Annotated in this window: 52 protein-coding genes and 1 tRNA gene (1 of these 53 running past the window's edge); 31 read left to right on the forward strand and 22 right to left on the reverse strand. The window is 71.8% G+C overall.

The features are described 5' to 3' along the window. Positions 1 to 78 precede the first annotated feature (78 nt). From pgl to tkt, 5 genes are all read right to left on the reverse strand, one after another. Entirely contained in the window at positions 79 to 849 is a 771-nt protein-coding gene (gene pgl / locus QUG98_RS14980) for a 6-phosphogluconolactonase (protein ID WP_289471318.1), read from the reverse strand. Between the two features lie 104 nt (positions 850 to 953). Next, complete coding sequence (locus QUG98_RS14985) at positions 954 to 1,898, reverse strand: glucose-6-phosphate dehydrogenase assembly protein OpcA (protein ID WP_126891145.1); 945 nt, start codon at positions 1,896 to 1,898, stop codon at positions 954 to 956. Continuing rightward, the gene (zwf, locus tag QUG98_RS14990; protein ID WP_058727801.1) at positions 1,895 to 3,433 is read right to left on the reverse strand and encodes a glucose-6-phosphate dehydrogenase; all 1,539 of its coding nucleotides are present in this window, start codon (positions 3,431 to 3,433) and stop codon (positions 1,895 to 1,897) included. The genes QUG98_RS14985 and zwf overlap by 4 nt, the downstream gene beginning before the upstream one ends. Before the next feature lie 191 nt (positions 3,434 to 3,624). After that, entirely contained in the window at positions 3,625 to 4,737 is a 1,113-nt protein-coding gene (gene tal / locus QUG98_RS14995) for a transaldolase (RefSeq protein ID WP_289471319.1), read from the reverse strand. Between the two features lie 154 nt (positions 4,738 to 4,891). Continuing rightward, complete coding sequence (gene tkt / locus QUG98_RS15000) at positions 4,892 to 6,985, reverse strand: transketolase (protein WP_289471320.1); 2,094 nt, start codon at positions 6,983 to 6,985, stop codon at positions 4,892 to 4,894. Between the two features lie 373 nt (positions 6,986 to 7,358). Between tkt and QUG98_RS15005 the strand changes: the two genes are divergently transcribed. Beyond that, entirely contained in the window at positions 7,359 to 8,303 is a 945-nt protein-coding gene (locus QUG98_RS15005) for a heme o synthase (protein WP_137767395.1), read from the forward strand. A gap of 732 nt (positions 8,304 to 9,035) precedes the next feature. Here the strand turns inward: QUG98_RS15005 and QUG98_RS15010 are convergent. Then, entirely contained in the window at positions 9,036 to 10,022 is a 987-nt protein-coding gene (locus tag QUG98_RS15010; protein ID WP_137767394.1) for a COX15/CtaA family protein, read from the reverse strand. Positions 10,023 to 10,272: 250 nt separating this feature from the next. On the opposite strand from QUG98_RS15010, the gene sufB reads away from it, so the two are divergent. From sufB to QUG98_RS15035, 5 genes are read left to right on the forward strand one after another with little or no spacing between them, the layout of a single operon-like run. Continuing rightward, the gene (gene sufB / locus QUG98_RS15015; RefSeq protein ID WP_058727805.1) at positions 10,273 to 11,691 is read left to right on the forward strand and encodes a Fe-S cluster assembly protein SufB; all 1,419 of its coding nucleotides are present in this window, start codon (positions 10,273 to 10,275) and stop codon (positions 11,689 to 11,691) included. Continuing rightward, complete coding sequence (gene sufD, locus QUG98_RS15020; RefSeq protein ID WP_289471321.1) at positions 11,692 to 13,023, forward strand: Fe-S cluster assembly protein SufD; 1,332 nt, start codon at positions 11,692 to 11,694, stop codon at positions 13,021 to 13,023. Beyond that, positions 13,023 to 13,349: a non-heme iron oxygenase ferredoxin subunit gene (locus QUG98_RS15025; protein WP_434533454.1), complete on the forward strand. Its 327-nt coding sequence runs from the start codon at positions 13,023 to 13,025 to the stop codon at positions 13,347 to 13,349. Before sufD ends, QUG98_RS15025 begins: the two co-directional genes overlap by 1 nt. A 58-nt stretch (positions 13,350 to 13,407) precedes the next feature. After that, the gene (sufC, locus tag QUG98_RS15030) at positions 13,408 to 14,175 is read left to right on the forward strand and encodes a Fe-S cluster assembly ATPase SufC (protein WP_289471322.1); all 768 of its coding nucleotides are present in this window, start codon (positions 13,408 to 13,410) and stop codon (positions 14,173 to 14,175) included. After that, positions 14,175 to 14,504 carry a metal-sulfur cluster assembly factor gene (locus QUG98_RS15035; RefSeq protein ID WP_022902786.1) on the forward strand — a complete coding sequence of 110 codons (330 nt, stop codon included), beginning with the start codon at positions 14,175 to 14,177 and terminating at the stop codon, positions 14,502 to 14,504. Before sufC ends, QUG98_RS15035 begins: the two co-directional genes overlap by 1 nt. A 280-nt stretch (positions 14,505 to 14,784) precedes the next feature. Here QUG98_RS15035 and QUG98_RS15040 read toward each other — a convergent pair whose 3' ends face one another. Then, complete coding sequence (locus tag QUG98_RS15040; protein WP_289471323.1) at positions 14,785 to 15,384, reverse strand: biotin transporter BioY; 600 nt, start codon at positions 15,382 to 15,384, stop codon at positions 14,785 to 14,787. A 115-nt stretch (positions 15,385 to 15,499) separates the two neighbouring features. On the opposite strand from QUG98_RS15040, the gene QUG98_RS15045 reads away from it, so the two are divergent. Then, positions 15,500 to 17,098 carry an ABC-F family ATP-binding cassette domain-containing protein gene (locus QUG98_RS15045; protein ID WP_289471324.1) on the forward strand — a complete coding sequence of 533 codons (1,599 nt, stop codon included), beginning with the start codon at positions 15,500 to 15,502 and terminating at the stop codon, positions 17,096 to 17,098. 55 nt (positions 17,099 to 17,153) lie between these two features. On the opposite strand, the gene QUG98_RS15050 is transcribed toward QUG98_RS15045, so the two are convergent. From QUG98_RS15050 to QUG98_RS15060, 3 genes are read right to left on the reverse strand one after another with little or no spacing between them, the layout of a single operon-like run. After that, entirely contained in the window at positions 17,154 to 18,125 is a 972-nt protein-coding gene (locus QUG98_RS15050) for an SURF1 family cytochrome oxidase biogenesis protein (RefSeq protein ID WP_289471325.1), read from the reverse strand. Continuing rightward, entirely contained in the window at positions 18,122 to 18,430 is a 309-nt protein-coding gene (locus QUG98_RS15055; protein ID WP_374109361.1) for a hypothetical protein, read from the reverse strand. Before QUG98_RS15055 ends, QUG98_RS15050 begins: the two co-directional genes overlap by 4 nt. After that, positions 18,430 to 18,921: a DUF3099 domain-containing protein gene (locus QUG98_RS15060; protein ID WP_289471326.1), complete on the reverse strand. Its 492-nt coding sequence runs from the start codon at positions 18,919 to 18,921 to the stop codon at positions 18,430 to 18,432. Before QUG98_RS15060 ends, QUG98_RS15055 begins: the two co-directional genes overlap by 1 nt. Before the next feature lie 163 nt (positions 18,922 to 19,084). On the opposite strand from QUG98_RS15060, the gene fabG reads away from it, so the two are divergent. Continuing rightward, complete coding sequence (gene fabG / locus QUG98_RS15065; protein ID WP_289471327.1) at positions 19,085 to 19,798, forward strand: 3-oxoacyl-ACP reductase FabG; 714 nt, start codon at positions 19,085 to 19,087, stop codon at positions 19,796 to 19,798. Positions 19,799 to 19,926: 128 nt separating this feature from the next. Here fabG and serB read toward each other — a convergent pair whose 3' ends face one another. After that, positions 19,927 to 20,565: a phosphoserine phosphatase SerB gene (gene serB, locus QUG98_RS15070; protein WP_289471328.1), complete on the reverse strand. Its 639-nt coding sequence runs from the start codon at positions 20,563 to 20,565 to the stop codon at positions 19,927 to 19,929. A 79-nt stretch (positions 20,566 to 20,644) separates the two neighbouring features. Further along, a complete protein-coding gene (locus QUG98_RS15075) occupies positions 20,645 to 21,886 on the reverse strand; it encodes a glucose-1-phosphate adenylyltransferase (protein ID WP_289471329.1) in 1,242 nt (413 codons plus the stop codon). Between the two features lie 47 nt (positions 21,887 to 21,933). Between QUG98_RS15075 and glgA the strand changes: the two genes are divergently transcribed. The 3 genes from glgA to QUG98_RS15090 all read left to right on the forward strand — a co-directional run bounded on the left by glgA (position 21,934) and on the right by QUG98_RS15090 (position 24,310). Continuing rightward, entirely contained in the window at positions 21,934 to 23,133 is a 1,200-nt protein-coding gene (gene glgA, locus QUG98_RS15080; RefSeq protein ID WP_289471330.1) for a glycogen synthase, read from the forward strand. A 9-nt stretch (positions 23,134 to 23,142) separates the two neighbouring features. Further along, positions 23,143 to 23,925, forward strand: coding sequence for an ABC transporter ATP-binding protein (locus tag QUG98_RS15085; protein ID WP_289471331.1), 783 nt, complete (start codon positions 23,143 to 23,145; stop codon positions 23,923 to 23,925). 136 nt (positions 23,926 to 24,061) lie between these two features. Then, complete coding sequence (locus QUG98_RS15090; protein ID WP_022905175.1) at positions 24,062 to 24,310, forward strand: type B 50S ribosomal protein L31; 249 nt, start codon at positions 24,062 to 24,064, stop codon at positions 24,308 to 24,310. Positions 24,311 to 24,712: 402 nt separating this feature from the next. Here QUG98_RS15090 and QUG98_RS15095 read toward each other — a convergent pair whose 3' ends face one another. Both QUG98_RS15095 and treS read right to left on the reverse strand, forming a co-directional pair. Continuing rightward, on the reverse strand, positions 24,713 to 25,420 hold the full coding sequence (locus QUG98_RS15095; RefSeq protein ID WP_289471372.1) for a 3'-5' exonuclease: 708 nt from the start codon (positions 25,418 to 25,420) through the stop codon (positions 24,713 to 24,715). Positions 25,421 to 25,658: 238 nt separating this feature from the next. After that, entirely contained in the window at positions 25,659 to 27,371 is a 1,713-nt protein-coding gene (gene treS / locus QUG98_RS15100) for a maltose alpha-D-glucosyltransferase (protein WP_289471332.1), read from the reverse strand. A gap of 271 nt (positions 27,372 to 27,642) precedes the next feature. On the opposite strand from treS, the gene QUG98_RS15105 reads away from it, so the two are divergent. Both QUG98_RS15105 and QUG98_RS15110 read left to right on the forward strand, forming a co-directional pair. Then, the gene (locus QUG98_RS15105; RefSeq protein WP_289471333.1) at positions 27,643 to 28,632 is read left to right on the forward strand and encodes an alpha/beta fold hydrolase; all 990 of its coding nucleotides are present in this window, start codon (positions 27,643 to 27,645) and stop codon (positions 28,630 to 28,632) included. A 5-nt stretch (positions 28,633 to 28,637) separates the two neighbouring features. After that, on the forward strand, positions 28,638 to 29,711 hold the full coding sequence (locus QUG98_RS15110; protein ID WP_289471373.1) for a glycosyltransferase family 4 protein: 1,074 nt from the start codon (positions 28,638 to 28,640) through the stop codon (positions 29,709 to 29,711). 57 nt (positions 29,712 to 29,768) lie between these two features. On the opposite strand, the gene QUG98_RS15115 is transcribed toward QUG98_RS15110, so the two are convergent. From QUG98_RS15115 to QUG98_RS15125, 3 genes are all read right to left on the reverse strand, one after another. After that, positions 29,769 to 30,494: a hypothetical protein gene (locus QUG98_RS15115; protein WP_289471334.1), complete on the reverse strand. Its 726-nt coding sequence runs from the start codon at positions 30,492 to 30,494 to the stop codon at positions 29,769 to 29,771. 222 nt (positions 30,495 to 30,716) lie between these two features. Beyond that, entirely contained in the window at positions 30,717 to 31,352 is a 636-nt protein-coding gene (locus QUG98_RS15120) for a histidine phosphatase family protein (RefSeq protein WP_289471335.1), read from the reverse strand. Then, on the reverse strand, positions 31,349 to 32,254 hold the full coding sequence (locus tag QUG98_RS15125; protein WP_434533455.1) for a Sir2 family NAD-dependent protein deacetylase: 906 nt from the start codon (positions 32,252 to 32,254) through the stop codon (positions 31,349 to 31,351). Before QUG98_RS15125 ends, QUG98_RS15120 begins: the two co-directional genes overlap by 4 nt. Positions 32,255 to 32,315: 61 nt before the next feature. Between QUG98_RS15125 and QUG98_RS15130 the strand changes: the two genes are divergently transcribed. Continuing rightward, positions 32,316 to 33,143 carry a TrmH family RNA methyltransferase gene (locus QUG98_RS15130; RefSeq protein WP_289471337.1) on the forward strand — a complete coding sequence of 276 codons (828 nt, stop codon included), beginning with the start codon at positions 32,316 to 32,318 and terminating at the stop codon, positions 33,141 to 33,143. Between the two features lie 59 nt (positions 33,144 to 33,202). Here the strand turns inward: QUG98_RS15130 and QUG98_RS15135 are convergent, their stop codons facing one another. Both QUG98_RS15135 and QUG98_RS15140 read right to left on the reverse strand, forming a co-directional pair. Next, positions 33,203 to 34,777, reverse strand: a complete 1,575-nt coding sequence (locus QUG98_RS15135; protein ID WP_289471338.1) for an AtzH-like domain-containing protein — start codon at positions 34,775 to 34,777, stop codon at positions 33,203 to 33,205. After that, entirely contained in the window at positions 34,774 to 35,973 is a 1,200-nt protein-coding gene (locus QUG98_RS15140) for an acetamidase/formamidase family protein (protein ID WP_289471339.1), read from the reverse strand. Before QUG98_RS15140 ends, QUG98_RS15135 begins: the two co-directional genes overlap by 4 nt. Before the next feature lie 159 nt (positions 35,974 to 36,132). Between QUG98_RS15140 and QUG98_RS15145 the strand changes: the two genes are divergently transcribed. Then, complete coding sequence (locus QUG98_RS15145; protein WP_289471340.1) at positions 36,133 to 37,464, forward strand: D-alanyl-D-alanine carboxypeptidase family protein; 1,332 nt, start codon at positions 36,133 to 36,135, stop codon at positions 37,462 to 37,464. A 10-nt stretch (positions 37,465 to 37,474) separates the two neighbouring features. Further along, positions 37,475 to 38,884 (forward strand): serine hydrolase domain-containing protein, encoded by a 1,410-nt coding sequence (locus tag QUG98_RS15150; protein WP_289471341.1) that lies wholly within the window; start codon positions 37,475 to 37,477, stop codon positions 38,882 to 38,884. A gap of 12 nt (positions 38,885 to 38,896) precedes the next feature. On the opposite strand, the gene QUG98_RS15155 is transcribed toward QUG98_RS15150, so the two are convergent. Further along, complete coding sequence (locus QUG98_RS15155; protein ID WP_289471342.1) at positions 38,897 to 39,688, reverse strand: SGNH/GDSL hydrolase family protein; 792 nt, start codon at positions 39,686 to 39,688, stop codon at positions 38,897 to 38,899. A gap of 23 nt (positions 39,689 to 39,711) precedes the next feature. Between QUG98_RS15155 and QUG98_RS15160 the strand changes: the two genes are divergently transcribed. From QUG98_RS15160 to QUG98_RS15195, 8 genes are all read left to right on the forward strand, one after another. Beyond that, on the forward strand, positions 39,712 to 40,869 hold the full coding sequence (locus QUG98_RS15160; protein ID WP_289471343.1) for an acyl-CoA dehydrogenase family protein: 1,158 nt from the start codon (positions 39,712 to 39,714) through the stop codon (positions 40,867 to 40,869). Positions 40,870 to 40,924: 55 nt separating this feature from the next. Then, positions 40,925 to 42,175, forward strand: a complete 1,251-nt coding sequence (gene dinB / locus QUG98_RS15165; RefSeq protein ID WP_058750238.1) for a DNA polymerase IV — start codon at positions 40,925 to 40,927, stop codon at positions 42,173 to 42,175. A gap of 164 nt (positions 42,176 to 42,339) precedes the next feature. Then, entirely contained in the window at positions 42,340 to 44,139 is a 1,800-nt protein-coding gene (locus QUG98_RS15170; protein ID WP_289471374.1) for a DEAD/DEAH box helicase, read from the forward strand. After that, positions 44,136 to 44,345, forward strand: coding sequence for a hypothetical protein (locus QUG98_RS15175; RefSeq protein ID WP_289471344.1), 210 nt, complete (start codon positions 44,136 to 44,138; stop codon positions 44,343 to 44,345). Before QUG98_RS15170 ends, QUG98_RS15175 begins: the two co-directional genes overlap by 4 nt. Positions 44,346 to 44,432: 87 nt before the next feature. Continuing rightward, on the forward strand, positions 44,433 to 45,761 hold the full coding sequence (locus tag QUG98_RS15180) for an NAD(P)/FAD-dependent oxidoreductase (RefSeq protein WP_289471345.1): 1,329 nt from the start codon (positions 44,433 to 44,435) through the stop codon (positions 45,759 to 45,761). A 275-nt stretch (positions 45,762 to 46,036) separates the two neighbouring features. Continuing rightward, on the forward strand, positions 46,037 to 47,407 hold the full coding sequence (locus QUG98_RS15185; protein WP_289471346.1) for an HD domain-containing protein: 1,371 nt from the start codon (positions 46,037 to 46,039) through the stop codon (positions 47,405 to 47,407). A gap of 179 nt (positions 47,408 to 47,586) precedes the next feature. After that, a complete protein-coding gene (locus QUG98_RS15190; RefSeq protein ID WP_289471347.1) occupies positions 47,587 to 48,726 on the forward strand; it encodes a zinc-dependent alcohol dehydrogenase in 1,140 nt (379 codons plus the stop codon). Between the two features lie 11 nt (positions 48,727 to 48,737). After that, on the forward strand, positions 48,738 to 49,319 hold the full coding sequence (locus QUG98_RS15195; protein ID WP_289471348.1) for a hypothetical protein: 582 nt from the start codon (positions 48,738 to 48,740) through the stop codon (positions 49,317 to 49,319). 378 nt (positions 49,320 to 49,697) lie between these two features. Here QUG98_RS15195 and QUG98_RS15200 read toward each other — a convergent pair. Further along, positions 49,698 to 49,783, reverse strand: a tRNA-Leu gene (locus QUG98_RS15200). Positions 49,784 to 49,973: 190 nt separating this feature from the next. Between QUG98_RS15200 and QUG98_RS15205 the strand changes: the two genes are divergently transcribed. From QUG98_RS15205 to mshC, 3 genes are all read left to right on the forward strand, one after another. Beyond that, on the forward strand, positions 49,974 to 51,290 hold the full coding sequence (locus tag QUG98_RS15205) for a M20/M25/M40 family metallo-hydrolase (protein ID WP_289471349.1): 1,317 nt from the start codon (positions 49,974 to 49,976) through the stop codon (positions 51,288 to 51,290). Positions 51,291 to 51,351: 61 nt separating this feature from the next. Next, positions 51,352 to 52,182, forward strand: coding sequence for an undecaprenyl-diphosphate phosphatase (locus QUG98_RS15210; protein WP_289471350.1), 831 nt, complete (start codon positions 51,352 to 51,354; stop codon positions 52,180 to 52,182). Continuing rightward, positions 52,179 to 53,423: a cysteine--1-D-myo-inosityl 2-amino-2-deoxy-alpha-D-glucopyranoside ligase gene (gene mshC / locus QUG98_RS15215; protein ID WP_289471351.1), complete on the forward strand. Its 1,245-nt coding sequence runs from the start codon at positions 52,179 to 52,181 to the stop codon at positions 53,421 to 53,423. The genes QUG98_RS15210 and mshC overlap by 4 nt, the downstream gene beginning before the upstream one ends. A gap of 57 nt (positions 53,424 to 53,480) precedes the next feature. On the opposite strand, the gene QUG98_RS15220 is transcribed toward mshC, so the two are convergent. Beyond that, on the reverse strand, positions 53,481 to 54,416 hold the full coding sequence (locus QUG98_RS15220) for a proteasome assembly chaperone family protein (RefSeq protein ID WP_289471352.1): 936 nt from the start codon (positions 54,414 to 54,416) through the stop codon (positions 53,481 to 53,483). A gap of 159 nt (positions 54,417 to 54,575) precedes the next feature. Here QUG98_RS15220 and QUG98_RS15225 point away from each other — a divergent pair, with 159 nt between their 5' ends. From QUG98_RS15225 to QUG98_RS15240, 4 genes are all read left to right on the forward strand, one after another. Then, entirely contained in the window at positions 54,576 to 55,286 is a 711-nt protein-coding gene (locus QUG98_RS15225) for an HAD family hydrolase (protein ID WP_289471353.1), read from the forward strand. Then, positions 55,283 to 56,434, forward strand: coding sequence for a tRNA (adenine-N1)-methyltransferase (locus QUG98_RS15230; protein ID WP_289471354.1), 1,152 nt, complete (start codon positions 55,283 to 55,285; stop codon positions 56,432 to 56,434). The genes QUG98_RS15225 and QUG98_RS15230 overlap by 4 nt, the downstream gene beginning before the upstream one ends. 40 nt (positions 56,435 to 56,474) lie before the next feature. Beyond that, positions 56,475 to 57,401, forward strand: a complete 927-nt coding sequence (locus tag QUG98_RS15235) for an FKBP-type peptidyl-prolyl cis-trans isomerase (RefSeq protein ID WP_289471355.1) — start codon at positions 56,475 to 56,477, stop codon at positions 57,399 to 57,401. A 72-nt stretch (positions 57,402 to 57,473) separates the two neighbouring features. Further along, a protein-coding gene (locus tag QUG98_RS15240) for a helix-turn-helix transcriptional regulator (protein WP_289471356.1) crosses the window boundary here: on the forward strand, positions 57,474 to 57,671 show its beginning. Its footprint extends 972 nt past the window's final position; 198 of the gene's 1,170 nt are visible here — the first part of the coding sequence; its start codon is at positions 57,474 to 57,476; its stop codon lies beyond the right edge, outside the window.

Genomic DNA, 57,671 nt, shown 5'->3' on the forward strand with positions numbered 1-57,671 from the left:
GGGGGCCGCGGGCGGGGGGGGGGGGGGGGGGGGGGGGGCCCGCCGCCCCCGCGCCTCCCGTCCGTCAGGAGCCTGCGCCTAGTACGTCGACGCGATCAGGTTCTCCGGCACGTCGCGCGCGGCGTCCTGGTCCACGAAGAACACCGTGCGCTTGCGGCCCTGCACGCCGCCGACGGGGACCTCGTCCACCGCAGCGCCGGCCAGCGCGAGGCCGAGCACGGACGCCTTCTCGGCACCGGACAGGATCACCCACACGCGCTGCGAGGCGTTGATCACCGGGAAGGACAGCGTCAGGCGCTGCGCCGGCGGCTTGGGGGAGTCGTCGACGGTCAGGACTGCACGGTCGGTCACCGCGAGCTGCGGGAACTCCGGGAAGAGCGACGCGGTGTGACCGTCGGGGCCGACGCCGAGCAGCGTGATGTCGAAGCGCGGCGCGACCGCACCCTCGGGCGCGGCGTCCTGGAGTCCGCGCTCGTACTGCGCGGCGGCCTCGTCGATGGACAGACCCGCGTCGGACGGCGCCATCGGGTGGATGTTCGCCTCGGGGATGTCCACGTGCGCGAAGAAGTCGGACTGCGTGCCGGTGACGTTGCGGTCCGCGTCGCCTTCGGCCACCCAGCGCTCGTCGACCCACCAGACGTGCACCTTCGACCAGTCCACGCTCTCACGCGCGGGGGACTGCCCGATCGCCGCGAGGACCAGGGTCGACACGGAGCCGCCACTGATCGCGATGTCGGCGCGCTCCTGCTCGTCCAGCACGTCGATGATCTTCGTGATGAAGCGGGCGGCGACCGACGCGCCGAGGGACTGCTTGTCCGGGTGCACCAGCACCCGTCGTTCGTTGGTCACGTGTCTCCCGTGTTCGTGGCGGCCGACCGATGCGACCGCCTTCGGTCCGGCCGGGCCCGGGTGGTCGTCGTGTCGACCACCCGGGACCCGGTCGTGTGGGGTGCTCAGCCGGCGATGGTCTCGCGCAGCTGGGGCACCCCGTGCTTGACGACGTCTCCGAAGAGGACGTCCGGGTCAAGTCTACGGAGTTCCTCTGCGAGGCAGTCACGGAGGTTCCGCCGCGGCAGCGACAGGTCGTGCGTCGGCTGGCCGGGCATCGACAGCGTCGCGACGTCGACGAGCGAGCGCTCGAGGTCGATCGTGCCCGAGGCGCGCTCGAGCTTGACCCCGTGGATGCCGCTCGACCCGGTGGCCCGCGGCGAGGTCACGACGGACACCGGCACCTGGAGCTGCAGCTGCAGCCAGGCGGCGAGCAGGACGGTCGAGGGGCTGTCGCTCGCGCCGGAGACCTCCACACCCGTGACCGGCTCGTACGGCGGCTGGTCGAGCGCCGCGGCGAGCTGGTTCCGCCACAGCGTCAGACGGGTCCACGCGAAGTCGGTGTCACCGGGGACGTAGGACTTCCCGAGCGCCTCGATGGCGCCGTTCGGGTCCTTCTGCGCGGCAGCGTCGGTGATGCGACGCTGCGCGATCCGGCCCAGTGCGGACGCCGCCGGCTGCTCGGGAGCGGCCTGCGGCCACCACGCGACGACGGGGGCGTCCGACAGCAGCAGGCCCGTGACCAGGCTCTCCTCGTCGGTCGCGGTCTCGCCGTACGCGCGGAGGACGATGACCTCGCTCGCCCCCGCGTCGCTGCCGACACGGATCTGCGCGTCGAGGCGCCCGGGGGACTTCGTGTCCCCGTCGTTCTTCGACACGATGATGACGCGCATCGGGTGCTCGCGCGACGCCTGGTTCGCCGCCGAGATCGCCTCTTCCTCGTGGCCGAGGGCCGTCGAGATGATGAGTGTCAGCACGCGGCCGAGGGCGACGGCGCCGCCCTCCTCGCGGATGTGGACGAGCTTCTTCTGGATCTTCGAGACCGTGGTGTTCGGCATGTCGATCTTCATGGACGCCTCCAGGTCCGGCCGTCGCGGGCGAGCAGGGCATCGGCGGACGCCGGACCCCACGTGCCGGGACGGTACTGCTCGGGTTGGCCCTGCGTGGCCCAGAACTCCTCGATCGGGTCGAGGATCTTCCACGACAGCTCCACCTCTTGGTGACGGGGGAACAGGGGCGGGTCGCCGAGGAGCACGTCGAGGATGAGTCGCTCGTACGCCTCCGGCGAGGCCTCGGTGAACGCGTGCCCGTAGCCGAAGTCCATCGTCACGTCACGCACCTGCGTGCCGACGCCGGGGACCTTCGAGCCGAAGCGGAGCGTGACGCCCTCGTCCGGCTGGACACGGATGACGAGCGCGTTCTGCCCGAGCGGCGCCTGCGTGTTGCCGTAGACGTCCTCGGGGACGCGCTTGAAGACGATCGCGATCTCCGTGACCCGCCGGCCGAGGCGCTTGCCGGCACGCAGGTAGAACGGGACGCCCTGCCAGCGGCGGGTCGCGATGTCGAGCTTGATGGCGGCGTAGGTCTCGGTCGTGGACTCGGGGTTCATCCCCGCCTCCTCGAGGAACCCGAGCACCTTCTCGCCGCCCTGCCACCCGCCGTCGTACTGCCCGCGGGCGGTCGCCGTGGCGAGGTCCTCGGGCAGGCGCACGGCGGAGAGCACCTTCTCCTTCTCGGCGCGCAGGTCAGCGGCCTTGAACGAGACGGGCTCCTCCATCGCGGTGAGCGCGAGGAGCTGCAGCAGGTGGTTCTGGATGACGTCGCGCGCGGCACCGATGCCGTCGTAGTACGCGGCACGACCCGCGACGCCGATGTCCTCGGCCATCGTGATCTGCACGTGGTCGACGTAGTTCGAGTTCCAGATGGGTTCGTACATCTGGTTCGCGAACCGGAGCGTCAGCAGGTTCTGGACGGTCTCCTTGCCGAGGTAGTGGTCGATGCGGAACACGTCGTCGGGCGCGAAGACGCTCTCGACGATCGCGTTCAGCTCGCGCGCGGTGCGGAGGTCGGAGCCGAACGGCTTCTCGACGACGACGCGGCTCCACGAGCCCTCGCGCTTCTCGGTCAGACCGGAGACCTTGAGCTGCTCGGTCACCACCGGGAACATCTTCGGCGGGATCGACAGGTAGAAGGCGTGGTTGCCGAGCGTGCCGCGCTCCGCGTCGAGCTCGTCGACGGTGCGCTTCAGCTCGAGGAACGCCTCGGGGTCGTCGAACGAGCCCTGCACGAAGCGGATGCCCTGCTCGAGCTGCTTCCAGACGGCCTCGTCGAAGGGGGTGCGGGAGTGGTCCCGGACCGCGTCGTGCACGAGTTGGGAGAAGTCCTGGTCCTCCCAGTCGCGCCGGGCGAACCCGACGAGCGCGAACCCGGGCGGCAGGAGCCCCCGGTTCGCCAGGTCGTAGACCGCGGGCATCAGCTTCTTGCGGGACAGGTCGCCCGTGACGCCGAAGATGATGAGGGTGCTGGGACCCGCGATCCGGTTCAGACGTCGGTCGGTCGGCAGCCGGAGCGGGTTGTGCTCCGGGGTGATCGCCACCGGTGACATGGGTGTGGACTCCTTGTGGGTCGAACGGAGACGGCGGAGCGCAACGCTGCGGTGGCAGCGGCGACTCCGCCGTCGTGGTGGTCAGGGTCGGCCGGGAGGCGCGTCGCGGCTCCGGTGGACCGGTCCTGACCGTGGGTGCCCGCGTTCCGACGACGGTGGTGCCGTCACCGGGACGCGGGCTCCTGTGGTGCCTACTTGCTGTTCTCGAGCGCGGTCTTCACCGTGTCGACGAGCTCGCCCCAGGAGACGTTGAACTTGTCCACGCCCTCCTTCTCGAGCAGCGCGACGACGTCGTCGTAGTCGACGCCGGCCGCGGCGATCTGGTCCATGACCTGCTGGGCGCCCTCGTACGAGCCGGCGATGGCGTCGCCGTGGATCTCGCCGTGGTCGAACGTCGCGTCGAGCGTCTTGCCCGGCATGGTGTTGACCGTGTTCGGCGCGGCGAGCTCGGTCACGTAGAGCGTGTCGGGCAGCGACGGGTCCTTGACACCGGTCGAGGCCCAGAGCGGACGCTGCGTGTTGGCACCCGACTCGAGCAGGCCCAGGGCGCGCTCGGTGGCGAACGCCTCGGTCCAGACCTGGTACGCGAGCTGCGCGTTGGCGATGCCGGCCTTGGACTTGAGGGCCTTCGCCTCGTCGGTGCCGACGGCGTCGAGGCGCTTGTCGATCTCGGAGTCGACGCGCGACACGAAGAACGACGCGACCGAGTGGATCTTCGAGAGGTCGTGGCCGGCGGCCTTGGCCTTCTCGAGGCCACCGAGGTAGGCGTCGATGACGGCGCGGTAGCGCTCGAGCGAGAAGATCAGCGTGACGTTGACGGAGATGCCGGCGCCGATGACCTCGGTGATGGCCTCGAGGCCCTCGAGGGTCGCGGGGATCTTGATGAGCACGTTCTCGCGGCCGACCTTCTCGAACAGGAACTTCGCCTGCTCGATGGTCTTCTGGGTGTCGTGGGCCAGGCCCGGCTCGACCTCGATCGAGACACGGCCGTCGAAGCCCTTGGTCTCGTCGTAGATCGGCTTGAAGACGTCGGAGGCGTTCGCGACGTCCTGCGTGGTGATCTCGAAGATCGCCTCGGTGACGTCGGTGCCCTTCGCCGCGAGCTCCTTGACCTGCGTGTCGTAGCGCTCACCCTTGGCGAGGGCCGACGCGAAGATGGTCGGGTTCGTGGTGACGCCGACGACGTTCTTCTGCTCGATGAGCTCGGTGAGCTTGCCGGTCTCGAGGAGCTCGCGCGACAGGTCGTCGAGCCAGATGCTGACGCCGACCTCGGAGAGGGCGGCGGTGGGGGTGTTCTCAGCCATGGTTTCTCTTCTTCTTTCGTCGACCGGCCCGGTGCGCGGAGGCGACCAGGGCCGTGGTGTCGTGGTCTGTGGGCCGGGAGGCGCGGGGCGGGCCCGCTGCGTGCCTCCCGGCAGAGGGGCCGGACCCGGCGTACCGGATCCGGCCCCTCGTGGGTCAGGACGCTGCGATCGATTCCTTGGCGGCCGCGACCACGTGCTCCGTGGTGAAGCCGAACTCGGCGAACAGGCGCTGGTAGTCGGCCGACGCACCGAAGTGCTCGATCGACACGCTGCGGCCCTTGTCGCCGACGATGTCGCGCCAGCTCATCGCGATGCCGGCCTCGACCGAGACGCGTGCGGTGACGGCCTTCGGCAGGACCTGCTCGCGGTAGGACTCCGACTGCTCGAAGAACCACTCGAGCGACGGGGCGCTCACGACGCGGGCGTTGATGCCCTCGCCCTTGAGCTGCTCGCGGGCGTCGACCGCGATCTGGACCTCGGAACCGGTCGCGATGAGGATCACGTCCGGGGTGCCGTTCGGCGCCTCGGCCAGGACGTACGCACCCTTGGCGACGTTCTTCGCCGACGCGAGCGTGTCGCCGGAGGCGTCGCCCTCGCCACGCTCGAACACCGGGAGGTTCTGGCGGCTCAGCGCGATGCCGGCCGGGCGGTCCTTGTGCTTGAGCATCTCGAGCCAGGCGTACGAGACCTCGTTGGCGTCGGCCGGACGGACGACGTCGAGACCCGGGATCGCACGGAGGGCGGTGAGCTGCTCGATCGGCTGGTGCGTCGGGCCGTCCTCGCCGAGGGCGATGGAGTCGTGGGTCCAGACGTAGATCGCCGGCGCCTTCATGAGCGCGGCGAGACGGACCGCCGGACGCATGTAGTCGCTGAAGATGAGGAACGTGCCGCCGAAGGGACGGGTGTTCCCGTGCAGGACGATGCCGGACAGGATCGATCCCATCGCGTGCTCGCGGATGCCGAAGTGCAGCACGCGGCCGTACGGGTCGGTCGACCAGGTCTTCGTCGAGGCCTCGGCCGGACCGAAGGACTTGGCGCCCTCGATCGTGGTCAGGTTCGACTCGGCGAGGTCGGCGGAACCGCCCCAGAACTCGGGCATGAGCGGCGCGATGGCGTTGATGACCTTGCCGGACGCGGCGCGGGTCGAGACGGCCTTCTCGGTGGAGAACACCGGCAGCGCCTCTTCGAGACCCTCGGGGAGCTCACCCGCGTTGATGCGGTCGAGCATCGCCTTCTTCTCCGGGTTGGCCGCAGCCCACGCGTCGAAGGTCTTGTTCCACTCGGCGTGCTGCTCCTGGCCCTTGGCGATCGCACCGCGGGTGTACTCGAGCACCTCCGGGTCGACGTGGAAGGTCTTGTCGGCGTCGAAGCCGAGGACCTCCTTGAGGCCCTTGAGCTCGTCGGCGCCGAGCGCCGAACCGTGGATCTTGCCGGAGTTCTGCTTGGTCGGCGACGGCCAACCGATGATCGTCTTGAGGACGATGAGCGACGGCTTGGTCGTCTCGGCCTTCGCGGCCTCGACGGCGCGGTAGAGCTCCTCGACGTCCTCGGAGTACTCGCCGGTCTTCTTCCAGTCGACGTGCTGGACGTGCCAGCCGAGCGCCTCGTAGCGGGCGGCGACGTCCTCGGAGAACGCGATGTCGGTGTCGTCCTCGATCGAGATCTGGTTCGAGTCGTAGAAGACGACCAGGCGACCGAGCTGCTGGCGGCCGGCGAGGCTCGCGGCCTCGTTGGTGACGCCTTCCTGCATGTCGCCGTCACCGGCGATCACGTAGGTGAAGTGGTCGAAGGGCGACTCGCCGTCGGCGGTCTCCGGGTCGAACAGGCCGCGCTCGAAGCGCTGGGCGTAGCCGAAGCCGACGGCCGAGGCGAGGCCCTGGCCCAGCGGGCCGGTGGTGATCTCGACGCCGTCGGTGTGGCCGTACTCCGGGTGACCCGGGGTCTTCGAGCCCCACTTGCGCAGGTGCTGCAGGTCCTCGAGCTCGAGGCCGTAGCCGTGCAGGTAGAACTGCACGTACTGGAGGATCGAGGCGTGTCCGGCGGACAGGATGAAACGGTCGCGGCCGATCCAGGTGGAGTCGCTGGGGTCGCGACGCATCACCTTCTGGAAGAGCAGGTGGGCGACCGGCGCGAGGCTCATCGCGGTGCCGGGGTGACCGTTGCCGGCGGCCTCGACCGAGTCGGCGGCGAGGACGCGCGCCGTGTCGACGGCCTTCCGGTCGATGGCGTCCCAGGTGAATTCAGCCACTTGGATGTTGACCCTTCGTTGTTGCGACATGTGCGAGGGCTCGTGCCATCGCACGGACATGATCGCCGTCCCGGGGCCGTGTGTCGTGTCGCCGTCGAGCGGCGGCCGACCGGCTCTTCGCGACCGACGTCTTCGGGGCACACGATGCGGGAGGGCGTGTCCAGCATAGTGACAACGCTCTCAGAAGGTGTCCAGGTGACGACGGTGCCGTGTCGAGCACTCGGCCCGGTCGGCGAGGCGGGGCATCCTCGCGGCGCCTCGATGGCCTAAACTGGCGGAGACCCGTGTGCATTCCGGGTCGACGCACGCCCCGACGGTGACGGAGCCGCCCACCGAGCGTGCGAGCTGACGCGAACGGACTGAGGTTCCCCTGTTGACTGCCACCGCGACCCGGCCCGACACCGATCGACCCCGCTCGACGCTGTCGCGCAAGGTCCGGGCGTACGTGTCGCTGACGAAGCCCCGGGTCATGGAGCTGCTCCTCGTCACCACGGCGCCGACGATGTTCCTGGCGGAGCGCGGGGTGCCGGACCTGTGGCTCGTGTTCTGGACGATGCTCGGCGGCGCGATGTCCGCGGGCTCGGCGTCGGCGTTCAACTGCTACATCGACCGCGACATCGACCGGCTGATGAAGCGCACGAGCCAGCGGCCCCTGGTCACCGGCGAGCTCTCCGACCGCGAAGCGCTCGTGTTCTCGTGGACCCTCGCGGTGCTCTCGACCGCGGTCCTCGGCTTCCTGGTGAACTGGCTCGCCGCCGCGCTCAGCGTGGTCGCGATCCTGATCTACGTGTGCGTCTACACGCTGTGGCTCAAGCGCCGCACCCCGCAGAACATCGTCTGGGGCGGATCGGCCGGGTGCATGCCCGTGCTCATCGGCTGGGCGGGCGTCACCGGGTCGCTGTCCTGGGCGCCCATCATCCTCTTCATGGTGATCTTCCTCTGGACGCCGCCGCACTACTGGCCGCTGTCGATGAAGTACCGCGACGACTACGACGCCGCCGACGTGCCGATGCTCGCCGTCGTCCGCGGCCGCACGGTGGTCGGGCTGCAGGTCGTGCTCTACGCCTGGGCGACGCTGGTCTGCTCGCTGCTGCTCATCCCGGTCGCGCACATGGGGCCGCTGTACACGGTCGTCGCGCTCGCTGGTGGCATCTGGTTCGTGGTCGAGTCGCACCGCCTGTACTCGCGGGCGATCCAGCACGTCGAGCAGGTCCAGCCGATGCGGGTCTTCCACAGCTCGATCACCTACCTGACGCTGCTGTTCATCGCCGTGGGCATCGACCCGCTGCTGCCGCAGGTCTTCACCTTCACGATCTAGTCCGGGCTCGTCGCCCCGTTCCCACAGCGCCGCCGGTCCGCCGGCGGCGCTGTCGTGTGCCGTGCGTGCGTGCGGTCGCGTACGGCATGCGTGCGATCGCGCACGGGCGATTGCGGCTGTGACGACAGCTCCGTTGTCGGACGACGGCGACGGTGTCGCGGTGCCCCGTGGGCGTCACCGGGTGCGCCGAGCCTGCCGGACCGGGCGACGATGCCGTTGTCGGACGACGGCGACGGTGTCGCGGTACCCGTGGGCGACACCGGGTGCGCCGAGCCTGCCGAACCGGGCGACGATGCCGTTGTCGGACGACGGCGACGGTGTCGCGGTGCCCCGTGGGCGTCACCGGGTGCGCAGAGCCTGCCGGACCGGGCGACGATGCCGTTGTCGGACGACGGCGACGGTGTCGCGGCAGCCGCGGGGCGGTGACCGGGCGCCGGACGGGAGGCGCGTGGCGGGCGGGGGACGAGCCTCCCGTCCGCATGGTGGCCGGGTCGGCGCGGGGCGCGAGCCGGTGCTGACCCGCGCGAGGCGGTCGCGTCCGCGCGAGACGGTCGCGTCCGCGCGAGACGGAGCCGGATCCGGGGGCGTCTCGCTCGGTGGGCGGTGTCTCACGCCGACGCCGGCGTCTCGCCCTGGTCCGCCACCGACGCCACTCGGACGACGACATCCCACCGGTCGGACGACAGGTGGGATGTCGTGCTGCGCGGGAGCGGTCCCGGGGCCAGCGCCGGGTCAGGCGGCGATGCGCTCCCGGACGGCCTGGCGTCCCGCACTGCCGCGCGTGGAGAGCACGACGACGGTGACGGCGCCGACGAGGAGGCCGGCGAGCACCATGTGCGTCCCCACCAGGCCGACCGGCAGGCCCGTCCGCGCCTGGGTCAGGCCGACGGCGATCTGCACGAACTCGACCACGAGCAGGACCAGGGCCCAGCGGCTCGAGAGCCGCAGGACGACCGCGCCGACGACGAGCGCGAGGGTGAGGGCGAAGAGCACGTAGGCCGGGATCGCGTGCAGGTGCTCCATGAGCTGCGGATCGAACCCGGTGCGGTGCAGGCGACCGCCGTCGACCGCCTCGCTCGCTCCGGCGTGCGGGCCGGAGCCCGTGGTGAGGATGCCGACCAGGACGGTGACGACCACGGCGGCGACGGTGCCGCGGACCAGACCGGTGTACCAGCCGGGGACGAGTCGGGCAGCGGTCCGGGGGCCGTTCATCGAGCGGTACACGAGCGTCGCGGTGACCGCGACGAGGGTCGTGGAGACCACGAAGTGCAGGCCGACGACGAAGGGGTTCAGGTTCGTGAGGACGCTGAGACCGCCGATCACGGCCTGCACCGGGATCGCGATGCCCTGGGCGAAGGCGAGCCAGAAGAGCTCGGGACGCGTGCGGCGCATCCGGACCACGAGCAGGAACATCGCGACCGCGACGATCACCAGGACGAAGGTGAGCAGACGGTTCCCGAACTCGATCACGCCGTGGATGCCCATCTCGGGCGTGGACACGAGCGACTCGGCGGTGCACTTCGGCCACGTCGGGCAGCCCAGACCCGAGGCGGTGAGCCGGACGAGGCCGCCGGTGCCGATGAGCACGACCTCGACCACGAAGGACGCCCAGGCGAGCCAGATCACGCGGGGGTCGACGGCGCGGGGGAGCGACCACCACCGTGGGTCGCGGGTGCCGGGGCGGACGCCCTGCTCGACGGTGGGTCCGACGCGAGTCACGAGGGTGGTGCCTTCCTGTTGTTCCGTGCGGTGAACCTGTAGGATTCGAGGGTTCAGCAGCAGTCAAGTCTAGGCAGGCGCCGGCTCCGAATGGGCCGAGATCGCCGATCGGTCGGACGACTGCGTGGGACCATCGACGTTGCGAGGCAGCAACGCCGTGGGACTCCTGTCGGAGGTCCGCGGTGGAATGGCGTCCGGACGTCACGGGTTGTCCCGGAAGACGCTGCCGCGAGAAGGAAACGAGGAGACCATGTCCGACGTGCTCATCGACCGTCCAGAACTCGAAGGGCTCGGCCAGTACGAGTTCGGCTGGTCCGACTCCGACACGGCCGGTGCGTCTGCGCGCCGTGGTCTGTCGGACGAGGTGGTCAGCGACATCTCCGCCCGGAAGGACGAGCCCGAGTGGATGCGCAAGCTCCGCCTCAAGGCGCTCACGCTGTTCGACCGCAAGCCGATGCCGTCGTGGGGTGCCGACCTGTCGGACATCGACTTCGACAACATCAAGTACTTCGTGAAGTCCACCGAGAAGCAGGCCCAGACCTGGGAAGAGCTGCCCGAGGACATCCGCAACACCTACGAGCGTCTCGGCATCCCGGAGGCCGAGCGCCAGCGTCTCGTCGCCGGCGTGGCCGCCCAGTACGAGTCCGAGGTCGTCTACCACCAGATCCGCGAGGACCTGGAGCAGCAGGGCGTCATCTTCATGGACACCGACACGGCGCTCCGCGAGCACCCGGAGTTCTTCGAGGAGTACTTCGGCTCCGTCATCCCGGCCGGTGACAACAAGTTCGCCGCGCTGAACACCGCCGTGTGGTCCGGCGGCTCGTTCGTCTACGTCCCGAAGGGCGTGCACGTCGAGATCCCGCTGCAGGCCTACTTCCGGATCAACACCGAGAACATGGGCCAGTTCGAGCGGACGCTGATCATCGCGGACGAGGACTCCTACGTCCACTACATCGAGGGCTGCACGGCGCCGATCTACAAGTCGGACTCGCTGCACTCCGCCGTGGTCGAGATCATCGTGAAGAAGAACGCCCGCGTGCGCTACACGACGATCCAGAACTGGTCGAGCAACGTCTACAACCTCGTCACCAAGCGCGCGATCGCGCACGAGGGCGCGACGATGGAGTGGATCGACGGCAACATCGGGTCGAAGGTCACGATGAAGTACCCGTCGATCTACCTCGCCGGCGAGCACGCCAAGGGCGAGACCCTCTCCGTCGCCTTCGCCGGACCGGGCCAGCACCAGGACGCCGGCGCGAAGATGATTCACATGGCGCCGTACACGACGTCGTCGATCGTCTCGAAGTCGATCGCCCGCGGTGGTGGCCGCGCCGGCTACCGCGGTGAGGTCCGGGTCGACCCGGCTGCGCACCACGCCGCGAACACCGTCCGGTGCGACGCGCTGCTCGTCGACACGGTCAGCCGCAGCGACACGTACCCGGCGATCGACATCCGCGTCGACGACGTGCAGCTCGGGCACGAGGCCACCGTCTCCCGCGTCAGCGAGGAGCAGCTGTTCTACCTGATGTCGCGCGGCATGCCGGAGGACGAGGCCATGGCCATGATCGTCCGTGGCTTCATCGAGCCCATCGCCCGCGAGCTCCCGATGGAGTACGCGCTCGAACTCAACAAGCTCATCGAGATGAGCATGGAAGGATCCGTCGGCTAGATGTCGAACACCAGCACCAACCCGACACCGACCGACGGGGCCACCCCCGCGCCCCGTATCGACCAGCCGGTCGAGCCCTCGGCCGTGGCGCAGGGCCAGCAGGCCCCCTCGGCGCAGGGAACCGAGCGCAGCGCTGGATCCGAACAGCACGGCGCTCGGGCACACTCCGACGGCGGCTGGGACACGAAGGCCCCGGTCCAGACCCGCTCGGAGCGCCCGCAGTCCGGTGACCTCGACGCCTTCCCGCCGGTCACCGGCCGCGAGGTCAACTGGAAGTTCGCACCGCTCGCGAAGCTCCAGCCGCTGCTCGACGGCGGCCTCGACGGCTCCGCCTACCGGTTCCTGGCCCGCCAGACCGAGGGCGCGGACGTCGAGTGGGGCCGGAGCGACGACCCGGTCGTCGGCTCCGCCGGCCTGCCCGAGGACCGCGCTGCGGCTGCGGCCTGGACCGCGCGTGACGCCGTGCTCAAGGTGACGGTCAAGGCGACCGAGGCGCACGAGTCCATCTCGATCACCCGGTCGGACTTCGGCACCGAAGCCCGCGCAGCGCACACGGTCATCACGGCCGAGCAGCACGCGCAGGGCATCGTCGTGATCGACAACCGTGGGTCGGCGCTCCTCAGCGAGAACGTCGAGATCGTGGTCCGCGACGGCGCACGGCTGACGGTCGTGAGTCTGCAGGACTGGGACGACGACGCGGTGCACGTGTCGACGCAGTTCGCCGAGGTCGGCCGCGATGCCTTCCTCAAGCACGTCGTGGTCTCGCTCGGCGGCGACGTCGTCCGCGTGAACCCCTCGACGCACCTCGGAGCACAGGGCGCCGACACGGAGATGTACGGCGTGTACTTCGCCGACGCGGGTCAGTACATCGAGCAGCAGGTGTACGTGAACCACGACGCCCCGAACACCCGCGGCCGCGTCAACTACAAGGGCGCACTGCAGGGCGAGGGCGCGCACACGGTCTGGATCGGGGACGTGCTCATCGGTCGCGCCGGTGACGGCACCGACTCCTACGAGCAGAACCGCAACCTCGTCCTCACCGACGGCACGCGCGCGGACAGCATCCCGAACCTCGAGATCGAGACGGGCAACATCGAGGGGGCCGGGCACGCCAGTGCGACCGGTCGCTTCGACGACGAGCAGCTGTTCTACCTGCAGGCCCGTGGCATCCCCGAGGAGGAAGCCCGTCGCCTCGTCGTCCTCGGCTTCCTGGTCGAGGTCATCCAGAAGATCGGCGCGCCTGAGCTCGAGGAGCGGCTGGTCGCCGCCGTGGAGCAGGAGCTCGCCGACGGCCGCACGGCGGTCGCCGCGGCCGAGCAGGCGGACGCCTGATGGCCGAGAAGGTCTGCGCCGAGTCCGAGATCGCGGTCGACAGCCCGATGCGGGTCGTCGTCGACGGCACCGCCGTGGCGATCGTCAAGGACTCCGCCGGGGCCGTCCACGCGATCGGCGACACCTGCACGCACGGGGACATCTCCCTGGCGGAGGGCTTCGTCGAGGGCGACACGCTCGAGTGCTGGGCCCACGGGTCCCGGTTCTCGCTGGCGACCGGCAAGCCGCAGAACTTCCCGGCGTACGAGCCGGTGCCCGTCTTCCGGGTCGAGGTCCGTGACGGCGACGTCTACGTCGACGTGCACGACACCGTCCCCGTCGACTGAGCGACCCCACTCTCCTCCGCGGCTGACGCCGCACACCAGCTGCAACCGAAGGAACGCAATGTCCACTCTCGAAATCCGCGACCTCCAGGTCTCGATCGACACCGATCAGGGCACCAAGGAGATCCTGAAGGGTGTCGACCTCACCATCAACGAGGGCGAGATCCACGCGATCATGGGGCCGAACGGCTCCGGCAAGTCCACCCTGGCCTACACGATCGCCGGGCACCCGCGCTACACCGTCACGGGTGGCTCGATCACCCTGGACGGCGAGGACGTCCTGTCGATGAGCGTCGACGAGCGCGCCCGCGCCGGCATGTTCCTCGCCATGCAGTACCCGGTCGAGATCCCCGGCGTCACGGTGTCGAACTTCCTGCGCACCGCGAAGACCGCGATCGACGGTGAGGCCCCTGCGCTCCGCGGCTGGGTCAAGGACCTCCGCCAGTCGATGGCCGACCTCAAGATGGACTCGTCCTTCGCCGAGCGCAACGTGAACGAGGGCTTCTCGGGCGGCGAGAAGAAGCGCCACGAGATCATGCAGCTCGAGCTCCTCAAGCCGAAGTTCGCCGTGCTCGACGAGACCGACTCCGGCCTCGACGTCGACGCGCTGAAGATCGTGTCCGAGGGCGTGAACCGCGCGAAGGCCGCCACCGGGCTCGGCGTGCTCCTCATCACCCACTACACGCGCATCCTCCGCTACATCAAGCCGGACTTCGTGCACGTGTTCGTCGCGGGCAAGGTCGCCGAGCAGGGCGGCCCGGAGCTCGCCGAGCGCCTCGAGAACGAGGGCTACGACCGCTACGTCCAGGCAGCTGCGGCGGGCAACTGATGATCACCGCACTCTCCCCGGAGAAGTTCGACGAGGTCGTCGAGGGCCTCAAGGAGGTCCAGGACCCGGAGCTCGGCGTGAACATCGTCGACCTCGGCCTGATCTACGACCTCGCGATGGACGACGAGGCGAACGCGCTCGTGATCAGCATGACGCTGACGAGCGCCGGCTGCCCGCTCACGGACGTGATCGAGGGCGACACCGCGAACGCGCTCGACGGCATCGTCGACGCGTTCCGCATCAACTGGGTCTGGATGCCGCCGTGGGGTCCGGAGCGGATCACCGACGACGGGCGCGAGATGATGCGCGCGCTCGGCTTCTCGATCTAGGCGCGACCACCTGACGGACGGGAGGCGCGGTGCCAGCTGGCACCGCGCCTCCCGTCCGTCGTCGGTGCTGGTGCGCGCAGAGCGCCCCGCTCCGGTTGCGCAACCTGCCGCTCACGTCCGTCCCGGTCGCAGGACCTGCCGCTCGGCTTCGCGCCCGACGGCATGTCATGCGACCAGAACCGAGCCCGCGGACGACCTCGGCGACCGACCACGGTGCCTCCGCCGGAACGACGACGGGCCCCGCACCAGCAGGTGCGGGGCCCGTCGTGTTCCGGCGGCGTCAGCGGCGACCGGTGAGCTTCCACGCCAGGGGCAGGACGCCCGCGGCGATGAGGGCCTTGGCGACACCGCCGACGATGAACGGGTACAGGCCGGCGGCGAGCACGGACTGCAGGTCGTTCGGCGCACCGAGCTGGCCGAGCACCACCGCGAGCCACGGCAGGCCCGTGACGAACGGGATCGCGCTCGCGAGGAGCATCGCCACCGCCGCACGACCGACCCTCCGGTCCCAGTTGCGGCGCGCGAGCCACCCGACCAGGCCGGCAGCGGGCACGAACCCGATGACGTAGCCGAAGCTCGGCGACGTCAGCGCTGCGAGACCGCCGGAGAACTCGGCGAAGAACGGCGCACCGGCGAGACCGGCGACGGCGTAGACGAGCAGCGAGAGCATGCCGCGGCGGGCGCCCAGCGTCGCGCCGACGAGCACGACCGCCAGGGTCTGCCCGGTGATCGGGACCGGCCACATCGGGACCTGGAGCTGCGCCATCGCGGCGGTGAACAGGGCGCCGCCGGCGACCAGGGCGGCGTCGGTGGCGAGCCCCGAGGTGCGAAGACGGTCGGCGAGGACTGCGCGGCGAGCGAACCCGGTGGCGTTCGTCATGGATTCTCCTAGAATGGACTGCTGGTCCGCTTCCGGACCATCGGTCCCGTCAGCGTAGCGGTGCACCTCCCGCACACGTCGTTGTGCACATCACCAACTGATTGGACGTCCTCCTGTGCTTGCCGTGCACGACCTCGAGATCCGCGTAGGCGCCCGCCTCCTCATGGAGCACGTGTCCTTCCGCGTCGAGAAGGGTGACAAGATCGGGCTCGTCGGGCGCAACGGCGCCGGCAAGACCACGATGACGAAGGCCCTCGCCGGCGAGTCGCAGCCGACCGACGGCAAGATCGACCGCTCCGGCGAGATCGGCTACCTGCCGCAGGACCCGCGGTCGGGCAACCCGGAGGACACCGCTCGCAAGCGCATCCTCGACGCCCGAGGCCTCGGTGAGCTCGTCGAGGGCATCCGGCAGGCGACGCTCGACATGGCGAGCGAGGACCCGGACACCGCCGAGAAGGCCATGCGTCGCTACAGCCGGCTCGACGACCAGTTCAACGCGCTCGGGGGCTACGCGGCCGAGGCCGAGGCGGCGTCGATCGCGTCGAACCTCAAGCTGCCGGACCGGATCCTCGACCAGCCGCTCAAGACGCTGTCGGGCGGTCAGCGTCGTCGCATCGAGCTCGCGCGCATCCTGTTCTCGGACGCCGAGACGATGATCCTCGACGAGCCGACGAACCACCTCGACGCCGACTCCATCATCTGGCTGCGCGAGCACCTGAAGACCTATGCGGGCGGGGTCATCGTCATCTCGCACGACGTCGAGCTGGTCGACGAGGTCGTCAACCGCGTCTTCTACCTCGACGCCAACCGGCAGACCATCGACGTCTACAACATGGGGTGGAAGCTCTACCAGCGGCAGCGCGCCGCCGACGAGGACCGCCGCCGCAAGGAGCGCGCGAACGCCGAGAAGAAGGCCGCGACGCTCAAGGACCAAGCCGCCCGCTTCGGCGCGAAGGCCACGAAGGCAGCCGCGGCGCACCAGATGGTCGCGCGCGCCGAGAAGCTCCTGGCGGGGCTCGAGGACGAGCGCGCCGTCGACCGTGTCGCCAAGCTGCGGTTCCCGACGCCCGCCGCCTGCGGCCGGACGCCGCTCATGGCCGAGGGGCTGTCGAAGTCCTACGGCTCGCTCGAGATCTTCGCCGGCCTCGACCTGGCGATCGACCGGGGCTCGCGCGTGGTCATCCTCGGCTTCAACGGTGCCGGCAAGACGACCTTGCTCCGCATCCTCGCGGGCGCCGACCAGCCGGACACGGGGGAGATCCTGCCCGGGCACGGCCTGCGCATCGGGTACTACGCGCAGGAGCACGAGAACATCGACGTGAACCGCACTGTGATCGAGAACATGGTGTCGGCGTCGCCGAACCTCACCGAGACCGAGGCCCGTCGTGTCCTGGGCTCGTTCCTGTTCACGGGTGACGACGGCTACAAGAAGGCCGGCGTGCTCTCCGGTGGCGAGAAGACGCGTCTGTCGCTCGCGATGATCGTGGTGTCCGGTGCGAACGTGCTGCTGCTCGACGAGCCGACGAACAACCTCGACCCCGCGTCGCGCGAGGAGATCCTCGGTGCCCTCGCCGGCTACGAGGGCGCGGTCGTCCTGGTGTCGCACGACGCCGGCGCGGTCGAGGCGCTCAACCCGGAGCGCGTCCTGCTGCTGCCGGACGGCACCGAGGACCACTGGAACAAGGACTACGCGGAGCTCGTCGAGCTCGCCTAGCCACCTCTGACGGACGGGAGGCGCGGTGCCGGCCGGCACCGCACCTCCCGTTGCGTCAGCGCTGTGCGCCGAGCAGCTCGTCCTCGACCTCGTCGTCGGACCGCGGCTTGGCGTCCTTCCGCCGCTGGCGCTCGAGGGCACGCTCGCGCTCCTCGGGGTCGTCCTGGTTGAGGTTCCGGTACTCCTGCACCATGACGTAGCCCAGGAAGCCGAAGCTGCCCGCGGCGAAGAGGAACCACTGGATGAAGTAGCTGAGGTGCAGGCCGGTGTCGGCAGAGGGTCGGTCCCAGCCGAGGGGGCGGGACTCGGCAGGCGCGGGCGACTCGGACGCGAGCTGGCCGTAGGCACCGGTCCAGATCGGCGTGCCCACCTTGTCCGCGACGTCGGCGAGTGTCACGGACTGCACCTGGTCGGTGTGCGACGGATCGGTGCGCCCCGGGATGCGCGGCTCGCTCTGCTGCAGGCGCGCCGTCACGGTCACCTCGCCGCTCGGGGGAGCGGGGACGCTGTCCGGCGCGTCCTGCCGGTTGCCGGTCGGCACCCAGCCCCGGTCGACGACGAACGCGCGACCGTCGGCGGTCACGAGCGGGGTGAGGACCTCGAACCCGGGCTGCCCGTTGTGCACCCGGTTCCGGACGAGGAGCTGGTCGTCGACGTCGTACCGGCCGGTGACCTCGACGCGGAGCCACTGCTGGTCGTCGTCCCACGACGAGGCCCGGGGGAGCGCCTGGTCGAGCGGAACCGGGGTGTGGTCGTAGTTCTGCGCGATCTGCTCGTTCTGCCGGACCGCCTCGTTGCGGCGGTCCCACTGCCACATCCCGAACAGCGCGCAGATGATCGCGAACGCCACCGCGATGGCGAAGTACCCGAGCCAGCGACGGCTCCGGACGAAGGCCCAGCCGACGGTCGGGCCGTCCGCCGCGGTCAGGCCGACGGACGCGGCACCACGGTCGGACGCGTCGTCGCGCTGCAGCTTCGCGGCGTGCTTCCGGCCGTAGCGGGCCGTGGGGTCGAACTCGTCCGTCATCGTCCGGTGCCGGTGGAGCGCACCCCGACGTCGTTCTTCGGGGCGTCCTCACGCGCGCGGACGTCGTCGAGGCTGTCGACGTCCTCGTGCATGCCGGTCACCCGGACCGGGAACGAGCGGGAGCGCAGGTAGTCGGCGAGGAAGTCGCAGTGCTCCTCGCACGCGGCCCAGATCTTGACCCGGTCGACGGCGTGGATGCGCGGGTTCCGCCAGTTGATCCGCCACTCGGCGGTGTTCGTGCACCCCGCGCGGGAGCAGACCGGGGTGGAGCCGGGCTCCGTGAACAGGTCGAAGGTCGCGCCCATCAGCGTCGCGTCCGGGACTTCGTGGACCAGACACGGGAACGGTCCCCGTTGCGCTGCCACTCCTCCTGCGCATGCTGGGCCTGCTCGCGCAGGCGTTCCTGCTCGGCGCGGTAGGCCTCGGCCCTGGCGTCCTCCTGCTGCTCGCGGAGCCGGGGGTCGACGGCGTCGTACAGCTCGATGGCGCCGGCCGGTGCCACGATGTCGCTCTCGGCCTGGCTGCCGGCGTTCGCGAGGATGACGGCGACCCACGGGATCACCGCGGCGAGCACGATCGGGATGACCGCGAGCCAGGTGTGCCAGGTCGTCCAGATGAGGACCGCGCCGATGAAGCACACCACGCGCACGGCCATCTGCCAGACGTACTTGGACAGGCGGTGTGCCCGGTCCAGCTCGGGGGAGTCAGGCAGGGACGTGATGCTCTGCGTGGACCCGGAGTGGGTGTGCGTCGCGTGGAACCGGCGCTGCGTCGACTTCATACGGTGTTCTTCCATTCGCCAGGGTCAAGCCTAAGCCCGGACCACCGACAGTTGACCCGCCGCGCGGGGGACAGCTGCGGGGAACGGCTCCGGTACGCTCGTCCGGGCGTGTCCAGCGGCCGACGGCCTCGCTGTCGGACCGGCGCACGCCGCGTCACCACACTCGAACGGAGCGATCATGACCACCCCCCGTACCGTCCTCGTCACCGGCGGCAACCGCGGCATCGGCCACGCCCTCGCCGCGCGGTTCGTCGCCGAGGGACACCGCGTCGCCGTGACCTCCCGCAGCGGACAGGGCGGCCCCGAGGGAGCGCTCACCGTCGCCGCCGACATCACCGACTCCGCTTCCGTCGACGCGGCCTTCACGCAGGTCGAGGCCGAGCTCGGACCGGTCGAGGTCCTCGTCGCGAACGCCGGCATCACGAACGACCAGCTCCTGCTCCGCATGTCGGAGGAGGACTTCACCAGCGTGGTCGACACGAACCTGACCGGCACCTTCCGGGTCGTCAAGCGCGCGACCAAGGGGATGATGAAGGCGAAGTTCGGCCGCATCGTGCTCATGTCGAGCGTCGTCGGCGCGTACGGCCAGGTCGGCCAGGTGAACTACGCCTCGTCGAAGGCCGCACTCGTCGGCATGGCCCGCTCGATCACGCGCGAGCTCGGCTCCCGGGGGATCACCGCGAACGTGGTGGCGCCCGGGTTCATCCAGACCGACATGACCGCGGCGCTGCCCGAGGAGCTGCAGGCCGAGTTCAAGAAGCAGATCCCGGCGGCCCGGTACGGCACGGTCGACGACGTCGCCGACGCCACGCTGTTCCTGGCGAGCGACGGCGCCGGCTACGTGTCCGGTGCGGTGATCCCGGTCGACGGCGGACTCGGGATGGGTCACTAGCCCGTCTGCGTCGTCCCGGGACCCGGACGTACGCCTCCGAGTCTCGGGACCAGCGACGGGTTTCGCGCCCTCCGGCACGAGATCGGTCGCCGACCCCGAGCCTCGGGGACGGCCGGCCGAGCTCCGGCTCAGCCGCGCAGGCCGAGCGTCGCGAGCACCACGGACAGGTCGCGGTCCACGACCGCGACGTCGGCCTGCTCGCGCACGCGCGGCTTCGCGTCGAACGCCACGCTGAGCGCCGCGACGCGCATCATCTCGAGGTCGTTCGCGCCGTCGCCGACCGCCACGGTGTGCGCGGCGTCCACGCCGTCCGCCTGCGCCCACTCGCGGAGCGTCGCCGCCTTCGCGTGGGCGTCGACGACGTCGCCGAGCACCCGGCCGGTGAGCGTGCCGTCGACGACCTCGAGCCGGTTCGCCCGGCAGTGGTCGAGGCCGAGCCGGGAGGCGAACGGGTCGAGCACCTCGTGGAAGCCGCCGGAGACGACACCGACGGTACCCCCGGCGGCGTGCACGCCGCGGACGAGCTCCTCGGCACCCCGCGTCACGCGGACCGCCTGCTGCGCACGGGTGCAGACGTCGGCCGGGAGGCCCGCCAGGGTCGCGACCCGCTCCCGGAGGCTCGCGGCGAAGTCGATCTCGCCGCGCATGGCGCGCTCCGTCACCGCCTGCACCTGTGGCCGGGTCCCGGCGTGGTCGGCGAGCAGTTCGATGACCTCGTCCTCGAGCAGCGTGGAATCGGCATCGAGGACGACGAGGAAGCGGGGCACGGACCAACGGTACCGACAGCGGGAGGCGCGGCGACGTCCGTGACGTCAGCCGCGCCTCCAGGCCGGTGTGATCCGTGGGTCAGGCCTCGACCCGCACGCCCTTGCCGACGACCGTGATGCCCGACTCGGTGACGGTGAAGCCGCGGGCCTCGTCCGCCTCCCGGTCGACGCCCACCTGCGCGCCCGGCGCGATGACCACGTCCTTGTCGAGGATCGCGCGGTTCACGATCGAGCCGGCCCCGATGGACGCGCGTTCGAACACGATCGAGTCGAGGACCTTCGCGCCGGAGTCGATGCCGCACCACGGGCCGATCACGCTGCGCTCGACCTGGGCTCCGGAGAGCAGGCAGCCGAGCGCCACGATCGAGTCGACCGTCGAGCCGGTGTTGCCGTTCGCGTCGCGCACGAACTTCGCCGGCGGCAGGTTCGTCTGCTGGTTGAAGATCGGCCAGTCCTGGTTGTACAGGTTGAAGACGGGGACCGGCGCGATGAGGTCCATGTGCGCGTCGAAGAACGAGTCGATCGTGCCCACGTCGCGCCAGTAGTACCGGTCGCGGTCGTTCGAGCCGGGCACGTCGTTGCGCTGGAGGTCGTAGACGCCGGCGTCGCCGCGGGCCACGAAGTCCGGCACGATGTCGCCGCCCATGTCGTGCTTGCTCGACTCGATCTGCCCGTCGCGGAGCACCGCGTCGACGAGGGCGTCGGCGTTGAACACGTAGTTGCCCATCGACGCGAGGATCTCGTCGGGCGAGTCGGTCAGGCCGACGGCGTCCTTCGGCTTCTCGAGGAACGCGTCGATCCTGGTCGGGTCGTCCTGGTCCACCTGGATGACGCCGAACTGGTCGGCGAGCCCGATGGGCTGCCGGATCGCCGCGACCGTGGCACTGCGGCCGGAGGCGATGTGGGCCTCGATCATCTGGTGGAAGTCCATCCGGTAGACGTGGTCGGCGCCGACCACGACCACGATGTCCGGGCGCTCGTCGCGGAGCAGGTTGAGCGACTGCAGGATCGCGTCCGCCGACCCGGCGAACCACCGCTTGCCGAGTCGCTGCTGCGCCGGCACCGACGCGACGTACGACCCGAGGAGGCCCTCCATGCGCCAGGTCTCGGCCACGTGGCGGTCGAGGCTGTGCGACTTGTACTGGGTCAGGACGACGATCTTCTGCAACCCGGAGTTGACCAGGTTGGAGAGCGCGAAGTCGATGAGGCGGAAGTTGCCGCCGAACGGGACTGCGGGCTTCGCGCGGTCGGCGGTGAGCGGCATGAGCCGCTTGCCCTCGCCGCCGGCGAGGACGATGCCGAATACCTTCTTTGGTGCCATGTGGTTCACAGTAGGCGTCCGGACAGTGAACCCGTTACGTTGAGTCCGTGCGAGTCGATCTACTGACCAGGGAGTATCCGCCGGAGGTCTACGGCGGAGCGGGTGTCCACGTGGCTGAGCTCACGGCTGCGCTGCGGTCGGGGACGGACACGGACGTGCGCGTGCGTGCCTTCGGGGCGTACCGCGACGAGGAGGGCGTGTGGGCCTACCGCACGCCCGAGGGCCTCGAGAACGCGAACGGTGCGCTGCAGGCGCTCGGGACCGACGTCCGCATCGCCGCCGACGTCGAGGGCGCCGACCTGGTGCACTCCCACACCTGGTACGCAAACGCTGCGGGGCGCATCGCGCAGCTCACCCACGGCATCCCGCACGTGGTCACCGCGCACAGTCTCGAGCCGCTGCGCCCCTGGAAGGCCGAGCAGCTCGGTGGCGGCTACCGCCTGTCGAGCTGGATGGAGCGCGAGGCGTTCGAGCAGGCCGACGGTGTGATCGCCGTCTCCAAGGCCATGCGCGCCGACATCCTGCGCTCGTACCCGTCCATCGACCCGGCGAAGGTGCACGTCGTCTACAACGGCATCGACATCGACGAGTGGAAGCCGACGGTCGACGAGGACGCCGTGCGCGCCCTCGGCATCGACCCGTCGCGCCGCTCGGTGGTGTTCGTCGGCCGGATCACCCGGCAGAAGGGGCTGCCCTACCTGCTCCGTGCGGTGGCGTCGCTGCCGTCGGACGTGCAGATCGTCCTGTGCGCCGGCGCGCCCGACACCCCCGAGATCATGGCCGAGGTCACCGGACTCGTCGAGTCCCTCCGGCAGGAGCGCGACGGTGTCGTGTGGATCGATCGCATGCTGTCCCACCAGGAGGTCGTCAACGTCCTGTCCTCGGGCACGGTGTTCGTCTGCCCGTCGATCTACGAGCCGCTCGGCATCGTGAACCTCGAGGCGATGGCGTGCGGCATCCCGGTCGTCGGGACGAGGACCGGGGGCATCCCGGAGGTCGTCGCCGACGGGCTGACCGGGCGCATCGTCCCGATCGACCAGGCGCAGGACGGCACGGGCACGCCGAACGACCCCGACCGTTTCGTCGCCGACCTGGCCCGCACCCTCGACGAGGTCCTGGCCGACGAGGGGCTCGCGAGGCTCATGGGCCGCGCCGGACGCCTGCGCGTCGAGAGCGAGTTCACCTGGGACGCGATCGCGCACCGCACACGGCAGGTCTACGACGAGGTGCTCGCCCGGAAGCCGTAGGCTGGAGCCATGCCCTCGGTCGTGCGCTTGTCAGACGTCTCCGTGGTCCGCAACGGGGCCACCATCCTCGACGGGATCTCGTGGGAGGTGCAGGACGACGAACGCTGGGTGGTGCTCGGTGCCAACGGTGCGGGCAAGACCACGCTGCTGCAGGTGGCCGGTGCCCAGACGTTCCCGACCTCGGGCAGCGTCGAGGTGCTCGGGACCGAGCTCGGCGGCGCGGACCTGTTCGAGCTGCGTCCCCGGATCGGCTTCGCGTCGACCGCCCTCGCCCGTCGGATCCCGGTGACCGAGAAGGTCGTCGACGTCGTGCTGACCGCCGCCTACTCGGTGACCGGGCGCTGGAACGAGGAGTACGAGGAGCTCGACGTCCGCCGTGCCCAGCGTGTGCTCGACGAGTGGGGCCTCGGTGACTTCACCGACCGCACCTTCGGCGAGCTGAGCGACGGCGAGCAGAAGCGCGTGCAGATCGCCCGCGCCGTCATGACGGACCCCGAGGTGCTGTTCCTCGACGAGCCGGCGGCCTCGCTCGACCTCGGCGCACGCGAGAGCCTCGTGCGCACGCTCGGCGGCTACGCGCAGAGCAGCGACTCACCGGCCATCGTGATCGTCACGCACCACGTCGAGGAGATCCCCGAGGGCTTCACGCACGCCCTGGTGCTCGCCGACGGCGCCGTGCAGGCCGCCGGTCCGATCGACGAGGTCCTCACCGCCCCGACCCTCTCCCAGGCCTTCGGCGTCGAGCTGACCGTGTCGAAGGACGCTGGCCGGTACACGGCGCGCGCAGCCTGACGCTCCCGATCCGGCCCGTCGTCTGGTAACGTGGACGGCTGGCGCACGCCGCAGACTTCCCGCGCGGGGGTCCCGATCGAGTCCGCTCGAACCGGCCGTCCGCGCATCTCCCACCATCTCCAACCGAGGAATCTCCATGAAGACCGACACCCACCCCGAGTACAACGCCATCGTCTTCCGCGACCTGGCCTCCGGTGAGACGTTCCTGACGCGTTCGACCGCGACCAGCGACAAGACCATCGAGCTCGACGGTGCGACCTACCCGGTCATCGACGTCGAGATCTCGTCCGCGTCGCACCCGTTCTACACGGGCAAGCAGCGCATCCTCGACTCGGCCGGTCGCGTCGAGAAGTTCAACCAGCGCTTCAAGGGCTTCAGCAAGTAAGTCCGCGTTCGCGCTCGGACGGGCGGTCCTCCTGCGGGAGGGCCGCCCGTTCTGCGTCGGGCGGGTTGCCGACGCGTCGGCGTGTTCCGAACCACGTTCTCGACATCGAACCAGCGCCGCGGCCTGGTTCGATGTCGGGAAGGTGGTTCGACTCGGATGCCGCTGGGCGGTGCGGTGCGTCGCGGTTCGGAGTGCCCGCGCACAGCTGCGGCCGGGGGAATGGCCGTACGGAACCAGGTTCCCGACATCGAACCAACGCGCCGACCTGGTTCGACGTCGGTTCCGTGGTTCGACTCGGGCGACGGGCGACGGGCGACGGGCGACGGGCGACGGGCGACGGGCGACCGCGGGCAGCGCTCAGCGCGATGCACGCGGCGCAGCGCGGTGGGGAGCGTGCGAGCGCTACGAGCCGTTGCGGTGCGGCCAGCGACCGTCGGCGCTGAAGGACGGGTCGCGCTTCTTCCGCATGTAGTCCTGGAACGAGGTCGCCTGTTCGGCGCACCAACCGACCTGCTTGCGGTGGAGCTCCTCCGCGGAGACACCGAGCTCCTCCGGGTACTTCGCCGCGATGGCCTGCGCGACACGCCCGGCAGCGATGGCGTCAGCGCCGGCGTCGTGCGCGTCCGACAGCGTCACGCCGTACAGCTCGGACGCGGCCTCGAGCGTGCGCTTGCCCTTGCGGTAGGTGTCGAGCGCCTTGTCGATCACCAGCGGGTCGACGACGTTGCCGATCACGGGGGAGGCGATCCCGTGCCGACGGGCCTCGCGGTCGAGCACGGTCAGGTCGTACGGCGCGTTGTAGATCACGAGCGGGATGCCCCGGGCGAAGACGGCCTCGACCGCGGCGACGATCTCGGCGACGACCTCGCCGGCGGGACGCCCCTCGGCCTGCGCACGCTCGGTGGTGTAGCCGTGCACGGCCGCCGCGCCCTCGGGGATGGCGATGCCCGGGTCGGCGACCCAGGCGCCCTCGACGATCGAGCGGCCGGTCATGTCGATCAGACCGACGTGCGCGGTGACGATCCGGGCGGTCTCGACGTCGACACCGGTCGTCTCGAGGTCGAACACGCCGAGGGCGTGCCACCACGGGCGACCGCTGAGGTCCTGCACCGCCGCGGCGGCAGGTGCGGGCGTGTCGAGCGCTGTTGCGGAGTACGTCACGCGACGAGGCTAACGGGACGTACCGACACGCTCCACGCGACCCGCCTGCCGGGGGCGAGCCACGCCTCCCGGCCGACACGAGGACGCGGCCACCGACGGACACGACGACGCGGCCACCGGCAGTCACGACGACGCGGCCACCGGCCGGAGCCGGTGACCGCGCGGGGGACCGAGGTGGCGACCGTGCCTAGACGCCGACCGGCGCGCCCACGTGCAGCCAGTAGAACGACTGCGTCCCCATCGTCAGCGTCACGGTGCCCTCCTCGTCGAACGAGGGGAACGACCCGCCGCCGAACAGGTCGTAGAGCGGCCGACCGGCGAACTCCGGTGCCGAGATCGTCACCGACGTCGGGTTCGTGGCGAAGGAAAACACGCAGAGGACGTCTTCGGCGGACGGCCCGAACTGCTGCCCCGAGCCCTCCCACGAGCGGACGAACGCGAGCACCGACTCGTTCGTCGTGTCCTGCACGTGCAGGGAGCCCATGCCGAACACCGGGTGGGCCTTGCGGACGTGGATCACGTTGCGGACCCAGTGCAGCAGCGAGCGGGACTGTGCGAGCTGCGCCTCGACGTTCACCTGCGCGTAGTTGTAGACGAGCGACTGCACGACGGGCAGGTAGAGCTTGCCCGGGTCGGCGGTCGAGAAGCCAGCGTTGCGGTCCGGCGTCCACTGCATCGGCGTGCGGGAGGAGTCGCGGTCGGGCAGCCAGATGTTGTCGCCCATGCCGATCTCGTCGCCGTAGTACAGGAACGGCGATCCGGGCAGCGAGAACAGCAGCGCGTGGATGAGCTCGAGCTCGGCACGGGAGTTGTCGAGCAGGGGGGCGAGGCGGCGGCGGATGCCGATGTTCGACCGCATCCGCGGGTCGTAGCCGTACCAGCCGTACATCGCCTGCCGGTACTCCTCGCTCACCATCTCGAGCGTCAACTCGTCGTGGTTGCGGAGGAACACGCCCCACGCCGCCTTCTCGGGCACGTCGAGCGTCTCGGACAGGATCGCCTTGAGCTCGGCGGCGTGCTGCGCGCGGAGCGAGTAGAAGATGCGCGGCATCACCGGGAAGTCGAACGCCATGTGGCACTCGGGCTCCTCGTCGGTGCCGAAGAACGCCGCCGTCTCGCGGGGCCACTGGTTCGCCTCGGCCAGCAGGACACGACCGGGGTACTCGTCGTCGACCATCGCGCGGAGCTTCTTGATGAACTCGTGCGTCTCCGGCTCGCCCTCGCCGTTGCCCTCCTCGGACTCGAACAGGTAGGGGATCGCGTCGAGCCGCAGCCCGTCGACACCCAGGTCGAGCCAGTGGCGGACGACCTCGTAGACGGCCTCGACGACGGCCGGGTTCTCGAAGTTCAGGTCGGGCTGGTGCGAGAAGAACCGGTGGAAGAAGAACTGTCGACGGACCGGGTCGAACGTCCAGTTCGACTCCTCGGTGTCCACGAAGATGATGCGGATGTTCTCGTAGTGCTCGTCGGTGTCGCGCCAGACGTAGAAGTCGCCGTAGGGGCCGTCCGGGTCCTCACGGGACTGCTGGAACCACTCGTGCTGGTCGGACGTGTGGTTGATCACCATGTCGATGACGATGCGCATGTTCCGCTCGTGCGACTTCGTGACGAGTTCGCGGAAGTCGTCGAGGGTGCCGAACTCGGGCAGGATCGCCTTGTAGTCCGAGATGTCGTACCCGCCGTCGCGCATCGGCGACTGGAAGAACGGCGGCAGCCAGATCGCGTCGACCCCGAGCCACTGCAGGTAGTCGAGCTTCCCGATGACGCCCTGGATGTCCCCGATGCCGTCGCCGTTCGAGTCGACGAACGAACGGATCATGCACTCGTAGAAGACCGAGCGCTTGTACCACTGCGGGTCCAGGGTCAGGCCGGGCAGCTGGATCGGGGCCGTGAAGGTCAAGCGTGCTCCTCGTCGTCGGCGGGCCGGCGACGTGGCCCGACTCCGGCCACAGTAGGCGCGTGCTCCTGCTGCTGTCCGCGGGTCGGGACCCCGACCGCGTCGCGCGGCCGGACGGCGGGTCGGCCGGGCGGTGGTCGACACGTCCCGCAGGTCCTCCGGCAGGTCGGCCGGGAGGCGCGGCGCCCCTCCACAGCGCCCCGTGCGCTGGCCGTCGTCCACAGCCGGGCGCGGGGCGCACCCCCGCCGGGCGCCGCTTCGTAGACTGGCCGCGATGCAACCCCCCGTGATCTCCCCGTACCAGTCGCTCGTCGCCGCGACGCCCGTCGTGCACCGGGCCGTGGCCGTCGACGGCCGCACCACGCACTACTGGGAGTACGGGCCCGCCGACGCGACCGAGACGGTCCTCGCCGTGCACGGCTTCCGGGGCGACCACCACGGCCTCGAGACGATCGCCGCGCACCTGCTCGGCAAGCGCGTGGTCGTCCCCGACCTGCCCGGGTTCGGGACATCCGACCCCCTGCCGGTGTCCGACATCGACTCGTACGTCGCCTGGCTCACCGCGTTCCACCGCACGCTCGGCCTCGACGCCGACACGGTCGTGCTCGGACACTCGTTCGGGTCGATCGTGACGGCGGCCGCCGTCGCCGCCGGACTCGACACGCGTCTCCTCGTGCTCGTGAACCCGATCGCTGCGCCCGCACTGCAGGGGCCGCGCGCCATCGGCACCGGGATCGCGATCGGCTACTACCGCGCCGGCGCCCTGCTGCCACGCGCGCTCGGGCTCGGGCTGCTCCGGAACGGGGCGATCGTCCGGGCGATGAGCCTGGCGATGCTGAAGTCCGGTGACCGCGACCTGCGGCGGTGGGTGCACGACCAGCACGACCGGTACTTCTCGGCGTTCGCGAACCGCACGAGCGTGCTCGAGGCGTTCCGGACCTCCGTGACGCACGACGTCTCCGAGTTCGCCGACCGCATCGAGGTCCCGGTACTGCTCGTCGCAGCCGAGCGTGACGACATCACGGCGCTGCCGGAGCAGCGGGCGCTGGCCGCACGGCTCCGGGACGCCGAACTCGTCGTCGTCCCCGACGTCGGACACCTCGTCCACTACGAGACCCCCGGGGCGGCCGCCGACGCGGTGCTCCGACGGATGGCCGACACTCCGGGGTCGCGTCGGACCGGGCGGGGGACGGCTCGAGGCGCCAAGCGCGGGTCCGGACGGACGACCCGGACGGTCGCCGACGCGGGGGAGCCCGCGTCGTGAGGCGCCTGCGGATCGGCATCGACTGCCGCTACGTCCGGATCGGTCGGCACGACGGCATCAGCCGCTTCACGGCCGGCATCGTGGCGCACCTGCCCGACCGGCACGACCACGTGCTGCTCGTGCACGACGAACGGCAGCTCGCGTCCCTGCCCGACGGCATCCCGTGGGAGCGGATCCCCGCACCGACCGACGCCGGTGAGCCGTTCGTCGCCCGGGCGGTGAACCGACTCGGACTCGACGCGGTGTTCTCGCCGATGCAGACCATGGGGTCGCGCGGCCGTCGCTACGCGCTCGTGCTCACCCTGCACGACCTGATCTACTACCGGAACCGCACGCCTCCGCGGGAGTTCTCGTGGCCGATCCGACTGGGGTGGCGGCTCTTCCACCTGAGCTGGGCGCCGCAGCGGGCGCTGCTGAACGGTGCGGACGGCGTCGTCACCGTGTCCGAGACCACCGCGGGGCTCATCGAGCGGCACCGCTTGACGAAGCGTCCCGTGACCGTGGCGTACAACGCGGCCGACCCCGCCACGCCGCGCGACCCCGCTGCCGGACGTTCCCGGACGCTCGTCTACATGGGGTCGTTCATGCCGTACAAGAACGTCGAGACGCTCGCGGCCGCACTGCCCCTGCTCGGCGCCGACTGGACGCTGCACTGCATGTCACGGGTGTCCGATGCCGATCGCCGTCGGCTCGAGGCACTGGCGCCGTCCGGGTCGATCGTGTTCCACGATGGTGCGTCGGACGACGAGTACCTGACGACCCTGCGGGGCGCGACGGCGCTGGCGACGGCCTCGTTCGACGAGGGCTTCGGCATCCCCCTGGTCGAGGCGATGGGCGTGGGCACACCCGTGGTCGTCAGCGACGTCCCGATCTTCCGCGAGATCGGCGGGGACGCGGCCGAGTACTTCGATCCGTCCTCGCCGTCCGCGGTCGCCGCTGCGGTGCGCCGACTCGAGGGTCGCTGGGACGAGGCCGCACGGGCGTCGCTGGAGCGGGCGGCACGGTTCCGGTGGCAGGACTCCGCGGAGCAGGTGACGCGCGCGGTCGAGCAGGCCGTCGCGGGTCGGCAGCGCGGGTGACGGGAGCCGCCGTGCGGACCGCAGAGGCCGACCCTGCGGACGACGCGGAGCGTGTCGTCAGGACGGCTGGCGCGCACTGACGCCGGCGTCGGGGAAGACGTCGTGCGTCGCGCGCTGGGCGACGTCCGTGATCGCCGCGAGGGCGACGTCGGTGGCGGCCGTGACGAGCTCGACCCGTTGCGCGGCTGTGTCGTCCGACGGCGCGTCGGTGGCCCAGTCGCACCGCACTGCGACGACACCGCCGATCCCCGCCACCGACCTGGCGACCTCGAGTCGCTGGCGCGTGACCTCGGCGTCCGTCGTGACCCCGATCACCATGGTGTCGAACCGGACCTCCGCCGACACGACGACGCCGTTGCCGTCCGCGTCGGCGGCCGCCGCGCTGAGTGCCCGGGTGATGTCCACCTGCTGGCCGTGGGACAGCCCCGGTGCCGCGTCGACCACGGCCGAGACCCGGTACGCCGCCAGGGAGTCCCGCGTCGTCTCCTCGTCGCGGACGGCGCGCACCCCCGCGACCTCGGTCGCCGCGGTGCGGAACCGGTCGAGCGCTGCCTGCGGACGGGGGAACACACCGCCGACCCCGGTCTGGATGCTGCCGACGATGGTCGAGAGCACGACGGCGATGACGACACCGGCCGCGACGAAGGACAGCGTGATGACGGTGCCGCGTCGCAACCGCTGACCGGTGGACGCCGTCGTGACCGAGGCCGTCTCGGGACCGAACGCCCGGTCGAGGTCGTCCGTCGGGTCGACGCGGTCGTCCGCCGGTCCCTGGTTCGTCACGGCCCCTCCTCGCGCACGGGTGCGATCACCACCGGGCGGTGGTCGGGTCGCCCGTGGAGCGGAGCCTAGTCCGGGCGGGTCCTGTCGATCCCGCGGCCGCGGGTAACGGTCGGGTACCGGTCCGCTGCGCGCGGGTGACCCTCGGCCGATCCGCTACGCGGCCCTTCCGTCGCGCGGGTGACCCTCGGCCGATCCGCTGCGCGCGAGGGACCGCTGCCCGCGCTACCGGCGCTCGAGCGGGTTCTGCTCCGCGAAGGACTCGTCGCCGGTCTGCTCGGAGACGTCGTCGAGCGGGTCGTCGAAGCGCACGAGCTCGGCGCGGAACCGTTCGGGGTCCCAGCGGAACGAGTGCACGGACCCGTTCCGGATCGGCGTCGTCCACCGGTCCGCCGTGCCGGGAGCGGCGGCGTTCACGACGGCGCGGATGACGGCACCGTGCGTCGCGACCACGACCGACCCGGCGTCGAAGCGGACGGCGATCTCGGCCAGGGTCTCGGTCGCACGCGCCAGGAGTGCGGAGCGGGACTCGCGTCCGGGGATCACGTCGTCCGGGTACCGGCGGGCCACCTCGGTGTCGGTGAGCCCCTCGGCCTCGCCGTACGAGCGCTCCGCGAGACCCGGGTACGTCGTCGGCTCCGGGAGCTCGAGGTGCCGGGCGATGATCGCGCCGGTCTCGAACGCGCGGGACAGCGGCGAGGCGACGACCGCGTCGAACCGTCGGCGGCCGAGGAGGAGCGCGGTGGCCGCGGCCTGCGAGCGCCCGGTGTCGTTCAGGGGGATGTCGGTCGAGCCCTGGATGCGCCGCTGCGCGTTCCAGTCGGTCTCGCCGTGCCGGACCAGGGTGAGGAGCGTCGTCACCCGTCGATCCTGCCAGACGCCCCTCGAGCGGCCGGCGCAGCGCCCGACGACGGAACGGCCGACGACGCGGCGTCGGACGGCACCAACCGTGCGGCCAACGCCTCGAGCGTCTCCGTCGTCCCGGCGTCCAGCTTCGCCGCCGCCCGGCGATCGCTGCGGGTGGCCCCGCGGTTCACGATGACGACCGGGTGCTTCCGCCTGGTGGCGTGGTCCACGAGCCGGACGCCGGAGTTCACGGTGAGCGACGAGCCCACGACGAGCAGCGCATCGGCGTCCGCGACGATCGAGACCGCCTCGCGGAACTTCTCGGCCGGCACGAACTCGCCGAAGAACACCACGTCGGGCTTCAGCACCCCGCCGCACACCGAGCAGTCCGGCACCCGGAACCGTTCGACGTCGGTGATCTCGACGTCACCGTCCGGCTGGAGCTGCACGGTGCCCGGTTCGTCGATCCACGGGTTGTCGCGGTCGAGCACGGCGGCCAGGTCGGCGCGCGAGAACACCTGTCCGCAGGTCAGGCACACCGCGCGGTCCATCGAGCCGTGGATCTCCACGACCCGCCGCGACCCGGCGCGCAGGTGCAGGCCGTCGACGTTCTGCGTGACGATGCCGGTGAGGATGCCCGCGTCCTCGAGTGCTGCGAGCGCCCGGTGGCCCGTGTTCGGTCGGGCGGCGGCGAAGGTGCGCCAGCCGAGGTGCGATCCGGCCCAGTACCGCTGGCGCTTCGCGGGGTCGGAGCGGAACTCCTGGAACGTCATCGGCTTCCGCACCACGCGCCCCTCGCCGCGGTAGTCCGGGATGCCGGAGTCGGTGCTGAGACCGGCGCCGGAGAGCACGGCGACACGCTTGCCCGCCAGGAGCTCCACGACGCGGTCGAGCTCGTCCGTCGTCGGGTCGGTCAGCACGTCGTCCACGGTACCCTCAACAGCCGAACGCCCAGCCGCCTTCCCAGGAACGAGCCCCGTGCACCCCATCCGCATCGACTCCCTCGACGACCCCCGCCTCGACGACTTCGCCCGGCTGACCGACGTGGCGCTCCGCCGGGTCACCGAGCCGGAGGGCGGGCTCTACATCGCCGAGTCGAACACCGTGATCGAGCGCGCGGTCCGCGCCGGGCACGTCCCGCGCAGCGTCATCGTCCAGGAGAAGTGGCTCGACAGCGTGCTGCCGCTCGTGGCGGAGCACGAGGGGCCGGTCTTCGTCGGACCCGACGCACTGCTCGAGGACCTGACCGGCTTCAAGATGCACCGTGGCGCCCTCGCCGCGATGCACCGCCCGGAGCTGCCGTCCGTCGCCGACGTCGTCCGGGACGCGAAGGTCGTCGTGGTGCTCGAGGACGTCGTCGACCACACGAACGTGGGCGCGGTGTTCCGGAGCGTCGCCGGACTCGGGGCGGACGCGGTGCTCGTCAGCCCGCGCTGCGCCGACCCCCTCTACCGCCGCAGTGTGCGGGTGAGCATGGGCACGGTGCTCCAGGTGCCGTGGACCCGCATCGGTGAGTGGCCCGCCGCGGGCGAGGAGCTCCGCGCGCAGGGCTTCCACCTTGCCGCGATGGCGCTCACCGACCGCTCGGTCGACCTCGACGCGTTCGTCGCCGACGTCCCCGAGCGGGTCGCGCTCGTGATGGGCACGGAAGGGCGGGGTCTGACCGACGCCGCCATCGCCTCGGCCGACACGACGGTCCGCATCCCGATGGCGCACGGCGTCGACTCGCTCAACGTCGCGGCAGCCAGCGCCGTGGGCCTCTGGGCGGTCACGCACGCGCAGCGCGCTGCACGACCGACCGTCTGACCCCTCCGGCCCACGCGACGAGCTCGGATCCCTCAGGTCGCGCAGCTCGCGCAGACGGTTCACACCGCGCCGGCCGGGAGGCTCGCCCCGACCCCGTCGCGCAGCCACCGCTGCGCCGTGGTCACCAGGGCACGGTCGCTGCCGGTCCCGCCGGTGAGGCACACCCCGACGGGCGCGCCGTCGACGCTGAGCGCCGGCACGCTCAGCGAGGGCACCCCGCCCACGCTCGCGAGCGCGGTCATGGTGGTCGTGGCGATCCGCACGCGCTCGAGCTCCTCCGCGCCGGCCGTGAGCGACGGCGCCGGACCGGGCGCGGTCGGGGTGACGAGCACCCGGTCGGCCAGGGCTTCGCGGATCGCGGCACGGACGACGGGGAAGCGCTCGCGGGCTGCCGCGACGAGGTCCGCTTCGTTCGCTGCAGCCGCGGCGAACCGCGCACCGACGACGACCCCGAGGGCACCCGGGTGGGCGGCGATCCACGCGCCGTGCACCGCGGTCGCCTCCGCGCCCTGCACGAGTCGCAGGAGCTCACGCAGGTCGTCGAGCGGCGGGATCCCGAGGTCGTCGAGGGTCACGACCGGCAGGTCGCCGGCGACCGCGCGGAAGGCGTCCTGCGTCGCCGGGTCCGCCGCCGCGAGGAGCTCGGCGAGCACGACGGGTGTACCGGTGTCCGACGCGTGCGAGGAACCCGGCGGCACCGACGCGTCGAGGGCGCGGACCAGGGTGTCGGCGTCGCGCGTCAGCCAGCCGACGGTGTCGAACGACGGGGCGAGGGGCAGCAGCCCGGCGCGGTCCACGACGCCGTGCGTGGTCCGGAGGCCCCAGAGCCCCTGGTACGAGGCGGGGATCCGCAGCGATCCCGCGGTGTCCGTGCCGAGTCCGACGTCCGCCGCGCCGGAACGCACGGCCGACGCGGACCCGCTGGACGAGCCTCCCGGCACACGCGACGGGTCGGCGCCGTTCGGCGGGGTGCCGTGGTGCTCGTTCCGCCCGGTGAGGGCGTAGGCGAACTCGTCGGTGCGCGCGATGCCGCGGACCGACGCACCCGCGTCGAGGAGTGCGGCGACGGCGGCGGCGGACGCGGCGGCGGGCTCGGACTCCCGCAGGTACGTCGGGTTGCCCGCGCCGACGCGGTGTCCGGCGACGGCGTACAGGTCCTTCACCGCCACCGTGTGACCGTCGAGGGGTCCGCTGCCGGTGGGCGGGAGGAGCGGGTCGCCGACGACGCGCCAGACCGTGGTGTCGAGGGGGCGCTGTCGGCCGGTGACGTGTGCCGCCTCGATGCGCCACGCGTCGGCGTCGCGCCGCCAGAGCTGGGTCTGCAGGCCCGACCCGCCGTCGCGGAACGTGGAGACCGAGACCACGAGGGCGAGGTCCTCGGCGAGCACTCGGACCTCGACACGGCTCAGGTGCCGTGGGGCGATCCCGCCCCGCGTCCCGCGGAACGCGCTGATCGCGTCGTGGCCGACGAGCAGCCCGCGGTCGTCCCCGCGGAGCGTCGACGGGGAGCGGACGAAGGCGTCGTCGAGCGCGGCCAGGTCGTCCTGCGCGAGCGCCCGCTCGTAGGCGTCGAGGGCGTCGAGGAGCCCGGGGGGTCCGGACGGACCGCCGGCGCTGGGTGCCGCGGCGCTCACCGGACGTCCTCGAAGTCGGCCTTGCGGATGCGGGCGTGCGCTCCGGTGACCAGGTCGACCACCTGGGAGACGTCGAAGTCGGTCGCTGCGCTGAGGTAGGCGTACGCCAGGTGCGGCTCCATGCCGTACCGGGCGCCGAGGATCGCGATCGCGTGTCGGACGCAGGCGCGGACGGCCTCGTCGAGGTCGGGGTCGAGCCCGGTCGGCACCAGGTGCTCGTGCGTCTCGACGAGCGGCCAGACGAGCTCGCCGAACTGCTGCGCGGCCTCGGCGGCCGGCGTCACGTCGAAGCGCACGGTCGCACGGAGCGAGGCCTCCATCGCGGTGAGCGCGACCTCGCCGTCGCCCTGCGCGAAGTGCGGGTCGCCGACGTACGCCAGCGCACCGGGCACGAGCACGGGCAGGTGCAGCTGCGCACCGACCTGCAGCAGGTTCACGTCGATGTTGCCGCCGTGGCGGCCGGGCGGCACCGAGTGCAGCCGTTCACCGGGCGTGGCGACGCCCATGATCCCGAGGAAGGGCGCGAGCGGGAAGCGGGCGTACCGGTCGCCGCCCTCCGTGATCGGGATGCGGCCGCGGGGGCCGTCGTCGCCGGGCACCACGTCGGCGAAGACGCTGACGGTCGTGCCGTCGACGGGGTACTCGCCGTGCAGCGCCCCGCGGCCGTGCCGGTTGGACACCACGCCGTAGGGCACGCGGGGGAGCGTCTCGAGGACGGTCATGGTGAGGACGTCGCCCGGCTCGGCACCCTCGACGGCGATCGGCCCGGTGACGACGTGCGGGCCGTCCTGCTCGGGGTGGCGGCGACCCGCCCTGGCGATCGCGACGGCGTCGGCGAGGACGTGCTCGGGTGGGACGCCGTGACGGCCGAAGAAGGCCACCGGGTCGCTGCCCTGGTCCGGCAGGAGTCCCTCGTGGCTCACCGTGTCGATCGTCAGGTCGTCGCCGGGCGCGAGCGTGACGACGGGGCGGTCGTCGCCGTTCGGGAGTCGCCCCCAGAGCACCCGGTCCGCCTCGGCGGGCAGGTACCGGGACGAGCGGACGGGGCCGGTCCCCGGCTGGAGCACCGGCGTCGTGGCCGTCGTGCCCGTCGTGCTCGTCGGGTCCGTCGTCCCTGTCGCGCTCGTGCGGCCGACGGTGGGCGGTGCGGTGGTGCGGCCGCCCGACGGGGCGCCCGGGGTGGATCCGTGGTGCATGTCCAGCACGCTAGGGGCAGCCCGACGTCGGACGGGGGCCGCAGCGCGATGTTTTACGTGTTCGTCACACGGCGGGGGCGACCCGAGTCCGCTGGCCGGCGCCGGCTGCCGGTCCGCTGTCGGCCGACGTCCCGGCACGGCCCGCTACCCTCGGTTCCCGTGCCCCGTCCCGTCCGCAGCCCCCGCTCCGCCGTCCGGAGGCCCGTGACGATCGGCGTCGTCGCGGTGCTCCTGCTCGCCGTCGGGTACCTCGTGGCCGTCGCGGTCGTGCCGTTCGCCCCGGCGAGCGCCACCACGACGACGTACTCCGCCCCGACCTCGACCCTGCCCGACCTGCGGTTCCCGGGCTACGGCGCGACCGCGGTGCAGGCCACCGGGTTCCCCGAGAGCCTCCGCACGAGCGGCGACACGGAGCCGCGGTCCATCGCGAGCATCACGAAGGTCGTGACGGCCCTGGTCGTGCTCGACGCGAAGCCCCTCGACCGCGGGGCGTCCGGGCCGACGATCCGCTTCGACGCACAGATGCAGGCGCTGTACGCCGAGTACCTCGCGCAGAACGGCGAGGTCGCTCCGATGCCGGACGGTCTGCAGCTGTCCGAGTACCAGACCATGCAGGTCATGCTCATGAAGTCGGCCAACAACTACGCCGGCGCCCTGGCGCTCTGGGCCTTCGGGTCGATGGGCGCCTACCAGCGCGCGGCCTCGACCTGGCTCGAGGCGCACGGCCTCGACCACACGACGATCCACGAGCCGACGGGCCTCGACCCGGCGAACCAGTCGACCGCGACGGACCTCGTCCGGCTGGGGCAGCTCGCGCTGGCGGACCCGGTCGTGAAGGAGATCGTCGGCACGCAGCAGGTGACGGTGCCCGGGGCCGGGCAGATCGAGAACTCGAACAAGCTCCTCGGCCTCGACGGGATCGAGGGCATCAAGACCGGCACGCTCGACCAGGCGGGCGCCTGTCTGCTCTTCGCCGCCACGTACCAGCGCGGCGGACGCCAGGTGACCGTCGTCGGGGTGATGCTCGGCGGCAGGGACCACCCGTCGCTCGACGTCGACGTCCGCACGCTGCTCCGCTCGGTGGCCGACAACTTCCAGGTGGTGACGCTGACGCACGCCGGTCAGACCTTCGGCACGTACTCGACGCCGTGGCACGACGACGCCGACGCCGTGGCCGACCGGGCCGCCGAGGTCCTGGTGTGGGGGGACACCAGGGTCACCGCGCGCACCCGGCTCGACAGCGTGACCCTCGGCGACCGCGGCGAGCGCGTCGGCACGGTGCGGTTCACCATCGAGCACCACGACCCGGTGACGGTGCCGCTCGAACTCGAGCGCTCCATCGAGGACCCGGGTCTCTGGTGGCGCTGGACGAACCCCTTCCGTGGCGTCGAGACGACCGCAGCAGCCGGACCGACCGCAGCCGCCGCGCCCACCGCAGCGGCCGGGCCGGCCCCTGCAGCGTCCGCCGGGCGCTGGGGGCTCGCCGCGTAGGCTCTGCTGCGTGACGACGACGTTCCCGCGCAGCACCCCGTCCGCACTCGGCATCGACGCACGCGGGGTCACCGCGTTCCTGGACGCCCTCGAGTCGACCCCCGACGTCGAACCGCACAGCATCGTGCTGCTGCGGCACGGCCGTGTCGCGGCCCAGGGCTGGTGGGCGCCGTACGCCGCCGACCGCGTGCACCTGCTGTACTCCCTCAGCAAGAGCTTCACCGCCGCCGCCGTCGGCATCGCCGTCCGCGAGGGGCTCGTCGACCTCGACGCCACGGTCCTGTCGTGGTTCCCGGAGTTCGACGCAGACGTCACCGACGAGCGCAGCCGACGGATCCGGGTCCGGCACCTGCTCGCGATGGCGTCCGGACACCGCGAGGAGACCCTGCAGCGGGCGGAGGCCACCGATCCCGAGGACCTGGTCCGCGGGTTCCTCCTCACGCCCCCGGACGATGAACCCGGCACGGTGTTCGCGTACAACCAGCCGTGCACGTACACGCTCGCCGCGATCGTCCGCCGGGCCAGCGGCGGGTCGCTCGTCGACTACCTGCGCCCGCGCCTGCTCGACCCGCTCGGCATCGACGACCTCGCCTGGAAGCGCGACGACACCGGCGCCGAGCTCGGCTTCAGCGGCGCGTACGCACCCACGGCCGCCGTCGCCGCGCTCGGCCAGCTGTACCTGCAGCGCGGCGTGTGGGACGGGCAGCGGATCCTCGACGAGGACTGGGTCGACGCCGCGACGAGCACGCAGGTCGAGAACCCCGACGAGCAGGAGCCCGACTGGCGCCAGGGCTACGGCTTCCAGTTCTGGATGGCCCGGCACGGCTTCCGCGGGGACGGTGCGTACGGTCAGTTCTGCGTCGTCCTGCCCGAACAGGACGTCGTGCTCGCCCTGACCGGGCAGTCGCTCGACATGCAGGCCGTGCTCGACGCCGCCTGGCAGCACCTGCTCCCGGCGATCGCGCCGCGCGACCCCGACACGGCGGACGACGCAGACGCGGACGGCTCCGACGCGGACGCCGGCCTGGAGGCGCGACTCGCCTCCCTCGGGCTGCCCCCGGTGCAGGGCGGTCACCTCACCGGAGCAGCGGCCGGTTCGTACGAGTCGGACGGCGTGCTCGAGGGGCTCCGGCTGGAGCCCGACACCGACACCGGTGCTGGCGCGTGGCGGCTCACCGTCGACGTCGACGGCGGGCTGCTGTCGTTCCCGGTGGGGCAGGGGGAGTGGGCGGTCGAGGGACCGCTCGCCGCGAGCGCCGCGACCGGTGCCGACGGTGCCGTGCAGGTCGTCGTCCGGTTCGTCGAGACCCCGCACGCCGCTCGGCTCCGGCTCGACCCCGGTACCGGCACGGCATCGGGGGAGTGGGTCACCCAGCCGCTCCACGACGGTCCGCTCACGCTGCGTCGCCCGACGGCCTGACCGGAGCTCGCGTCAGGGCGTGTCGGAGGTCCCGGCGACGGGTTGCAGGTCGGGACGCTTGGCGCTGATGCCGTCGCCGGACGAGGTGTGCTTGAGACGACGCACGACCCAGGGGACGAGGTACTCGCGCGCCCACCCGAGGTCCTCGACGCGGGCCTCCCGCCACGGCCGCGGCTCCAGCGGTTCCGGCGTCACCGGGTCGAGTCCGTGGTCGACCCCGAGGGCGTCGAGGACGGCGGCGGCGACCGTCGCGTGCCCGGTCGGCGAGTGGTGCAGCCGGTCCGGCGCCCACATCCGGGGGTCGCGGAGGACCCGGAGCGCCCACATGTCCGCGACCAGTGCGCCGTGCTTCAGGGCGATCGCGTGCAGGTTCTCGTTGTAGATCGCCGTCTTGCCGCGGACCATGCCGAGCACCGGGGTCATGCCGACGTCCGGGCCGGTGAAGAGCACGACGCTCGCACCGCCGCTCCGCAGGCGCTCGACCATGCCGTCGAACCGCTCCGCGAGCTCGTCGGGGTCCGAGCCCGGGCGGATGATGTCGTTGCCGCCGGCGGAGACCGTCACGAGGTCGGGGCCGAGCGCGAGAGCCGGTTCGACCTGCTCCTCGACGATCTGCCCGAGCAGACGCCCGCGGATCGCCAGGTTGGCGTAGGAGAAGTCGTCGGTCCGGGCCGCGAGGACCTCGGCGACCCGATCGGCCCAGCCGCGGTGTCCGCCGGGGACGGTGGGGTCGGGGTCACCGATCCCCTCGGTGAACGAGTCACCGATCGCGACGTACCTGGACCACGCATGACGAGCTGACACGCCTCCGACCGTAGTCTCGTCGCATGACGTTGGTCGACGACCCCGGGTGGACGCTGCCGGAGGACCTGCTCGAGCGGATCGCCGCCCGCGCCCCGCGGTACGACGCCGAGAACACGTTCTGCACAGAAGACCTGGACGAGTTGCGCGCGGCAGGCTGGCTCCGGATCGGCGTCCCGGTCGAACAGGGCGGCGCCGGGCTCGGGCTCGCCGCGACGAGCAGCCTGCAGCGGCGGCTCGCTCGGGCCGCACCGGCGACCGCGCTGGGGCTCGGGATGCACCAGGTCTGGGTGCAGGCGGCGCGCGCCGTCACCGCGCGGGGTGGGTCGTTCCTCCAGACCGTCACCGACCACGCGGCGGACGACCACCTGCTCGCGTTCGGGGTGAGCGAACCCGGCAACGACGCGGTGCTGTTCGACTCGTCGACGACGGCGGAGCCGGACGGCGACGGCGGCTACCGGTTCACCGGCACGAAGGTGTCCACCTCCCTCGCACCCGCGTGGGACGTGCTCAGCGTGTTCGGCAAGGACACCAGCGGACCGGAGCCGCGGCTCGTGCACGGCTTCGTGCTGCGCTCGGACGGCGACGTCGAGCACCTCGACGACTGGGACACGCTCGGCATGCGCGCGACCCAGAGCCGCACGACCCTGCTGCACGGCGTGCACGTGCCGGCGTCGCGGATCGTCCGGGTGCTCCCCGTCGGTCCGACGCAGGACCCGCTCGTCTTCGGGGTGTTCGCGGCGTTCGAGCTGCTCGTGGCGTCGGTGTACGTCGGGATCGCCGAGCGGGCGCTCGAGCTGGCCGTCGCGGCCGTGTCCGGACGGCAGGGGCGCGACGGGGTGCCGCGGTCGCAGGACCCGGACGTGCGGCGTGCGGTCGCCGACCTGCGCGGAGCGGTGGACGCGGTGACGCTGCAGGTGTCGTCGCTCGCCCGCTCGGTGGACGACGCCGACGACCTCGGCGCACGCTGGTTCCCGCTGCTCGTCGGCACGAAGGCACGGACGGTCGACACGGCGCAGCACGTCGTGGACGAGGCGCTCCGGCTCGCCGGCGGATCGGCCTTCCGGGCGTCGTCCGAGCTCGCCCGGCTGACCCGCGACGTCCGCGCCGGGCAGTACCACCCGTCCACGCGGGACTCGGCGGCGCGCACGATCGCGGCGGCGGAGCTCGGGCCGCTCGCGTAGGCGCCCGGCCCGCTACGGCGCTGCGGGTGTCGGTGGCACGTGGCATCATCGCCAGGTGAGCAAGCAGGACGGACGGAACCGCCTCGTCTCCGCGCAGCCGGTCGACGACGTGACGGCGACGGTCCTGCACGTCGACATGGATGCCTTCTTCGCCTCCGTCGAACTGCTCGACCGTCCGGACCTGCGCGGGCTCCCCGTCATCGTCGGGCACGACTCGGACCGCTCCGTCGTCACCGCCGCCACGTACGAGGCCCGTCGGTACGGCGTGAACTCCGCGATGCCGATGGCCGTGGCGAAGCGACGCTGCCCGAACGCGGTCATCGTCGAACCGCACTTCGAGAAGTACGCGGCGAAGTCGGCGGCGGTGATGCGGGTCTTCGGCCAGTTCACGCCGAAGGTCGAGAAGCTCGGCATCGACGAGGCGTTCCTCGACGTCGCCGGAGCGCTGCGGCTCTACGGCACCCCGTGGGAGATCGGCACCGCGATCCGCGCGGCCGTGCTCCGCGAGACCGGGTTGCACTGCTCCGTCGGGGCGGCCTCGACGAAGTTCGTCGCGAAGCTCGCGTCGAGCCGCTCGAAGCCGGACGGGCTGCTCGTGGTGCCGGCGGAGCACACCGTGGCGTTCCTGCACCCCCAGCCGGTGTCCGCGCTCTGGGGTGTCGGCGGGACGACGCAGGAGAAGCTCGAGCGCCGGGGCATCCGCACCGTCGGCGACCTGGCGCACACCCCGCTGCCCTCGCTCGTCGCCGCCCTCGGGCCCGCTGGCGGACAGCGCCTGCACGACCTATCGTGGGGGCGCGACCCGCGCGTCGTCGACACGGGCGTCAGCGAGAAGTCGATCGGGCACGAGGTCACGTTCGGCCGCGACCTCACCGAGCGCGACGACGTGGCGCGCGAACTGCTGCGTCTGGCCGACAAGGTCGCCGTCCGCCTGCGTCGAGCCGACGTCCAGGCGCGCACCGTGGCGCTCAAGGTCCGGTACACCGACTTCAGCACGCTGACCCGCTCCCGGACGCTCGCCGAGCCGACCGACGTCGCCAAGCGGCTGCACCACGAGGCGGTCGAGCTCTACGACGTCCTGCACCGCCCGGGCAACCGGATCCGGCTGATCGGCGTCCGGGGTGAGAACCTCGTGCCGGCGGCCGCGAGCAACGCCCTGTGGGACGACGACGCGCCGTGGCGTGAGACGGAGACGACCGTCGACGCGGTCGCCGCGCGGTTCGGTGCCGGCGTGCTGCGACCCGCCTCGCTCGTGCGCGGCGCGCCCGAGCAGCGCCCGCCGCACGCCCGGCAGGACCCGGCCTGACGGTAGGATCGTCTGAAGTGAGCGCAGCGGAACACGACGACGAGCAGCAGCCCGCGACGCTGTGGGGCGACACCCCGGACGGCGTCGACCAGGCGACGCGGGAGCACCCCGCGGCCGGTGGCGAACCGGCCGAGACGGCCGCTGCCCGACCCCACGACGAAGCCGTGGTCCAGGCGGAGAACGCGGGCAACGCGGCCGCCGAGCACCTGTCGCCGGCGTTCCCGGAGCGCGCAGCGTGGGGCACCGCGTCGAAGCTCCGCGCCTGGCAGGTCGAAGCGCTCACGAAGTACTTCGAGACCGAGCCGCGCGACTTCCTCGCGGCCGCCACGCCCGGCGCCGGCAAGACGACCTTCGCGCTCCGTCTGGCCACCGAGCTCCTCGCCCGGGGCACCGTCGACCGCATCGTCGTCGTGGCGCCGACCGAGCACCTCAAGCGGCAGTGGGCGGACTCCGCCGACCGTGTGGGCATCCGGATCGACCCGATGTTCAAGAACGGCGACGGGATGTTCGGGCGCCACTACCAGGGCGTGGCGATCACCTACGCCCAGGTCGGCATGAACCCCGAGGTGCACCAGAGGATCACCGAGGGCAGCAGGACGCTCGTGATCCTCGACGAGGTCCACCACGGCGGTGACGCCCTGACGTGGGGTGACGGCATCCGTGAGGCCTTCACCAAGGCGACGCGGCGCCTGTCGCTCTCCGGGACCCCGTTCCGGTCCGACACCGCCCCGATCCCGTTCGTGCAGTACGCCCCCGACGAGCAGGGCATCCGGACCTCGATCTCCGACTACAACTACGGCTACGGCCGCGCGCTCAAGGACGGCGTCGTCCGACCCGTGCTGTTCATGGCCTACGCCGGGCAGATGCGCTGGAAGACGCGCATGGGCGACGAGATGTCCGCGTCCCTCGGCGAGCAGGTCACGAAGGACATCACGGCCCAGGCCTGGCGGACCGCGCTCTCGCCCGAGGGTGAGTGGATGCCCGCCGTGCTCTCGGCAGCCGACAAGCGACTGACCGAGGTCCGTCGCGGCGTCCCGGACGCCGGCGGCCTGGTGATCGCGACCGACACCACGACCGCCCGCGCCTACGCCCGGATCCTGCAGCAGATCACCGGAGAGCGACCCACCGTGGTCCTCTCCGACGAGGCAGCCGCATCGAGCCGGATCCAGGCGTACTCCGAGGACACCTCCCGGTGGATGGTCGCCGTCCGCATGGTGTCCGAGGGCGTCGACGTGCCCCGGCTCTGCGTCGGCGTCTACGCGACGAGCGCGAGCACCCCGCTGTTCTTCGCCCAGGTGATCGGCCGCTTCGTCCGGGCTCGTCGCCGCGGGGAGACCGCGAGCGTGTTCCTGCCGAGCGTGCCCGGTCTGATGGCGCTGGCGGCGTCGCTCGAGCTCGAGCGCGACCACGCCCTCGACCGGCCGAAGGACAGCGACGACGGGATGTACAACCCCGAGGACGCCATGGTCGCCGAGGCGAACAAGGAGGACCGGGCGTCGGAGAGCCTGCTCGAGGTGCAACCGTTCGAGGCGCTCGACTCGCAGGCGTCGTTCGACCGGGTGCTCTACGACGGCGGCGAGTTCGGCACCGGGGGCGAGGTCGGCTCGCTCGAGGAGCTCGACTTCATCGGCATCCCGGGCCTCCTCGAACCCGACCAGGTGCGCGACCTGCTGCGGGCACGCCAGGCGTCGCAGGCGAAGCGGTCGAAGGGCCGCACCGCGAAGGACGGCATGCCGAAGCCGAAGCCGGACGAGGCGCGCCCGATGTACCAGACGCTCAAGGAGCAGCGGACCGAGCTCGCACGACTCGTGTCGATCTGGTCGCGGCACGCGAACGAACCGCACGGCGCGATCCACGCCGAACTCCGTCGGATCAGCGGTGGACCCGCCGTGGCGCAGGCGAGCATCGAGCAGATCCAGAAGCGCATCGACGTGCTGCGCTCCCGCATCGGGAACCGCCGGTGATCGAGCCCGTGGACGACCGGACGTGGCTCGTGAAGCGCACGCCGGAGTCGTCACCCGAGGCGATCATCGACCGCTTCGGCGGCGGGTACCGCCTGCGCCGGTTCTCGCTCACCGAGTCCCGCCGGACCCAGCACGGTGTCTTCACCGGCCCGGAGCTGGCCGAGACCGCGTGGTGGCGCCTGCAGGACCGTCCGCGCGGCCGGTGACGACCGAGTGGCTGATCCGGTTGCGGAGCGCGGACGGGGCGGCGCGGCTTGGTGACGTCCGAGGGCAACTTCCGGTAGACCGGGTGCATGGCAGACTCCATCCCTCACGTCCTCGTCCTCGGCGGCGGTTCCGCCGGCTACACCACGGTCAAGCAGCTCCAGAAGCACGCCGCGACCGTGCCGATGCGGATCACGCTGGTGGACCAGAACACGTACTACACGTACCTGCCGTTCCTGCCGGAGGTCGCGGGCGGGCACATCGCCCCGAAGGACGTGACCTTCGAACTCCGTCGTGCGCTGAAGAAGACCCGCGTCATCCAGGGCAAGGTCACCGGCATCTCCTCGAAGGACAAGACGGTCTCGATCGCCACGGCCGGCGGTGACGACCGCACGCTCGGCTACGACCAGCTCGTCGTCGCGCTCGGCTCGGTGACCCGCACGTTCCCGACCCCCGGGCTCGAGGAGTACGGCGTCGGCTTCAAGACGGTCGAAGAAGCTGCCTACGTCCGCGCCAAGCTGCTCGACAACATCGCGAAGGCCGCTGCGACCCGCGACGAGGACGAGCGTCGTCGCCTGCTCACGAGCATCTTCGTCGGCGGTGGCTACACCGGTGTCGAGGCGATCGGTGAGCTCTTCGACGTCTCGCAGGCCGCCATCAAGACCTACCCGTCGCTCGCCGGCGAGCAGCCGCGCTGGGTGCTCATCGACGCACTGGACCGCGTCGCGCCGGAGGTCGGCCCGGAGCTGTCGAAGTGGACCCTCGAGTCGCTCCGCGCCCGCGGCATCGACGTCCGACTGAAGACCACCATGCCGAGCGCCGAGGGTGGCGTCATCAAGCTCTCGGACGGCGACGAGTTCGCCGCCGGGCTGCTCGTCTGGACCGCCGGGGTCAAGCCGAACCCGCTCCTCGACGCGTCTGACCTGCCGCGCGGTCCGAAGGGCCACCTCGCCGCGAACGCGAAGCTCCAGGTCGGGGCCGAGGACACCCACGAGGTCGTCCCCGGCGTCTGGGGCCTCGGCGACGTCGCGCAGGTCCCCGACCTGACCGCCGAGAAGCAGCCGGCCTACTACCCGCCGAACGCGCAGAACGCCGTCCGCCAGGCCGTCGTCGCCGCCGACAACGTGGTCGCCACGATCACGGGCAAGCCGCTCGAGGAGTACCGCCACCCGTCGATCGGCACCGTCGCCTCGTACGGCGTCGGCAAGGGAGCGGCGAACATCAAGGGCGTCAAGATGACGAACCTGCTCGCGTGGACGGCCCACCGCGCGTACCACGTGTACGCGATGCCGACGCTGAACCGGAAGGTCCGGATCGTCATCGGCTGGATCACCGGTGCGGTGTCCGGTCGCGACGCGACCTCGCTCATCAAGGAGACCGATCCGCGACGCAACTTCGTCGAGGCCTCCAAGAGCTGACGCCACCACTCGACGGACGGGAGGCGCGCTACCGGACGGTACCGCGCCTCCCGTCCGTTCTGTGTCACGTCTGCTGTCGCGTCCGGGGCCGAGGTGCGGCAGACTGACTCCCTCGGTGCCGTGCACGGAGGTCCACGACGAGGAGCCCGGCCGTGCCCACCACCCCCTGTCCCCGCTGTGCGTCGACCCGTGGCGCGGGTCTGCACCGTTGCCCCGGTCCCGCTGACGCTGTCCGGTGGCTCCGTCTCCCGCAGGGTGCTGAGGCGCTGCTCGCGGTGCTGTCGACCGTCGGACGACCGCTCGTCGTCGGCGGTGCCGTCCGTGATGCGCTGCTCCGCGAGGTCGACCGGCCGGTCCCGGACGTCGGGCCACCAGACGTCGACGTCGAGCTGCACGGCGCCGCGGACACCGATGCGGTCGTCGCGGTCCTGCGCGCGACCGGGGCCGTCGTGGTCACCGCAGGGGCCGCGTTCCCGGTGTGCAAGGTCCTCCTCGACGACACGCACCTCGACGTCGCGGTGGTGCCCGGCACGGTCGCGGACGACGACGCCCTCGACGCTGCAGTCGCCTCGTCGGCGCGCCGGCGGGACCTCACCGTGAACGCCGTCGCGTGGGACGTCGTCCGGAACGAGCTGGTCGACGCCGTCGGCGGCATCGACGATGCCCGCGCCGGACTCCTGCACCACGCGTCGGAACGGTTCGGGGACGACCCGCTCCGGGTCCTCCGACTGGTCCGGTTCGTCGCCCGGTACGGCTGCACCGTGCACCCGGCGACCATCGCACTGGCCCGCAGCCTCGGCGACCGGTGGGACGCCATCGTGCGCGAGCGGCTCTGGCCCGAGGTGCGCCGGATGACCGAGGGCGACGAGCAGTCCGCCGCCCTCGACGTCCTGCACGCCACCGGTTGGGAACGGCACCTGCCGGAGCTCGCCGCGGTCCGCGACGTGCCGCAGGACCCGACGTGGCACCCGGAGGGCCCCGTGCACGTGCACGCAGGGCTCGCGGCCGATGCCGCGGCGCGAGCCTGCCGTGCGGCCGGTGTGATCGGGGAGCGGCGCGTGGTCGTCGTCCTCGCAGCGCTGCTGCACGACCTCGGCAAGGCCGGGGACGGCACCCAGCGCGTCGTGGGCGAGGACGGTTCGGTCCGCATCCGGAGCGTCGGGCACGAGGTCTCCGGCGCAGCCGCGGCCACCGCACTGCTCCGTCGACTCGGCGCACCGCGGTCCGTCGTGCAGGAGGTCACACTGCTGGTCCGTGAGCACATGGTGGCGCACTCGACGGCGGATGCGGCGCCGTCCGTGCCGGCTGCCCGGCGACTCCTGCGCCGCCTCGGCGGATCACTCGAGACCGCGAACGCGTGGGCACGCGTCTGCGAGGCCGACGCGCAGGGCCGCGGACCGGCCGCGAGCCGCAGTCCGGCGTGGTCGTGGCTGGAGGTGATGTCGGGTGACCAGGTCGCGGGACGTCGCGAGCGACTCGTCACCGGCCGTGACCTCGTGGACGCGGGGCTCGAGCCCGGCCCGCGCTTCCGTGCGCTCCTGGCCGAGGCGGCCGACGCGCAGGACGACGGCGTGTTCGACGAGGTGTCCGCGGCGCGTCGCTGGCTGGCGGCCCGCCTGGCGGAGCGCGCTGCGGCCCTGGACTGACGCGTCCACCGGAGCGGGCAGCACGGCGGACCCGAGCCGCGCCTCCCGGTCATCCGTCCGCCCGGTCGTCCGTCCGCCCGGTCCCGACGACCGCGGGCGTTCTGCACAGATCGCGCGGTCCTGGGTCGGCACGCACGGCACCGCGGTGACCGTGGGGGTCACGAGCGAGAGGAGCGCCCATGCGTGCCATGACCTACCGCGGACCGTACCGGGTCCGCGTCGAGGAGAAGCCGGACCCCCGGCTCGAACACTCGAACGACGCCGTCGTCCGGGTCGAACGGGCCGCCATCTGCGGTTCCGACCTGCACCTGTACCACGGGATGATGCCGGACACCCGGGTCGGGCACACCTTCGGCCACGAGTTCATCGGCGTCGTGGAGGAGGTCGGCTCGTCCGTCGCGAGCCTGGCGGTGGGGGACCGCGTGATGGTGCCCTTCAACGTGTACTGCGGCTCGTGCTGGTTCTGCGCGAGGGGACTGTTCTCGAACTGCCACAACGTCAACCCGAACGCCACGGCCGTCGGCGGGATCTACGGGTACTCGCACACCACGGGCGGGTACGACGGCGGGCAGGCCGAACGTGTCCGCGTGCCGCTCGCCGACGTCGGACCCTCGGTGATCCCGGAGTGGCTGGACGCCGAGGACGCCCTCCTGATGACCGACGCGCTGAGCACCGGCTACTTCGGGGCGCAGCTCGCCTCGATCCGTGAGGGCGACACCGTCGTGGTGCTCGGTGCCGGTCCCGTCGGGCTGTTCGCGGCCCGGTCGGCGTGGTTCCTGGGCGTCGGACGGGTGATCGTCGTCGACCAGCTGGAGTACCGGCTCGAGAAGGCCCGGAGCTTCGCGCACGCCGAGACGATCAACTTCGCCGAGGTCGACGACGTCGTGCTCGAGCTCAAGCAGCAGACCGACTTCCTGGGAGCGGACAGTGTGATCGACGCCGTCGGTGCCGAGGCGGACGGCAACTTCACGCAGCAGGTCACGACGTCGAAGCTGAAGCTGCAGGGCGGGTCCCCGACAGCGCTGAACTGGGCCATCGACGGCGTCCGCAAGGGCGGGACGATCTCGGCCGTCGGTGCGTACGGTCCGATCCCGAGCGCGGTGAAGTTCGGCGACGCCATGAACAAGGGCCTGACGATCCACACGAACCAGGCGCCGGTGAAGCGCCAGTGGCCGCGGCTGCTCGAGCACATCCAGGCCGGACACTTCCGTCCGAGCGACATCATCACGCACCGGATCCCGCTCGAGCACATCGACGAGGCCTACCACCTGTTCTCGTCGAAGCTCGACGACTGCATCAAGCCGGTGATCGTGCCGTGAAGGAGACACCCGTGACCGACCACACGCCCTACATCGCCGATCCGCCCCACCGGGTGCCTGCGTCGGCGGAGCTCCGCGAGCGCATCCCCGGGTGGGGGAGCGACCTCGACCTCGTCGACCGTCCCTCGGTACCGAAGCTGTCCCGCGAGGTCGGACTCGCCTCGGGCGCCCACTGGGACGTCCCCGAGCAGCAGCCCGGTGCTCAGGGCCGCGAACGCTCGATCGAGCACGCCCACGTGACGCCGGTGTTCGGCACCGCGCAGCCGCTCTCCGGGCTCGCCGGGGTCGTGAAGCGGTTTGCGTACGCCAGGTACAGCGAGGGACGACTCGCGCACTGGTTGCTCCTCGTGCTGGGCGACCGGATCGACGTGGCGACGCACCGGGTCACCGACGCGTTCCGTGGCCGCCCGGACCGGGTCGTGCACGAGACCGGGTGGCGCGCCGAGCTCGGCAACCGGCCGGTGGCGTCACGCCTGACGTCGTCGCGACGGGACTGGCGGCACCAGCTGCTCGACCCGGTCGTCGCCAATTGGGGGTGGCTCGCCGCCCTCGGCGGCGTGGTGCTGCTCGTGCGCCGCCTGCGGCGGCGCTGAGGCGAGGCTGCGCGCCGTCGGAGCGCGGAGACTCCGGCAACGACCACCAGCCGGACGGGAGGCGCGGGGCGAGCCTGCCCCGCGCCTCCCGTCCGGTTCGCGGGACGTGGTGCGCGGTGCGTGGTGCGTTCGTGTCACGGCGTGGTCGCACCGGTCCTGCGACACGACCGCTGTCGTTCGACAGCGGCAATGTCGCACGATGCGCACGCACCGAGTGGGGCGCGTGGAATGCGACAAGGCGGCTGTCGTTCGACGGCGACGATGTCGCACCATGCGCACGGTCGCCGGCCGGCCCTGAGCGCAGCGATGGCGATGCTCGCCGGGAAGCACGAACAAGAAATGCCCCTGACCGACAGGTCAGGGGCATCCCGTTTCTTGTGTCCGAGGGGGGACTTGAACCCCCACGCCCTAATACGGGCACTAGCACCTCAAGCTAGCGCGTCTACCAATTCCGCCACCCGGACAGGGTGATGATTCACTTGTTCGGCTGTCGTTCCGGGCTGTTTCCCCGGCGTTCCTGCCGAGAGAAGACACTAGCACGGCTCTGAACGCACGATGAACACGGGCGCGCATCCCGGGCGAGTCCCGCGGAACGACGGGGGAGCAGGGGGCGCGGGCCCGGCCGCGACGCGCGCTGCCGGTAGCGTTGGCGCCATGAGCGACGCCCTGCCGACCGAGCCGGACCTCGAGGCCACCGCCGCCATCGCGCGGGACCTCATCCGCATCGACACGACGAACTGGGGCGAGGGGAAGTCGGTCGGGGAGACCGAGGCCGCGCACTACGTCGAGGCACGGCTGCGCGCCCTGGGTCTCGAGCCGCAGCTCTTCGAGTCCGAACCGGGCCGGGTGAGCGTCGTCGCCCGGGTGGCTGGCCGCAACCGGGACAAGCCGAGGCTCGTCGTGCACGGGCACCTCGACGTGGTGCCGGCGGACCCGGAGAACTGGACCGTCGACCCGTTCGGCGGCGAGGTCCGCGACGGCATGCTCTGGGGTCGCGGCGCCGTGGACATGAAGAACATGGACGCGATGATGCTGACGGCACTGGCGGACGTGGTGGAACGGCAGGGTGCGCCCGAGCGTGACCTCGTCATCGCGTTCTTCGCGGACGAGGAAGCCGGCGGGGTCCTCGGTGCCCACCACGTCGTCGACACGCACCCGGAGGTCTTCGCCGGGGCGACCGAGGCGATCAGCGAGGTCGGCGGGTACTCGGTGACGCTCGGCGGGCAGCGGGCCTACCTGCTGCAGACGGGCGAGAAGGCCCTGATGTGGATCAAGCTCGTCGCCCGCGGGACGGCGGCGCACGGGTCGCACGTGATGCGGGACAACGCCGTGACGAAGGTCGCCGCCGCGGTCGCGCGCATCGGTGCCGAGGAGTGGCCGGTGCGTCTCTCGGACACGACCGAGGCGATGGTCCGCGAGATCGCACGGCTGCTCGGCGTGGACCCGAACGCGAGCGGGCCGGACGAGGTCGCCCTCGCGACGGGGTCCGCCTCGCGCTTCATCCACGCGGCACTGCACACGACGACGAACCCGACGGTCCTCCGCGCCGGGTACAAGCACAACGTGATCCCGGACACGGCCGAGGCCCTCGTCGACCTCCGGTGCCTGCCCGGGGACGAGGTGGCCGTGCTCGATCGGGTCCGGGAACTCGCGGGCGACGACGTCGAGGTCGTCATGACGCACCGCGACGTGGGGCTCGAGCAGGACTTCGGCGGGCCGCTCGTCGACGCCGTCCGGGCGACGCTCGAGCGGCACGATCCGGGCGCCCCCGTGCTGCCGTACCTGCTGTCCGGCGGGACGGACAACAAGGCGATGTCGCGGCTCGGGATCGCCGGGTACGGGTTCGTCCCGCTCCGCCTGCCCGAGGACGTCGACTTCCCGGCGATGTTCCACGGGGTCGACGAGCGCGTGCCCCTCGACGCCCTGGCCTTCGGGCGGCGCGTCCTCGGCGACCTGCTCGCCACGTACTGATAGCTTGCCGGGTCGCCCCACGGCGGCGACCCGTGACGACCGGCACGAAAGGCCCCGCTCGATGCACATCCTCGAGGCGATCTTCCTCGGCTTCGTGCAGGGACTCACCGAGTTCCTGCCCGTGTCCTCCAGTGCGCACCTGCGCATCGTCGGACTCTTCCTGCCCGATGCGAAGGACCCGGGTGCCGCCTTCACCGCGGTGACGCAGCTCGGCACCGAGACGGCCGTGCTGATCTACTTCTGGAAGGACATCACCCGGATCGTCGGGCGGTGGTTCCGCTCGGTGTTCCGGCGCGACGTGCCGAAGGGCGACCCCGACGTGCGGCTCGGGTGGCTGGTGATCCTCGGCACGATCCCGATCGGCGTCGCGGGGCTCCTGCTCAAGGACTCGATCGAGACCACCTTCCGGTCGCTGTGGATCGTCGCGATCGTGCTCATCGTGTTCGGTGTGGTGCTCGGTGTGCTCGACGTCGTCGGGCGGAAGGTCCGGCCGATCGAGCAGATGACCTTCCGGAGCGGCCTGCTCATCGGCGTCGCGCAGATGCTCGCACTCGTGCCGGGCGTCTCGCGGTCCGGTGCCACCGTGTCGATGGGCCTCGCGCTCGGCTACACCCGACCAGCTGCGGCGCGCTTCGCGTTCCTGCTCGCCGTGCCCGCGGTGTTCCTGTCCGGCTTCTACGAGGCCGCGACCAGTCTCGGCGACCACGGCGCCCCCTTCGGCCTGGTCGACACGCTCGTCGCGACGGTGGTCGCCTTCGTCGTCGGCTTCGTGGTGATCGCCGGGTTCATGAACTACATCGCCAAGCGCAGCTTCATGCCCTTCGTGGTCTACCGGATCGCACTCGGTATCGTGCTCATCGTGTTGCTGTCGCTCGGAGTGATCCAGCCGTGAGGGCCTGGCAGGTCCCGTCCGTCCCGTCCGTCCCCGGGGACGCGCCCCGACCCGTGGTGCACGACACCGCGGCGGGGAAGCCGGTCGACCCGACGCAGGGCGCGGAGGGCGCGACGCTCTACGTCTGCGGCATCACGCCGTACGACGCCACGCACCTCGGCCACGCCGCGACCTACCTGGCGTTCGACACGCTCGGCCGTGCGTGGCGTGACGCCGGGCTCGAGGTCGAGTACGCGCAGAACGCCACCGACGTCGATGACCCGCTGCTCGAACGCGCGACGCGTGACGGCGTCGACTGGCGCGAGCTCGCCGCGTCGCAGATCGACCTGTTCCGCCGCGACATGGAGGCGCTCCGCGTCCTGCCGCCGGACGACTTCGTGGCCGTGACCGACGAGGTCGAGCGCATCGCCGAGGCCGTCGCGTACCTGCAGGAGACCGGGTACGCCTACGACGTGCCGACCGACGACTCCGAGGGCGACGACGTCTACTTCGACGTGAACCGTCCCACCGAGGCGTGGGCGCTCGGCGACGAGAGCCGGCTCGACCGCGAGACCATGGCCGCGCTGTCGGCCGAGCGTGGCGGCGATCCCGATCGGCCCGGCAAGCGTGACCCGCTCGACCCGCTGCTGTGGCGCGCCGCGCGCGAGGGCGAACCGAGCTGGGACACCGCCGTCGGCCCCGGGCGTCCGGGCTGGCACATCGAGTGCAGCGTCATCGCAGGTGACCGCCTCGGCCTGCCGATCAGCGTGCAGGGCGGCGGGAGCGACCTGGTCTTCCCGCACCACGAGATGAGCGCCGGGCACGCCGCGGCGCTCGCGCACCAGCCGCTCGCGAACGCCTTCGTGCACACGGGCATGATCGCCTACCAGGGGTCGAAGATCTCGAAGTCGCTCGGCAACCTCGTCACCGTGCGAGGACTGCTCGACGACGGTGCCGATCCGCGCGCGATCCGGCTCGCGCTGCTGTCGCACCGGTACTCGGACGACTGGGAGTGGTTCGACGGCGAGCTGACGAGCGCGACGACCCGTCTGGCGACCTGGGACGCGTGGGCGTCCGGCGACGCGCCCGGTCACGAGGACGACGCCGCCGAGGCGATCGCGCGCATCCGGGCCCGCGTCGCCGACGACCTCGACACCCCGGGTGCGGTCGCTGCCGTCGACACCGCGATCGCGGCGGGGACACGCGCGACGCCGGAGCTCGTCGACCTCGTCGACGCGCTGCTCGGCATCCGCCTCGCCTGAGGTGCGCTCGGCGCGGGGCCACCCGCCCTGCGTCAGCCGTCCGTCCGGTGGTCGCGGCTACTGCTGCGGCGGCTGCGGGGGCCGCCACGGGCCTTCGCCGCCGGCGGTGCCGCCGTCCTTGCCGTCCTTGCGCTCGCGACGGCGCAGGTACTGCTCGAACTCCTGCGCGATGGCGTCGCCCGACGCCTCGGGGGAGTCGACCGTGTCGCGGGCCTGCTCGAGCTGGCCGATGTAGCTCGCCATGTCCTCGTCGTCGGCGGCGAGGGCGTCGATGCCCTCCTCCCACTCGGTGGCCTCGTCGAGGAGGCTGCCGCGCGGCACCGTGACGTCCGCGAGCTCCTCGATCTTGTCGAGCAGCGACAGGGTCGCCTTCGGCGACGGCGAGTTGTGCACGTAGTGGGGCACCGAGGCCCAGAGCGAGAGCGTGGTGAGCCCTGCGGTGTCCATCGCGTCGGACAGCACCCCGAGGATGCCCGTCGGGCCCTCGTACGACGAGCGGTCGACGTCGAACGCGGCACGGACACCGGCGTTCTCGCTCGACACGAACACCGAGATGGGCCGGGTGTGCGGGACGTCGGCGAGCATCGCCCCGACGAACACGACCGCATCGATCGAGTACACGTCGGCGAGGTCGATGACCTCGGCACAGAAGCCGCGCCACGTCCGCGAGGGTTCCGGCCCGACCAGGACGAACACGTCGCGCTCGGTCTCGGAGCCCGCGGCGCCGATCACCGGACGACCCTCGGCACCGGGGCCGTGCAGCACGATGCGGGGCCAGCGGATGCCGCGCGAGCCGTCCTCGGCGGTGCCGACCTCCGGCCGGTTGAACTGGTAGTCGACGTACCGCTCACCGTCGATCTCGCGCAGCTCGTCGAGCTCCAGCGCGTCGACGATGCGGCGTGCGAGGCCGCTCGCAGCCTCGCCGGCGTCGTTCCAGCCCTCGAACGCGACGACGAGCAGACGGCCGTCGCTGAAGGGGGAGTGCTGTGGCACGGAGGGGCCTCCTGGTGGTGGAGCAGGGCGCACGCGGTGGTCGCGCACGGCCGGACACGGTCGGTCACCCAGGATAGGCCGGAGCCGACCGTCGGCACCGCTCCGTCCGCCCCGAGCGGAACCGCGGGGCCGGTCGGCGCCCCGGTAGACTCGTCGCCCGTGACCGCCCAGCACCCCGAACGCGTCCTCCCCGCAGCCGTGCTGTGGGACATGGACGGCACGATCATCGACACCGAGCCGATCTGGCAGCAGTCCCAGGTCGAGCTGACCGACCGGTACGGCGCCGAGTGGACCCACGAGGACGGTCTGTCCCTGGTCGGCAGCGGCCTCGAGCGGTCGGGCGAGATCCTCCGCGACCGGGGCGTCGACATGGAGGTCGAGGAGATCGTCCTCTGGATGACCGACTACGTGACGCAGCGTCTGCAGGGCGGTGAGCTGCCCTGGCGCCCCGGTGCCCGTGAGCTCGTCGAGGAGCTGCACGACCGCGGCATCCCGACCGCGCTGGTGACGATGTCCCGTCGCACGATGGCACTCGTCACCGCGGACGCCATCGGTGCCCGCGGCTTCCGCGTGGTCGTCGCCGGCGACGACGTCGACCGTCCGAAGCCGTACCCGGACGCCTACCTCGCCGCCGCGGCGCAGCTCGGCGTCGACCCGACCGCGTGCGTCGCGATCGAGGACTCCGCCACCGGGGTCGCCTCCGCCGTCGCGTCCGGCGCGGTGACCGTGGCGGTCGAGCACATCGTGCCGCTGTCCGAGATCGCCGGCGGCGACGTGCACCTGACGACGCTCGCCGACGTGGACGTCGACCGTCTCGTCGAACTGACCAGCCCGGCCCTCGCGGCCCGTACCGAGACGGCGACCCGATGACCGACCAGACCCAGCAGCCCCAGCAGTCCCAGCACGACCCGCGGCCCTCGGGGGAGGACGTCGTCGCCCTGCCGCACACCGCCGGTGGCGCGCCGCACACCCCGCCCCGCGGACCGTTCCGCGCCGGCGACCGCGTGCAGCTCACCGGTCCCAAGGGCAAGCTCACGACGCTCTCGCTCGAGACCGCCGGCGAGTACCACACCCATCGCGGCGTGCTCCGGCACGACGACGTGATCGGGCAGCCCGACGGCTCGGTGATCCGGGCGAGCACCGGCGACGAGTACCTGGCGCTGCGCCCGCTGCTCAACGACTACGTCATGTCGATGCCTCGCGGCGCGGCCATCGTCTACCCGAAGGACGCCGCCCAGATCGTCGCGTTCGCAGACGTCTTCCCGGGCGCCCGGGTGGTCGAGGCCGGCGTCGGCTCCGGTGCGCTCTCGCTCTTCCTGCTCCGGGCGATCGGGCCGACCGGTCGCCTGCAGTCGTTCGAGCGCCGTGAGGAGTTCGCGGCGATCGCCCGCGGCAACGTCGGCACGTTCCTCGGCGCCGTCCCGGACAACTGGTCGGTGACCGTCGGCGACCTCGTCGAGGAGCTCCCCGGTGCGACCGAGCCCCAGAGCGTCGACCGCGTGGTCCTCGACATGCTCGCCCCGTGGGAGTGCGTCGACGCGGCGGCGGACGCCCTCGTGCCCGGCGGGCTCATCGTCTGCTACGTGGCGACCGTCACCCAGCTGTCCCGCACTGCCGAGGCGCTGCGCGACACCGGACGCTTCACGGACCCGCAGTCGAGCGAGACCCTCGTGCGCACCTGGCACGTCGAGGGACTCGCCGTCCGCCCGGACCACCGGATGGTCGGCCACACCGGGTTCCTCGTGACCGCGCGTCGTCTGGCCGACGGGGTCGTGCTCCCGAACCTGAAGCGTCGCGCAGGCAAGGCCGAGTTCTCCGACGAGGACGTCGAGGCCTGGACGCCCGGGGCCGTCGGCGAGCGGTCCGCCAGCGACAAGAAGCTGCGCAAGGTCGCCCGGCAGGCCGCGGCCCAGGCGCGCAGGGTCGCCGCGGCCGGGACGGACCCGCAGGCGGCCGCGCACGACGGTGGCCCGGTCGCTCGGGACACCTCGCACGATGCCGCCGACGACGCCCGCTAGGCTACGCATGCCCGTCCAGCACCGAACGGAAAGAGGGTCCGTGCGCACCATCCCCGCACTCCTGGTCACCATCGGCCTCGCCGCCTCCCTGACGGGGTGCGCCGCCAGCGGGGCCGGCACGGCGCCGTCCGCGTGCCCCGAGCCCGGTGCCGCCTCGGCAGCGGTGACGGCGACGGGTGCGTTCGGCAAGGAACCGAAGGTGTCGGTGCCGTCCGGGCTGACCACGAAGGGCACCCAGGTCTCGGTCCTGCGGTCCGGCGACGGGCGCCAGGTCGAGGAGGGCACGCCGGTCCTCGTCGAGTACACGCTCGTCGACGGCGCCACCGGCCAGGTCGCGCAGACCAGCGGCTACTCCGGCCAGACGGCACCGATCACCGCCGGCGCCGCCAACTACGGCCCGCTCGGCACCGCGCTCGAGTGCGCCCACGTCGGCGACCGGCTCGCCGTGGCAGTGCCGAAGAGCGAGCTGAGCGGGAGCGCCACCAGCGCGTCCGGCACCTCGGGGAAGACCGAGGACGCCGTCGTCGCGGTGATGGACGTCAAGCAGGCCTTCGACGCCCGCGCCACCGGGACGCCGCAGCTCGCCGGGGACGGCATGCCCGCGGTCGTCCTGGCGCCGTCCGGAGCGCCCGGGATCACCATCCCGTCGTGGAGCGCGCCGAAGGAGGACGCGATCCACCTGCTCCGCAAGGGGTCGGGCGCGAAGCTCACCGCGAAGGACAGCGCGGTCATCAAGTACACGGCCGTCTCGTGGGCCGGCAGCAACGGCGACTCGTCGGTCGTCGCGTCCAACTGGACCGACGGCTCGGGTGCGCAGGCGGTCCCGCTGGCCGAGGGGCAGGTGATCGACGGCGTGCGGAACGCGATCCTCGGCCACCGCGTCGGCGACCAGGTCCTGGCGATCGTGCACCAGCAGTCCGGCACCACCGCGTACGTCATCGACGTGCTCGGGAAGATGCCCGCCTGAGCCCCGACCACCCCTCCACCGACCGCGCGCGGGTGCACTCCGGGGCACCCGCGCTGCCGTAGGATCGGGCTCGTGCCAGCCACCCGAGCCCCCCGCGTCCCCGCCGAGGAGCGGCTCTTCAGCCTCGTGCTCGCGCTGCTCTCGACCGAGGCCGGGCTGACGAAGGCCGAGATCCTGGCGAACGTGCAGGGTTACCGCCAGCGGTTCACGCCCGGCGGGGACAACGCCTCGCTCGAGCGCCAGTTCGAGCGCGACAAGGACGACGTCCGC

The sequence above is a fragment of the Curtobacterium subtropicum genome (assembly GCF_030362975.1).
In the GTDB taxonomy this organism is placed as follows: Bacteria; Actinomycetota; Actinomycetes; order Actinomycetales; family Microbacteriaceae; genus Curtobacterium; species Curtobacterium subtropicum.

Excerpts from the sequence above, each read along its gene's own strand:
- QUG98_RS14985 (WP_126891145.1), bottom strand. The coding sequence starts at position 1,898 with ATGAAGATCGACATGCCGAACACCACGGTCTCGAAGATCCAGAAGAAG.
- zwf (WP_058727801.1), bottom strand. The coding sequence starts at position 3,433 with ATGTCACCGGTGGCGATCACCCCGGAGCACAACCCGCTCCGGCTGCCG.
- tal (WP_289471319.1), bottom strand. The coding sequence starts at position 4,737 with ATGGCTGAGAACACCCCCACCGCCGCCCTCTCCGAGGTCGGCGTCAGC.
- sufB (WP_058727805.1), top strand. The coding sequence starts at position 10,273 with ATGTCCGACGTGCTCATCGACCGTCCAGAACTCGAAGGGCTCGGCCAG.
- sufD (WP_289471321.1), top strand. The coding sequence starts at position 11,692 with ATGTCGAACACCAGCACCAACCCGACACCGACCGACGGGGCCACCCCC.
- QUG98_RS15025 (WP_434533454.1), top strand. The coding sequence starts at position 13,023 with ATGGCCGAGAAGGTCTGCGCCGAGTCCGAGATCGCGGTCGACAGCCCG.
- sufC (WP_289471322.1), top strand. The coding sequence starts at position 13,408 with ATGTCCACTCTCGAAATCCGCGACCTCCAGGTCTCGATCGACACCGAT.
- QUG98_RS15035 (WP_022902786.1), top strand. The coding sequence starts at position 14,175 with ATGATCACCGCACTCTCCCCGGAGAAGTTCGACGAGGTCGTCGAGGGC.
- QUG98_RS15040 (WP_289471323.1), bottom strand. The coding sequence starts at position 15,384 with ATGACGAACGCCACCGGGTTCGCTCGCCGCGCAGTCCTCGCCGACCGT.
- QUG98_RS15050 (WP_289471325.1), bottom strand. The coding sequence starts at position 18,125 with ATGACGGACGAGTTCGACCCCACGGCCCGCTACGGCCGGAAGCACGCC.
- QUG98_RS15055 (WP_374109361.1), bottom strand. The coding sequence starts at position 18,430 with ATGGGCGCGACCTTCGACCTGTTCACGGAGCCCGGCTCCACCCCGGTC.
- QUG98_RS15060 (WP_289471326.1), bottom strand. The coding sequence starts at position 18,921 with ATGGAAGAACACCGTATGAAGTCGACGCAGCGCCGGTTCCACGCGACG.
- fabG (WP_289471327.1), top strand. The coding sequence starts at position 19,085 with ATGACCACCCCCCGTACCGTCCTCGTCACCGGCGGCAACCGCGGCATC.
- QUG98_RS15075 (WP_289471329.1), bottom strand. The coding sequence starts at position 21,886 with ATGGCACCAAAGAAGGTATTCGGCATCGTCCTCGCCGGCGGCGAGGGC.
- QUG98_RS15085 (WP_289471331.1), top strand. The coding sequence starts at position 23,143 with ATGCCCTCGGTCGTGCGCTTGTCAGACGTCTCCGTGGTCCGCAACGGG.
- QUG98_RS15090 (WP_022905175.1), top strand. The coding sequence starts at position 24,062 with ATGAAGACCGACACCCACCCCGAGTACAACGCCATCGTCTTCCGCGAC.
- QUG98_RS15105 (WP_289471333.1), top strand. The coding sequence starts at position 27,643 with ATGCAACCCCCCGTGATCTCCCCGTACCAGTCGCTCGTCGCCGCGACG.
- QUG98_RS15140 (WP_289471339.1), bottom strand. The coding sequence starts at position 35,973 with ATGCACCACGGATCCACCCCGGGCGCCCCGTCGGGCGGCCGCACCACC.
- QUG98_RS15160 (WP_289471343.1), top strand. The coding sequence starts at position 39,712 with ATGACGTTGGTCGACGACCCCGGGTGGACGCTGCCGGAGGACCTGCTC.
- QUG98_RS15180 (WP_289471345.1), top strand. The coding sequence starts at position 44,433 with ATGGCAGACTCCATCCCTCACGTCCTCGTCCTCGGCGGCGGTTCCGCC.
- QUG98_RS15190 (WP_289471347.1), top strand. The coding sequence starts at position 47,587 with ATGCGTGCCATGACCTACCGCGGACCGTACCGGGTCCGCGTCGAGGAG.
- QUG98_RS15205 (WP_289471349.1), top strand. The coding sequence starts at position 49,974 with ATGAGCGACGCCCTGCCGACCGAGCCGGACCTCGAGGCCACCGCCGCC.
- QUG98_RS15210 (WP_289471350.1), top strand. The coding sequence starts at position 51,352 with ATGCACATCCTCGAGGCGATCTTCCTCGGCTTCGTGCAGGGACTCACC.
- QUG98_RS15230 (WP_289471354.1), top strand. The coding sequence starts at position 55,283 with ATGACCGACCAGACCCAGCAGCCCCAGCAGTCCCAGCACGACCCGCGG.